The following is a 55,378-nucleotide window of genomic DNA, read 5'->3' as shown; positions in this document are numbered from 1 at the left end:
CGAAGCCGTTCAGTGCGGCGTTGCGCTCGACACCGTCGAGGGCGAAGGCCGAAGCGTCGACACAGAACACTTCACTGGCGCCGAACGCGGCAGCCTGCACGCCCCAGCCGCCGATGTAGCTGTAGAGGTCGAGCACGCGCTTGCCCTTGGCATAGGGTGCCAGGCGTGCGCGGTTCATGCGGTGGTCGTAGAACCAGCCGGTTTTCTGACCCTGGATGACCGGGGCTTCGAATTTCACGCCGTTCTCTTCCAGTGCAACCCACTCCGGCACCAGGCCGAAAACGGTTTCGACGTAACGGGTGAGGCCTTCGGCGTCACGGGCGGCGGAGTCATTCTTGAACAGAATGCCGCTTGGCTTGAGCACTTGGGTCAGCGCCGCGATCACGTCGTCTTTATGGGCTTCCATGGTCGCCGAAGCGATCTGCACCACCAGGATGTCGCCGAAACGGTCGACCACCAGGCCTGGCAGCAGGTCGGAGTCGCCGTAGACCAGGCGATAGAACGGCTTGTCGAACAGCCGATCGCGCAGGGACAGGGCCACGTTCAGGCGGTGTACCAGCAGCGACTTGTCCAGCGGCAACTTGATGTCACGCGACAGTACACGGGCGCAGATCAGGTTGTTCGGGCTCATGGCAACGATGCCCAGCGGCTTGCCGCCGGCGGCTTCGAGGATCGCCTGGTCGCCGGCCTTGAAACCGTGCAAAGGTGTAGCGGCTACATCGATTTCGTTGCTGTAGACCCACAAGTGACCGTTGCGCAGACGACGGTCGGCGTTGGCTTTGAGGCGCAGGCTAGGCAGGGACATGTCGTCGCTCCGGAAAAAAGAGCGGGAGTATAGCGTGTTGGGACCCCGGATTGGCCTGCAAGTGGACATGTGGCGAGTGTTGTCATGCGATTTGGTATGTCGGATCCAACTTCATAAAGGTTAGAATCACCGTCTGACCCAGAGTGTGCACAAATGTCCCAAGAGCTGACTTCCGAACAGATCCAACAAGCCCTGCAGGGCATCAGCGTACCGGCCCAGCCGCAAATCATGGTGGATTTGCAGATGGAGCAGTACATGCCCGACCCGGATCTGGAAGTCATTGCCAAACTGATTTCCCAGGATCCGGGACTTTCCGGTTCCCTGCTGAAGATCGTCAATTCGCCGTATTACGGGCTGAGCAACAAGATTGCTTCGATCCAGCGCGCGGTGAATCTGCTGGGCAGCCGCTCGATCATCAACCTGATCAATGCACAGTCGATCAAGGGTGAGATGAACGACGACACCATTGTCACCCTGAACCGTTTCTGGGACACCGCTCAGGACGTGGCGATGACCTGCCTGACCCTGGCCAAGCGCATCGGCGTTGAAAATGGCGATGAAGCGTATGCCCTGGGCCTGTTCCATGACTGCGGCGTGCCCTTGATGCTCCAGCGTTTCCCCGACTACATGGGCGTTCTGGAGCAGGCTTATGCCAACGCCAGCGCCGAATACCGGGTGGTGGATACGGAGAATCAGGTGTTCAATACCAATCACTCGGTGGTCGGGTATTACACGGCCAAGTCCTGGCGCCTGCCGGAACACGTGAGCGCGGCGATCGCCAATCATCACAATGCCCTGGCGATATTCAGCGATGAATCTTCGCGCAACAGTTCGTTGAAGAACCTGTTGGCGATCCTGAAAATGGCCGAGCACATTTGCGCGTCGTACCGGGTGCTGGGCAATCAGACCGACGATCACGAGTGGAACAGCATCGCACCGCTGGTGCTCGATTATGTCGGCCTCTCGGACTACGACTTCGAGACCCTCAAGCAGACGATCCGCGACCTCGGCACTCATCGCTGAGTGTCGGAAACTTCCAGGCCATGCACCTGAGCCGAGAGCACCATGCCTGAATTGCCAGAAGTCGAAACCACCCGTCGCGGCATCGCGCCGTACCTGGAAGGCCAGCGGGTCAGCCGGGTGATCGTGCGTGAGCGGCGCTTGCGCTGGCCTATTCCCGAAGACCTCGATGTGCGGTTGTCCGGGCAGCACATCGTATTGGTGGAGCGGCGCGCCAAGTACCTGCTGATCAATGCCGAAGTCGGCACCTTGATCAGCCATTTGGGCATGTCAGGCAATTTGCGGCTGGTGGAGGCCGGGCTGCCGGCGGCCAAGCATGAGCATGTGGACATCGAGCTGGAATCGGGCCTGGCCCTGCGCTACACCGACCCGCGGCGCTTTGGCGCAATGCTCTGGAGCCTTGACCCACTCAATCACGAATTACTGATCCGCCTGGGTCCTGAGCCGCTGACCGACCTGTTCGACGGCGAACGCCTGTTCCAGCAGTCCCGTAGCCGTTCGATGGCGGTCAAGCCGTTCATCATGGATAACGCGGTGGTGGTGGGTGTGGGCAATATCTATGCGACCGAAGCGTTGTTCGCCGCCGGGATCGATCCGCGTCGCGAAGCCAAGGGCATTTCCCGTGCGCGTTACTTGAAGTTGGCCATCGAGATCAAGCGCATCCTGGCGGCCGCCATCGAGCGCGGCGGTACCACGTTGCGGGACTTTGTCGGTGGAGACGGTCAGCCTGGTTATTTCCAGCAGGAACTGTTCGTGTACGGCCGTGGCGGTGAACACTGCAAGGTCTGTGGCACGGGGCTGCGGGAAGTGAAGCTGGGGCAGCGCGCCAGCGTTTTTTGCCCGCGTTGTCAGAGCTGATACGTCAAGCAAGATCAAAAGATCGCAGCCTTCGGCAGCTCCAGGGTTTTGTGTACACCCGGAGCTGCCGAAGGCTGCGATCTTTTAAGCTAATCAAACTTTGCCGGTAATCTTCCGGTACTTCTCCATCAACTGCTCTTCAGTCTCCGGATGAGCTTCGTCCAGTGGAATGCAATCCACCGGGCAGACCTGCTGGCACTGCGGTTCGTCGTAGTGGCCGACACACTGAGTGCATAGGTTCGGGTCGATCACGTAGATCTCTTCGCCTTGGGAAATGGCGGCGTTCGGGCACTCGGGTTCGCAGACGTCGCAGTTGATGCAATCGTCGGTGATGATCAGGGACATGCTAACTCCAGCCGGGGCGGCAAGCCCGGGCGCAATAAACCAATGCACACAATTGTGCCGCATTGGCGCCCGCAGTGCACGCGGGCGCGATCAAGTGCAGAGAGGTGCAGGCTACGAAAGCTGAAAAGATCGCAGCCTGCGGCAGCTCCTACTTCTTGAAGCGTTCGGTCAGTGCGTCCGCCACTACAGGGTGCACGAACTTGGTGATATCGCCGCCCAGGGCTGCGATTTCACGGACCAGCGTCGAGGAAATGAACGAATAACGCTCGGACGGTGTAAGGAACAGGCTTTCCACATCCGGCGCCAGCTGACGGTTCATGTTGGCCAGCTGGAACTCGTATTCGAAGTCCGACACCGCGCGCAATCCACGCAGGAACACGTTGGCGTTTTTCTCTTTGGCGAAGTGCGCCAACAGCGTCGAGAAGCCGACGACTTCAACGTTCGGCAGATGTTTAGTGACCTCGCGCGCCAGTTCTACCCGTTGTTCCAGAGGAAACAAGGGGTTTTTCTTCGGGCTCGCGGCGACGGCGATGATCACGTGATCGAACAGGCGCGAGGCGCGTTCGACCAGATCGCCATGGCCCTTGGTAATAGGGTCGAAGGTACCTGGGTACAACACTCGGTTCATCGCGTCGTCCTGGCGGGAATCCGTTGGGGAGTCGGATGGTATCGCAGCCTTCCCGGTCGGCCAAGTCGCCTTTTGGGTAAGAAAGCACTATAGACGATAGGAATAATCGTCATTTTCATGGGTTTTTTAAACGTTCGGCCAAGGATGTCGCCAGTTGCGCCGTCAGCCCGTAGACCGACAGCTGCGGATTGGCACCAATGCTGGTGGGGAACAGCGAGCCGTCGTGAATCGACAGATTGCCCAGTTGATGATGCCTGCCGAGGCTGTCGGTCACCGCGATTGTCGGGTCTTCACCCATGGCGCAACCGCCCATCACATGGGCACTGCCCAGGCGTGTGCGATACAACTCCAGGCTCAGGCCGTCGATCAGCGTGCGGGCTTCGGCGAGGGTCTTCACGTAGCGGGCGTCGGCGTGCATCGGCATCACGGCCTTGGCGCCACCGGCGAACTGGATCTCGGCCATGGTATGGAACGCCCGGCGCAACCCATCCCAGGCGTAGGGTGATAGCTGGTAATCCAGCACCGGCGTGTCATCGCTGCGCAGTTCGACGCTGCCACCGGGGCTGTCCGGGTGAAAACCGTCCCGCAGCAACGCCAGCATGGCGTGGGTATGGGCCAGATTGGCCATGTGCTGCGAGTTTTCCTGACCGAAACCTCCGAGCAATGTCGTGGCCAGTGCCGGGTGCAGGGGCGGGACTTCCAGTTTGTAGGACATCTTGCCCGTAGTGCCGTCCTGCCATTGGAAATGGTCGGAATAGATCGACTGCGGCGCGCCGTAGAAGGGGTTGACCACTTCGTCGAACAGCGCGGCAGACATGTTCACCGGGTGCAGGAACGTGCGTTTGCCCAGGCGCTTGTGCGGGTCGGGCGCCCCGGAGCGCATCAGCAAGGCCGGGCTGTTGATGCCGCCACCGGCCAGCACGAAATGCCGCGCCTTGACCGTTATGGTTCGCCCGGTCGGTGCGACGCAGCGTTCGTCCATCGCCGAACATTGCAGGCCCGTGACCTTGTCGCCGCTGATCGTGAGTTTTTCGGCGCGGGCCAGGTAAAGCAGTTCGCCGCCTTTTTCCAGTGTCGCTGGAATGGTGGTGACCATCATCGATTGCTTGGCGTTGGTCGGGCAACCCATGCCGCAGTAGCCGAGGTTCCAGCAGCCGCGAACGTTGCGCGGGATGACGTGCCATGAGTAATTCAGTGCTTCGCAGCCCTTGCGGATCACATCATTGTTGGCGTTGGGTGGCACCATCCACGGCGCCACACCCAGGCGTTGCTCCATTTTCTCGAACCACGGCGCCATTTCCGCCGGGCTGTGGCCCTTGACGTTGTGCTCTTTGGCCCAGTGTTCCAGGGTCGGCTCCGGGGTGCGGAAACTGGAGGTCCAGTTGATCAGCGTGGTGCCGCCCACCGCCCGGCCCTGGAGGATGGTGATTGCGCCGTCCTTGCTCATGCGGCCGATGCCTTCCTGATAAAGGCTGGCGTAGGCCTGGTCTTCCAGCAGCTTGAAGTCGCTGCTGGTCTTGAGTGGGCCTTCCTCGATCAGCAGTACCTTGTAGCCAACCGCGCTGAGGATTTCGGCGGTGGTGCCGCCGCCGGCACCGCTGCCGATGATCGCCACGTCCGCTTCGAGTGTCAGGTCCTGGGTCAGTTGCGAGCCGTTGTAGGTTTTCCAGCCTCGGGCCATGCCTTCGCGGAACGGATCGGGTACGGGCATCTTCGGGTTCTCTTTTTATTATTGAGGTACACGTTCAAGTGTGGGAGCGAGCCTGCTCGCGATAGGGGCGACTCGGTCTCAGACCGTAGGCGGCCCGGGATACCCGCAATGCGCCCACGATTCCTTGCGGCCGTACCAGGCCATCATCACCAGTTGCAGCAAGGAACTGTGACCCATGCGCAACAGGCTCAACGAGCTGTTTTCCCAGCGATCGAGAAAGGCTCGGATGTCGTTGGCGCTGGCGTTTTCCCAGCTGCCCCAGATCCCGGTCAGCGGTCCGCGGGTCACGGCCATGCCCAGCACATCGAACAGTTGCTGGGTCAGCTTGAGCATTTCCGGCGACAGGTGGGCGAGGTTGTAATCCAGGCTTTTCAGCGTGCCCTCGACAGCCTCGGGCATCCGTTCGGTGGTCACGGCACCCTCAAGCATGACCGGAATCAACGCCCGTAAAAACAACAGGTCGCCACTGCGTAGAGTGATGAAACCATTGGCCGGGACGCTCGACGAGCAGCCGCTGAGGCTGGCTCCGAGCCCGGCGGTGGCGAGGAAAGCTGTGGCGCCGAGGCTGAATTTAAGCAGCCCGCGCCGTGACAGCGCGGGTGTATCGGACAGGCTGGGGTTCATTATTGTTATTACCCGACGGTGATGATCGTTAGCGGATGAACAGCTTCTGGATCAGCTTCTGAATCGACTTGCCGTACGGCGGATAGATCAACTTCGCGGCATTGAACCGTTGTTTGATCAGCACGCCTTTGGCCTTGCTGAAGGTCAGGAACCCTTCATGGCCGTGGTAGTGGCCCATGCCCGAGGCACCAATGCCGCCAAACGGCATGTCGTCCTGGGCGACGTGCAGCAGTGTGTCGTTCAGGCACACGCCGCCGGAATGGGTTTCGTGCAGCACGCGCTGTTGTTCGCGCTTGTCGTAGCCGAAGTAATACAGGGCCAGTGGGCGAGGGCGCTGGTTGATGTAGGCAAATGCCTGGTCCAGATCCTTGTACGGCACGATCGGCAGCAACGGCCCGAAGATTTCGTCCTGCATCACCGTCATCTCGTCCGTGACGTTGAGCAGCAGGCTATGGCTCATGCGACGCCCCTGGCCTTGGTCGAACAGCGGCATCAGCAGCGCGCCCTTGCTGGTGGCGTCGCTAACGTAACCGTTGAGGCGCGCCAGTTGTCGCTCATTGATGATCGCGGTGTAGTCCGGGTTGTCGGCCAGCGTCGGATAAAACCCACGGACGGCTGTGCGATAGGCTTCGACGAAACCTCCGACGCGATCCTCCGGCACTAGCACATAGTCCGGTGCCACGCAGGTCTGGCCGGCATTCAGGGTCTTGCCGAAGGCGATGCGCTCGGCGGCGTCCTTGAGCGGCACATCCCGGGAAACGATGGCTGGGGACTTGCCGCCCAGTTCCAGGGTCACCGGTGTCAGGTTTTCCGCGGCGGCGCGCATCACGTGTTTGCCGATGCTGGTGGCGCCGGTGAACAGCAGGTGATCGAACGGCAGGCGTGAAAACGCCACGCCCATATCCGCCTCGCCCAGAACCACGCAAACCAGGTCTTCGGGGAAGATTCGCGCCAGCAGTTGCTTCATCAGCAGGCCGGTCGCAGGGGTCGACTCACTGAGCTTGAGCATCACCCGATTGCCCGCCGACAGTGCGCCGACCAACGGTCCGATGGCCAGGTACAACGGGTAGTTCCACGGCACGATGACCCCGACCACGCCCAGCGGTTGGTAAACCACTTTGGCCGAAGCCGGTTGGAAGGCTGCGCCCACCTTGCGTCGCGAGGCTCGCATCCAGCCCTTTAGATGTTTGCTGGCGTAATGGATGCCGTGCAGGCTGGGCATCAACTCCGCGAGCAGGGTTTCATCGGCGCTGCGATTGCTGAAGTCCTGGCTGATCGCATCGATCAGGGCCTGGCGCTCATTGTTCAACAAATCCTTTAGCGCCTTGAGCCATTGCTGGCGCTGCGCGGCCGGTGGCATCGGGTTGGCGGCGTAGGCGGCACGCTGGGCGTCGAACAGGGCCTGAAGCTCTTCCAGCGGCTGCTGTAGGTTCTGCAGGTAGGAAATTTCAGCAGTCATGGTCGGCTCCGGATTTATTGTAATGAAGCACTTTTTAGAGTCTATGCTCTAAAAAGTCAAATGACATCCTGGAACAGCTTTGTTTTATCCGCTCGCGGATAGATCTAAGATGCCCGTCAACGCACTCTGAATTAAAGCTCAAGCCATGGCCCCACGGATCAAAACCAGCGAGCGCATCGTGCAGAACAGCCTGGAGCTGTTCAACCAGCAGGGCGAGCGCAGCATCAGTACCAACCACATTGCTGCCCACATGGAAATTTCCCCGGGCAACCTGTACTACCACTTCCCGAACAAGCAGGCGATCATCGCCGTGTTGTTCAGCGAGTACGAAAGCCTGGTGGACAGCTTCCTGCGCCCGCCCCAGGGACGCGCCGCCACGGTGGAAGACAAACGTTTCTACCTCAAGGAACTGCTGTCGGCGATGTGGCGCTACCGGTTTCTGCATCGCGACCTCGAACATTTGCTCGACAGCGATCCGGACCTGGCCGACCGCTATCGACGCTTCTCCCAGCGCTGCCTGATCCAGGGTTCGGCGATCTACGAAGGTTTCGTCGCCGCCGGTATCCTGAAGATGGACAAGGTGCAGATCGAGTCCCTGACGCTCAATGCCTGGATCATCCTCACGTCCTGGGTACGTTTCCTGTGCACCACGCGAGAGAACTCCAGCCACTTGAGCGAGCAGGCCATTAAACGCGGGGTGTATCAGGTGCTGGTGCTGGAAGCCGGGTTTGTCACGGATGAGGCCCGCGATGCGGTCAGCGCCTTGTTCGACGAGTTTTACGTGCCCCTCGCCCAGGCACTGGAAGAAGTACAGTAGGATCAAGGCCGAGTTAATCACAGGAGCCCGCTATGCCCATTGCGCAACTGATCAGCCCGCAAGCACTGGACCTGAAAAAGGACCAGCCGGGGCTGGTGATTCTGGATTGTCGTTTTGCCCTCGAAGACCCGGATTACGGCCAGCGCAGCTATGCCGAAGGGCACATCGCCGGTTCGAGCTATGCCGACCTCGAGCGTGATCTGAGTGGCGCGGTGGTCAAGGGCGTGACCGGGCGTCATCCGTTACCCGAGCCGGCGCAACTGATCGAGCGCCTGCAAGCCTGGGGCATCAACGCCGATAGCGAAGTGGTTCTGTATGACGACGGTCCGGGGGCCTATGCGGCGCGGGCCTGGTGGTTGCTGGCATGGTTGGGCAAGCGCGACGGTGTATTCATCCTCGATGGCGGTCTCAAGGCCTGGCACGCGGCCGGTTTGCCGCTGAGCCTGGATGCGCCGGCGATTACCCGTGGCTCCTTCACCGGCAGTCCTGACTTGGCGTTGCTGATCGATGCCGAGCAGTTGCAAAAGCGCCTCGCGCGGCCGGAACTGACCCTGCTCGATGCCCGTGCATTGCCGCGTTTCAAGGGTGAAGTGGAACCGATCGATCCGATCGCCGGGCACATTCCCGGTGCCCAGTGTGCGGCGTTTACCGACAACCTGGGCAGTGACGGGCGTTTTCTGCCGGCCGATCAGCTCAAGCAGCGTTTCGCCGCGAAACTGGGCGATCGCTCGCCGAATGATCTGGTGGCGTACTGCGGTTCCGGCGTGACGGCGTGCCACAACCTGTTTGCGTTGTGTCTGGCCGGTTATCCGTTGGGTTCGTTGTATGCCGGGTCGTGGAGCGAATGGATCAACGAGCCTGCGCGGGGCATCGCCACCGGCGAATAAACACCACAAAACCCTGTGGGAGCGAGCTTGCTCGCTCCCACAGGGATGGATGGTGTTTTTGAGACCTGGTTAAACCTCAAGTCCCCGTTTTGCACTGCGATACGCCCCCGGTCCAACTCCATACACCTGCTTGAACTGCCGGCTCAGATGGCTCTGGTCGGCAAACCCCAGTTGCATCGCGACTTCCAGCGGCAAACAACCACGTTGCAGCAACGCCCGCGCCTGGGCGATGCGTTGTTGCATCAGCCAGGTGTGCGGCGGCATGCCGGTGGCCCGGCGGAACACCCGGGCGAAATGGAATGGCGAGAGATTGACCGCCGCCGCCAGCGCCTCCAGCGAGGGTGGTGCTGCCAATTGTGCGTGCAGCAATTCCTTGGCCAGGCTCACGGCCCGGTGTTCCTTGCCGGGTTTGCCGGCATCGGGCACCGCCGCATGACGCTGCAACAGCGACAGCACCAGTTCGCGCCAGACCGTTTGTTGCTGCAATGCGGTGGCGGGGCTTTCCAGCAAGCGGTGGAGTTGGCAGAAGCCGTTCACAAGATCCTGGTCGCGATACAGCGTGGCACCGAAGGCCGGCAAGTGATGGGTCGGCAGTTCGAGTTCAGCCAGCAGGGAGGTCATCTGCTCGCTGTCCGGATAGAACGCCCGGTACAGCCAGCCATCCTCGGTGCCTTTATGGCCGGTGTGCAATTCATCGGGATTGATCAGCACCAGCGTGCCGCTGCCCGCCAGGTGTTCGGCACCGCGATAGCGATAACGCTGGGCGCCGGCCATGATCATGCCGATCACATAGCCGTCATGCACATGAGGGGCGAAACGATGATCGATGTAGCGTGCGGACAATAGCTCGACCCCGGCCAGCGGCGGGGTTTGCCAGAAGTGAATTGACTCGCCTTGGTCAGCATCCATGATTCAAGTGCGCCCTGAGGCGGCCAGCCACTCGGGGATGCGCCGCTCCAGGTAGTAGCCAGGTTGCGTGAGCGTACCGTCGACGAAGCCGACATGCCCGCCCTTGGCTTGCAGTTCGAATTGCGTGCAAGGGGACAACTCATCGACGTGCGGCAGGCTGTGGGGAAACACGAAGGGGTCGTCGGCGGCCTGAATCATCAAGGTCGGCGTACGGATTTCGCCAAGGAAATAGCGGCTGGAGGCGCGGCGATAGTAATCCTCTGCATCGGCGAAACCGTGCAGTGGCGCGGTGACGCGACCGTCGAAATCCCAGAACGTGCGCATGTTTTCCAGTGATCCGAGGGCCGCCAGGGCTGCCAGGCCCTCCTCGCGTCCGTCGTGCTGGAACTGTCGTTGTTTGTTCTTGATATAGGCAACCATCTCGCGCATGAAATGCGCCTGGTAAACCTTGGAGAAGCCCTGGCCGATGCGGTCGGCGCACTGGTCCAGGCGGAACGGCACCGACACCGCCACGGCGCCCATCACACCGCTGTCGCTGCCGGTTTCGCCCAAATGCTTGAGCAGGACATTACCGCCCAGGGAGTAACCCACCGCATACAGTGGCGCGAGAGGTCGTTTGGCTCGCAAGTGCCTGATGGTTTCGGCCAGGTCTTCGCTGGCGCCGGAATGGTAGCTGCGCGGCAACAGGTTGGGTTCGCCCGAACAGCCGCGCCAGTTCAGCGCGACGCTGGCCCAGCCTCGGTCACCCAGGGCTTTTTGCATGCCGGCAACGTAAGGCGAATTCGACGAACCGGTGAGCCCGTGCAACACCAGTACCAAGGGGGCGCCGGCGCTGTGCGGGCCATGCCAGTCGAGGTCGAGAAAATCGCCGTCTTCAAGCCAAAGACGTTCGCGTTCGCGGCCGATGTGCACGGTTTTACGCCACAACGGCCCCCACAAGGTTTGCAAGTGCGGATTGCCGAGGCCGAAGGCGGGGGTAAAGGGCGGCGGTGAGGCCAGTGCGGGGTGCGATTGCACAGTCATTCTCGGTGGAAGTGTTCATGCGTCTGCCCGAAGACGCGGCGGGACAGCGCCGCGACCGCATCGTCATGGCTGTCTAACTTGCCACATTCTCGCCAGGCATGCGACACATGGCATTGGTTGCGCTTTCGCTCGGAGCTGGCAGCGGTTGTTGATCTGTCTTCGGCCCCAGGATGACAACGCGCCATTGATCGGCGTGGTGATGCCGATTGAGCGCGCTTTTGATTGAGGCGGGGCTCAGCTTCAAGGCTGCTTGCGTGGCAAAGTCGAGGTCCAGCGGCAGATTGTGCACGCTGATGGCGTACAACTGTCTCAGAATCTGCAAATTGGTGACGCTGTTCAGTGGCGCGCTACCGGTCAGTTGCTGTTGGCTGTCTTCGAGTTCCTGTCGGGTCGGCCCTTGGGCGAGAAAGTCGCTGAACATCGTCTTGATATGGGCCAGCACGGCATCGGCCTGCTCTGGTCGGGTTTGCAGTTCAATGGTCAGCAACCCTTGTGCCTGAAGGGCAGAAAGGTCGGCTTTGACGTGATAGGTCAGGCCTCGGCGTTCACGCAGTTCATTGGTCAGCCGGTTGGTGAAAATCCGCATGGCCATTTGCAGCGCGACGTAGTCCGGACCGCTTCGCAGGTCACTTGGCTGGGCGAGGCGCAGGTAAGCCTGGGTCGATGGTCGTTCAACGCGCAGCAAGCTCGGGGCTGTTGGACTTGTCACTGGCTTGATCGCGGCAGCGGCCGGTCCCAGGGGCAAGGCCGCGGAAATCTGCGTACCAATACGCTGGGCTTCTTCCTCGGTGAGGTCACCGACCAGTGTGATCTGGGCATTGCCTGCGGCATAAGCCTCGCGATGAAAGTCTTGCGCCAAGGAGCGGGTGATGGAGGCAAGCCCGGCCCGGGTTCCGTAGAGGGACTGAGCATTGCCGTGCTCGGGAAACAGCTGAGCGAGGTTCGCTTGTCGGGCTTGAGCGGCATGGGACTGGTCTTCAAGGTCCAGAAAGTACTGCAATTGGGATTTCACCCCAGGCAGGGACTCTTGCGGCAACAGCGGTTTGCCGAGTACCTGGGCAAACAGCTCCAGGGCTGGAGTGCGCCGTGATTCGTCACTCAGACTACGCAGGGAAAACCAGGTCCGGTCCTGGCTGATACCCATATTCATCCTTGCACCCAGATTATCGAACGTCGCCTGTATGGCGTTGACGTCCTTGCCGGTCACTCCTTCGTTCAAAAGGCTATAGGTGACAGCGGCCAGGCCGGGTTGAATCGGTGTGTGGGCGCTGCCGGCGGCAAAGCTTACAAGAGCATCGAACATCGGCAGGCCAGGGGTGCGGATGAACAGGATCTTCGTTCCGCCGAGAGTTTTGTAACCCTTGATCGGCAGCGTACGTTGGGTCGCCGGAGCCTGTGGTTCATTGAGCGATTGCAGCCCCGGTTTCCGGGCCTCCGTGGTTGCAGCGGCAGGGGCCTGTGCACTCAACAGCATGCCGGCCAGGATCAATCCATTGATGAGACCTTTGAGCTTATCCATTGTTTTTCTCCGGCAGGATTTTCGCGGTACTCAGGCGCTCACGCGTCAGGTAAGTCTTTGCGACTTGTTGAATATCCAGGGGAGTGACCTTGTTCAGCTCATCCGTGTCCTGATCGGTTAGCCGCCAGTCCAGACCGATGGTTTCCAGCAGGCCCAGGGTGTTGGCCTGCCCTTCCAGATCATCCTGCGCATAAACCGTGTTAGCGATCACAAGGTTTTTCGCGCGCTCCAGTTCTGCCGGTTCCGGTGCCTTGCTCTTCAGTGATTCGATCACTTGCCACAGGCGGGCGAGGCCTTCGTCAGCGTCATTGAGCTTGTCCGGGTTGAGCTGGGTGCTGATGGTCAGCAACGAATCACCGCGATTGAAGGCGTCGTACTCTGAGTTGGCCTCAGTGAATATCGCCTCGCTCCGTTGCAGTTGCTGTTTGATCCGCGCGCTACTGGATCCGGCCAGTAACATATCGAGCAAGCGCAGGGCATGGGCGGTCCGACGATCCGGTGCCGTGGCCAGGCTGGGCGCGTTGAAGCTCATGATCAGGCGCGGGGAGGCTACGGGTGCATGCAGGGTCAGTGACCGTTCACCGGCAGAAGCCAGCTCGACGGGGGCAGGCGCCACGGGTGTCGCACGTCGCTCAAGGTGGCCGAAGTGCTGCTGTGCCAGGGCCTTGATCTGCTCGGGTGCAACATCGCCAACGACCACCAGCGTCGCATTGCTTGGCGAATACCAGGCCTGATACCACTGCCGCAATTGCACGGCGTTCATTCGTTGCAAATCGTGCATCCAGCCAATCGTCGGGGTGCGGTAGCCGCTGGCCGGGTGGGCGATGCTGTTCAGTCGTTCGTGAGCAGACACGGTGATCTCATCATCAACGCGCATCCGGCGCTCCTCCTGAATGACCTTGAGCTCCGGCGTGAAGTCCTGTGCATCCAGCTCGGCCGTATTCATCAGGTCGGCCAGTATTTCGAAAGCGACGCCAGTGCGGCCGGAAGGCAGTGTCTGGTAAAAGACCGTGAAGTCAGTGCCGGTATATGCGTTTTGATTGGCGCCAAGCTTTTCCAGTATCACCGCGAACTCTCCGGCGCAGGCCTTGCTGCTGCCTTTGTAGACCATGTGTTCGAGGGCGTGGGACAGGCCGGACTGGCCGGGCGGTTCGTAGCTTGAACCGACCTTGATCCAGAGTTGGGCGGTGACGATGGGGGAGCGGTGGTCCTCGCGCACGACAACCTTGAGGCCGTTATCCAGTACGAAGTCTTGCGTCGCAGGAGGGGTCGCTGCGCTGGCCATGAGCGGCAGCCAGGCGATAAAGGGCAGCACAAATATGCTGCGGGAGATGTTCATCCGTGTTCATCCTCAGTGGTTTGCAGTTAATTGCGCAAACCACTGTGGATGATCCGGAAGGACGTCAGGCGGTAACTATGTAGTGCACTTCACAACCGGTTTGGGGCAGTCGCCCCGCCGAAATGTCAGGCGCTGCGTTGCCACAACGAGTAATACACGCGCCCGGATTTCTGCTCCCGGTGCAGGCGCCAGTTCTCCGGTAGGCCCAGGGTCGACGGCGCCGACTCGCTTTCGGTGTACACCCAGGCGTCTTCCGCCAGCCATTGGCGCTCTTCGAGCAACTTGCAAACGGCAGGCAGCAGGTTCTGGTTGAACGGCGGATCGAGGAACACCAGGTCGTAGGCCGTTGCGGTCTGGGTTTCCAGGTAGCGCAGGGCGTCGGCGGTCTGGACCTGGCCGTTGGTGCAACGCAGCGTGCCCAGGTGTTCCTTCAGGCTGGACACCGCGATACTGCTGGCGTCCAGCGCCTGGCCCATGGCTGCGCCACGGGACAGGGCTTCGAGGAACAGTGCGCCACTGCCGGTGAACGGGTCGAGCACCTTGGCGCCCGGCACGTAAGGCGCGAGCCAGTTGAACAGGGTTTCACGCACTCGGTCCGGCGTCGGGCGCAGGCCTGGGGCGTCGGGGAAACTCAGCTTCCGGCTGCGCCATTCGCCGCCGATGATGCGCAACTGGTTCACGCCGTTATGGACGTTCTTGGCGGGTTTTTTAGGATGGGCCATTAATGCTCCGGAACCCCGAGCGGTTGCTCGGAAGGTTTATCAGTAGGGGCCGGTAACGGCTTTTGCGGCACGGTCGGGCCAGCGCTGACGATGACCATCTTGTCCGTGCTCAGGTGTTTGTTCATGGCGGCTTTGACCTGCTCGACGGTCAAGTCCTGGGACTGTTGCATGAAGTCTTCCAGGTGACTCAACGGCAAGTTGTAGAAACCGATGGCGCCAAGCTGGCCGACGATATCGGCATTGCTCGCGGTGGACAGCGGGAAGCTGCCGGCCAGTTCGCGCTTGGCGTCGTCGAGTTCTTTTTCGGTCGGACCGGTTTTAAGGTAGTCGGCCAACACATCCTGCACCAGTTTCAGGGTGCCCTCGCTCATCTCGGCGCGGGTTTGCAGGTTGATCATGAACGGGCCACGCGCCTGCATCGGGGTGAAACCCGAATACACGCCGTAAGTCAGGCCACGCTTCTCGCGCACTTCGCTCATCAAGCGGGTGCCGAAGCCGCCGCCACCGAGAATCTGGTTACCCATGGACAACGCAGCGTAGTCCGGATCGTCGCGGTCGATGCCCAGTTGCGCGAGCATCAGGTTGGTCTGCTTGGACGGGAACTCGATATGGCCGACGCTGGCCTTGGGCTCGACCGGTTGGGCAATTTTCGGCAAGGCCGGGCCTTTGGGCAGGGCGCTGGAAACCTGGGCGGCAATCGCTTCCGCTTCCGCGCGCGACAGGTCGCCGACCAGTGCGATCACCACATTGCCGGCTGCGTAGGCTTTCTCGTGGAAAGCACGCAGTTGGGCCACGGTGATCGCCGGGACGGTTTTCGCCGTGCCGTCGCTGGAATGCGCGTATGGGTGATCACCGTACAAGCGGTTCATCAGTTCCAGGCTCGCCAGTTTGCCGGGATTCTGTTTCTGGTATTCGAAGCCGGCGAGCATCTGGTTCTTGATGCGGGCAAACGAGTCGGCGGGGAAGGTCGGTTTGCCGACGACTTCGGCGAACAGCTTCAGGGCTGGCTCGCGCTTGTCCTTGGCACTCAGGCTGCGCAGCGAAGCGATTGCCATGTCCTTATAAGCGCCGTTGCCGAAATCGACGCCCAGGCCTTCGAAGCCCTGGGCAATGGCACCGACGTCTTTGCCGGCCACGCCTTCGTTGAGCATGGCGTTGGTCAACACCGCCAGGCCCGGTGCGTCGCCGTCCTGGCTGCTGCCGGCAGCGAAGATCAGGCGCATGTCGAACATCGGTAGCTCATGGGCTTCGACAAACAGCACCTTGGTGCCTTCGGCGGTGTTCCAGGTCTGCACATCCAGCTTGCGGTGGTCCGGTGCCTTACCGTTGAGTTCGGTCAGCGATTGCAGTTTCTGGCTGGCCTTGGCCTTGTCCAGGGCTTCGCTGGCATTGGTTTGCTCAGGGCGCGACAAATAGAACGCTGCGGAACCGATAACGGCGACGGCGACCAGGCCGATCAGGGCCAGGCGAGAGGGTTTACGCTCACTCATGAGTCGTCTCCAGAGGCAGTACATGGGCGACGCTGAGACGTTCGCGGGTGAAATACAGCTTGGCGGCTTTCTGGATATCTTCCGGCGTGACGCTTTCCAGATCGGACAGTTCGGTGTCCATCAGTTTCCACGACAGGCCGACGGTTTCCAGTTGGCCGATGGCCGTGGCCTGACTGGTGATCGAGTCGCGCTCGAAGACCAGGCCGGCGATGACTTGTGCGCGTACGCGTTCCAGCTCTTCGGCGGTAGGCGCCGTGGTTTTCAGCTGGTCGAGCAGCTTCCACAAACCGGCTTGCGCCTGGGCGATGGTCTTGTGTTTCTGCGAGTTTGGCGATGCCGACAGGGTAAAGAGGCTGTCGCCACGGGTGTAGGCGTCGTAACTCGACGAGCCGCCGGACACCAGTTCTTCTCCGCGCTCCAGTTGCGTCGGGATGCGACCGCTGTAGCCGCCATCGAGCAGTGCCGAGATCAGGCGCAGGGCATTGACCAGGCGCTTGTCTTCGGCGGTGGCGATGCTCGGCACGTTGAAGGCCAGCATCAGGCTAGGCAGTTGGGTCTGCACGTGCAGAGTGATCTGGCGCTCGCCCGGTTCGGCCAGTTCCAGCGGCTTTTTCGCGGCGGGCACTTCACGCTTGGCGATCGGGCCGAAATAGCGTTGGGCCAGGGTTTTGACTTCGTCCGGGGTGACATCGCCAACCACCACCAGCGTGGCGTTGTTGGGCACGTACCAGGTTTCGTACCAGTGGCGCAGCTCTTCGACTTTCATCCGCTCAAGGTCGGCCATCCAGCCGATGGTCGGCGTGTGATAGCCGCTGGCCGGGTAGGCCATGGCCTTGAAGCGCTCGTAGGCCTTGGCCATCGGCTTGTCGTCGGTGCGCAGGCGGCGCTCTTCCTTGATGACTTCGATTTCCTTGGCGAACTCATCGGGTGGCAGGCGCAGGCTGGCCATGCGGTCGGCTTCCAGCTCGAAGGCCACGCCCAGGCGATCCCGGGCCAGCACCTGGTAGTACGCGGTGAAATCATCGCTGGTGAATGCGTTTTCTTCGGCACCGAGGTCGCGCAGGATCAGCGAGGCTTCGCCGGGGCCGACTTTCTCGCTGCCCTTGAACATCATGTGCTCCAGGGCGTGGGACAGGCCGGTATTGCCCGGTGTCTCGTAGCTGGAGCCGACCTTGTACCAGACCTGGGAAACCACCACGGGCGCACGGTGGTCTTCGCGCACGACCACCTTCAAGCCATTGTCGAGAGTGAATTCGTGGGTGGGTTGCGGGTCGGCAGCCAGGGCCGAAAGGGGCAGGCAAACTGTGCTGAGCAGCAGGCCAGCGGCGCGGCGGGCAAGAGCATTCATTCGTTTTCAAACCTTTGGGGCTGCCCGCTTGTTCTTAGCGTCAGCGGGCGAGAGGTAGGGCGTGTCATCAATCATTACCAGTACCGCGCCGGAGCCTGATAGTCCGCAGGGCAAGGCGCGAGGAGTGTAGTTTGGTCATTCCAAATAAACTCCGAGCAACGCAGCCCTGCGGACTATCAGGCCCGGCCCTCCGGGTGGTCGCCTGAAAGCGGGCCATACTGCGTTGCAGTCCTTGGCAAGGAAAGCACATTCCCTGCGGCCTGCGCCTTGTCTGGCCCGCTTTCAGGCGGCCACGCGGTACTGGTAATGATTGATGACACGCCCTAGGATACTGATCCGTTTTACTGGCGGCCACGCCTATCAGGCCTTTGATTGGCCTGCGGGTTGTATGGGTTACCGGCAGAAACTTTGAGTTTGTCAGCTAAACTCTGCGTTTTCGCCGACGATGCCGTTCCAGTCCTTCGTATTAGTCGACCTTTGAGGCGCCGTTGGCACCTCGACAAAATGTTGCGCGTGAACAAGCTGGGTCAATCGCAGTCTGTTCTGCATCGAATATTTAATTGCCGGGGCGCCATTGGCGCGTCGCTACCGTGAGATAGCCGTCCTCCATGTTTGGTTCCAACGACGACAAGAAGACCCCAGCTGCGGCTGGCGAGAAAAAAAGCCTGTTCGGATGGCTGCGCAAAAAGCCGCAGGAACCCGTCGTCGAACAGCCACAAGCCATTCCTGAACCAGCGCCGACGCCGGTCCCGGTAATAGAAGAAGTGCCCGCGCCGGTTGTTCTGCCGCTTGCCGAGCCGTTGCTGCAACCCAAGGTGGAGGCCGCTCCTGAACCAGTCAGCGAAATCGTCACCGAACAGCCACTGGCCCCGACAGCCGAACCGTGGTTGACCCTGCCGGTAGCCGAAGAGCCCGTGGCATTGGTCGAAAATGACCTGGCTCCTCACGTGACGCCACCGATTCCGGCTTCGACAGCGCTTACGCCTGCACCGGCTCACGCGCCTGTGGTCGAACCGATTGTTGCACCGGTCGTCGTGGCCGAGCCTGTGCCCGTTGTCAGCCAGCCAGAGGTTCCGGTATTCGTTGCTCCGGTTGCTCCGGTTGCTCCGGTTGCTCCGGTTGCTCCGGTTGCTCAAGCACCGGCACCCGCTCCGATTCCTGAGCCGATTGCGGCACCCGTCGAAACCCCGATCGAGCCGGTACGCACCGAAGAAACCAAAGCCGGTTTCTTTGCCCGCCTCAAGCAGGGCCTGTCCAAGACCAGCGCCAGTATCGGCGAAGGCATGGCCAGCCTGTTCCTGGGCAAAAAGGTCATTGATGACGAACTGCTCGAAGACCTCGAAACCCGTTTGCTGACCGCCGACGTCGGTGTCGAAGCCACCTCGGTGATCATTCAGCGTCTGACGCAGAAGGTTGCGCGCAAGGAGCTGGCCGACGCCGATGCCCTGTACAAATCCCTGCAAGCCGAGCTGGCAGCGATGCTCAGGCCTGTCGAGCAGCCGCTGAAAATCACCTCGCAGAACAAACCGTTCGTGATTCTGGTCGTCGGCGTCAACGGTGCCGGCAAGACCACCACCATCGGCAAGCTGGCGAAGAAACTGCAACTGGAAGGCAAGAAAGTCATGCTCGCCGCCGGGGATACCTTCCGTGCCGCGGCGGTGGAGCAATTGCAGGTCTGGGGCGAGCGCAACAAGATCCCGGTGATCGCACAGCACACTGGCGCCGACTCGGCTTCGGTGATCTTCGACGCCGTGCAGGCCGCCAAGGCTCGTGGCATCGATGTCCTGATCGCCGACACCGCCGGCCGCCTGCACACCAAAGACAACTTGATGGAAGAGCTGAAAAAGGTTCGCCGGGTGATCAGCAAGCTCGATGCCGACGCACCTCACGAAGTGCTGTTGGTGCTTGACGCCGGCACCGGCCAGAACGCCATCAACCAGGCCAAGCAATTCAACCAGACCGTTGAACTGACCGGCCTGGCGCTGACCAAGCTCGACGGCACCGCCAAGGGCGGGGTGATTTTCGCCCTGGCCAAGCAATTCGGCCTGCCGATCCGCTACATTGGCGTCGGCGAAGGCATCGACGATTTGCGTACCTTTGAAGCAGAACCCTTTGTCCAGGCATTGTTTGCCGAACGGGAGCGTTCATGATTCGTTTCGAACAGGTCGGTAAGCGCTACCCGAACGGTCACGTCGGCTTGCATGAGCTGAGCTTTCGAGTCCGCCGTGGCGAGTTCTTGTTTGTCACCGGCCATTCCGGTGCCGGTAAATCCACGCTGTTGCGCCTGTTGCTGGCGATGGAGCGCCCGACCAGCGGCAAGCTGCTGCTCGCCGGGCAAGACCTGAGCACCATCAGCAACGCGCAGATTCCTTTCTTGCGCCGACAGATCGGTGTGGTGTTCCAGAATCACCAGTTGCTGTTCGATCGCACGGTGTTCAATAACGTCGCGTTGCCTTTGCAGATCCTGGGGTTGTCCAAGGCCGAGATCGCCAAGCGCGTGGACTCGGCACTGGAGCGTGTGGCGCTGTCGGATAAAACCGACTTGTACCCGGGCGACCTGTCCACCGGTCAGCAGCAGCGCGTCGGCATCGCCCGTGCCATCGTCCATCGTCCGGCCTTGCTGCTGGCGGATGAACCGACCGGTAACCTCGACCCGCGTTTGGCCGCCGAGATCATGGGTGTGTTCGAAGACATCAACCGCCTCGGCACCAGCGTGCTGATCGCCAGTCACGACCTGGCCCTGATCGCCCGCATGCGCCATCGCATGCTGACGCTGCAACGCGGTCGATTGATCGGTGACGGGGAGGCCGCGGTATGAGTGCAACACGTAGCCCCAAGGTTTCCGAGCGCGTGGCCCCGAAGGCCGCCGATCCGCAGCCGCAAAAGAAAAAACGCGATGATGACGACGGTCCGGACTTTGCCACGTTGTTCCGTGCCTGGATCGAAAGTCATCGCGCCAGTCTGGTGGACAGCCTGCGCCGCCTGGGCAAGCAGCCCATCGGCAGTTTCTTCACCTGCATGGTGATGGCGGTGGCCCTGAGTTTGCCCATGGGGCTGTCACTTTTGCTAAGTAACGTCGAGCGTCTGGGTGGTTCCTGGCAGCGCGCGGCGCAGATTTCCCTGTATCTGGACCTTGAGGCCAAGCCGGCCGAAGGCGAATCGCTGCGCGATCAGATCAAGGGCATGCCTGGCGTCGCCGATGCCGAATATGTTGGCCGGGATCAAGCGCTGGAAGAGTTCCAGCAACAGTCCGGGCTGGGCGAGGCGCTCAAGGAATTGCCAGAGAACCCGCTGCCGGGCGTGGTCTTGGTGACGCCGGCCGAAGTCGACAAGCCGGCCCTTGAAGCATTAAGACAAAAACTATCCGAGCTGCCGAAGGTACAACAGGCGCAACTTGATTTAGTCTGGGTCGAGCGTCTGGCAGCCATCCTCAAGCTGGGTGACCGTTTTGTCTTCGGTCTGACCGTGCTTCTGGTTTCTGCATTACTTTTGGTGATAGGCAATACCATTCGTCTTCATATTGAAAACCGCCGCACAGAGATAGAAGTGATTAAACTGGTCGGCGGCACTGACAGCTATGTGCGTAGGCCCTTTCTGTATATGGGCGCGTTGTATGGCTTCGGTGCGGGGATTCTGTCCTGGGGTGTACTGGCGTTCGGCCTTGATTGGCTGAACGACGCGGTGGTAGGGCTGGCCGGATTGTACGGCAGTGATTTTGCGCTGGCTGGAGTGCCAGTTGCCGACGGTCTGTCTCTCTTGCTTGGCGCGGTGCTGTTGGGGTATATCGGTGCATGGATTGCAGTCGCACGCCACCTGAGGGAGCTTGCGCCTAAGTAGTATCATTTTGCTCGTATTGACCTTTCAGCGTTTTTGGGTTTTAGGGAACTTGTCTTTCGGTTTCCGGTCAATTTTCGCAGTGCTGAACTGCACGAGTTTGTAAGTCGGAGGTTTTTTCGTATGACCAATTCTTTGCAACCTGCATATGCTCTGGTCCCGGGTGCGAACCTGGAGGCCTATGTGCACACCGTCAACAGCATTCCATTGCTGTCGCCGGAGCAGGAGCGTGAACTGGCCGAGAGTCTCTATTATGAGCAGGATTTGGGGGCGGCTCGGCAGATGGTGCTCGCCCACCTGCGTTTTGTCGTACATATCGCCCGTAGCTATTCCGGCTACGGTCTGGCTCAGGCTGACCTGATCCAGGAAGGCAACGTCGGCCTGATGAAGGCCGTGAAGCGCTTCAACCCGGAAATGGGCGTGCGCCTGGTGTCCTTTGCCGTGCACTGGATCAAGGCGGAAATCCACGAGTTCATCCTGCGCAACTGGCGCATCGTGAAAGTCGCGACCACCAAGGCCCAGCGCAAGTTGTTCTTCAACCTGCGCAGCCAGAAGAAACGCCTGGCCTGGCTGAACAACGAGGAAGTCCACCGTGTGGCGGAAAGCCTCGGTGTAGAGCCTCGGGAAGTGCGCGAGATGGAAAGCCGCCTGACTGGCCATGACATGGCCTTCGACCCGGCTGCCGAAGCGGACGACGACAGTGCTTTCCAGTCGCCGGCCAACTATCTGGAAGACCACCGGTACGACCCGGCCCGTCAACTGGAAGATGCCGACTGGAGCGACAACTCCAACCACAACCTGCACGAAGCGCTGGAAGTGCTGGACGACCGCAGCCGTGACATCCTCTACCAGCGCTGGCTGGCGGAAGAAAAAGCCACGCTGCATGACCTGGCGCAGAAGTACAACGTGTCGGCCGAGCGTATTCGCCAACTCGAGAAGAGCGCGATGAACAAGCTCAAGTTGTCGATCGCTGCGTAACTGGCGAGCAGGATCGAGTAGGAGGCGGGGTTGCCCCCGCCGTCCTCTCACACCACCGTACGTACGGTTCCGTATACGGCGGTTCCTGCCTACTGACAAACAACGTCAGCGAGCTTGGTTCCGTTGATGTGTCGCCTGCGGTATCTAAGCGCCCAGACCGGCCCTCGGAGCTTCCGGCTCCTACCTCCTAATGGTCTTGACCTCCGCTACGCGGAGTTTCTGCTTTACGCTCCAACAGAGATCACACCCGACTATCCACTCATGGCAGGTTCAGCCCTTCATTACTCCGGTTTCGAGCAACTACTACGGCCTCTGCTGACTTCTGTCGCCCATCCCGTCATCTCGCGACGCCGGTAGCACATGGCAGGCTAAACAGATCTCCCAGGGTAATTCGCGCGACCTTCCTGCTTATGCCTGTCGGATCTACGTCGCAGCGTTCCGTGCAAGTATCGGGCTTTGAAGATATTGGCCTTCTTACCCCGCTGCGCCGCCTCTATCCGCTTCCTGTTCGTCAGGCCAGCATTTTGCCTCGGGCTTCCTTCGGATTCGCAGTCACCCGCGACACCCTTGCCTCTGGCTAACACTTCCCCTTGCCGGGTGTGTAGAGGACTTTCACCTCCAAGTCACCAGCGTGGCCACCACAGCCAAGCTGGTTGCGCTTACGCGCAACGCGCCATGCCTGGCGCACCAATAAAAAACGCCCCGATCATTGATCGGGGCGTTTTTGTTTGTGCCTGATTTGTTTGCATCACATTGAACCTGTGGGAGCAAGCTTGCTCCCACAGGGATCTTCAGTGTTTCAAAAAATGGTGATCGGTTACTCGGCCCAAGGCGCCCGGCGCGAATCGTTCAGCCCGACCAGATAGCTGTCGCCACCCAGTTGGCTCATCTGCTGCCGAATCCAGCCCGCCCGACGCGAAACGTAGGAAGTCGGATGGCTCGCACTCCACACACGAGGATTGGGCAGTACGGCGGCCAACAAACTCGATTGCTGACGGCTGAGGTTTCTGGCGCTCACGCCAAAGTGATGTCGGGCCGCCGCTTCGGCACCAAATACGCCGTCATCCCACTCGACACTGTTGAGGTACACCTCAAGAATCCGCTGCTTGGGCCAGAACACTTCGATCAGTCCGGTGAACCAGGCTTCCAGGCCTTTGCGCAGCCAGCTGCGGCCAGACCACAGGAACAGGTTTTTCGAGACTTGCTGGCTCAGGGTGCTGGCGCCACGGATCGAACCGCCGCGCTCGTTATGGGCAAACGCCGCCTGAATCGCGCCGATATCGAAGCCCCAATGTTCCGGGAATTTCTGGTCTTCGCCGGCAATCACCGCGACTTTCAGGTCATCAGAGATCTCGTCCCAGGGTTTCCAGGTCCGTTGCAGGTCGATGGGTTCACCGTCGAACCAGGACTCGATCTTGCGCTCGACCATTAGCATCGTCCCTGGCGGCGGTACCACGCGAAAGATCAGCACCAGCAATACGCTGCCACCCATGAACCAGAGCACGGCCTTGGAGAAATGACGGAAATAGATACGCAGCATAGAGATGGCTTGGCCGAACCCGTTGAGCGGGCCATTATACAGACCCTTTGGATCGAAACTGACTGGAGTTCTGCATGCTGCGTGGCTTTCTGATACTGGCCGCTTTTTTCGGCTTCACCGGTGTCGGCCTCGGGGCCTTTGCCGCCCATGGCTTGAAGGACCGCCTGAGCGCCGAGTACCTGGCGATCTTCCACACCGGCGTCACCTATCAATTGGTTCACGCCCTGGCGTTGCTCGGTATCGCAGCGCTGGCCACGCAAATTCCCGGTCGACTCGCCACATGGGCCGCTGCGTCGTTTGCCATCGGTATCCTGCTGTTCTCCGGCAGCCTGTATGTATTGACGCTGACGGGCATCAGCAAGCTCGGCATCATCACCCCGTTCGGTGGCCTGGCCTTCCTGGTGGGCTGGTTTTGCCTCGGACTTGCCGCCTGGCGCCTGAGCTGACTTAACGGTCCATTTCATGACGAATGGCTTGGGTCGACCTGACTGATCGGGCTAGAATGCCAGCCCCTAAAAATGATGGCGGCATCCGGCATGCGCATTCAGTTGAACGGCGAATCCCTTGAACTGCCCGACGGTGAAACCGTTGCGGCCCTGCTGACCCGTCTGGACCTGACCGGACGCCGGGTGGCGGTCGAACTCAATCTGGATATCGTCCCGCGCAGTCAGCACGCAGACACCGCGTTGAACGACGGCGACAACGTCGAAGTCGTGCACGCCATCGGCGGCGGCTAGCAGCCTCGGCCCAGTGGCCACAGAATTCTGCAAGTACCTCACCCCTACAGAGGATTTCCCATGAGCATCGTTCGCAGCGACAAGCCTTTCGTCCTGGCCGGTCGTACTTACCAGTCGCGTTTGCTGGTCGGTACCGGCAAGTACCGTGACATGGAAGAAACCCGCCTGGCCATCGAAGCCTCGGGTGCCGAGATCGTCACCTTCGCCGTACGCCGCACCAACCTTGGCCAGATCGAGGGCGAGCCGAACCTGCTCGATGTGCTGTCGCCGGATCGCTACACTTTCCTGCCGAACACCGCCGGTTGCTACGACGCCATCGAAGCCGTGCGCACCTGCCGCCTGGCCCGTGAGCTGCTCGATGGCCACAACCTGGTGAAGCTGGAAGTGCTGGCCGACCAGAAAACCCTGTTCCCCAACGTGATCGAAACCCTCAAGGCCGCCGAAACGCTGGTCAAGGAAGGCTTCGACGTGATGGTCTACACCAGTGATGATCCGATCATCGCCCGTCAATTGGCGGAAATCGGCTGTATCGCGGTGATGCCGCTGGCCGGTCTGATCGGCTCCGGTCTGGGGATCTGTAATCCATACAACCTGCAGATCATCCTCGAAGAAGCCAAAATCCCGGTGCTGGTGGATGCCGGTGTCGGTACCGCTTCCGACGCCACTATTGCCATGGAGCTGGGTTGTGATGCGGTGCTGATGAACTCGGCCATTGCCCACGCCCAGCAGCCGGTCATGATGGCTGAAGCCATGAAACATGCGATCGTCGCAGGTCGCCTGGCCTACCTCGCCGGCCGCATGCCGAAAAAACTCTATGCCAGCGCCTCTTCGCCGCTGGATGGTCTGATCAAGTAAGAGCCATTGATGACTGAATCGAACGACACGCCAATCCAGACGGAAGAAGGCGACGAGCGCCAACACCGCCGCATCAAGAGTTTCGTGATGCGCGCCGGGCGCATGACCGAAGGCCAGCAAAAGGGCCTGGAGCAGGGCACTCCGCTGTTCGTGCTGCCGCTGGCCGATGCGCCGGTGGATTTCGACCAGGTGTTCGGTCGCTCGGCACCGCGCTCGCTGGAAATCGGTTTCGGTATGGGCCATTCGCTGCTGGAAATGGCAGCGGCTTCACCGGATCAGGATTTCATCGGCGTCGAAGTGCACCGTCCGGGTGTCGGTGCGTTGCTCAATGGCGTGCTGACGCAAGGCCTGACCAACCTGCGGGTCTACGATTGCGATGCGATCGAAGTGCTCAACCGCTGCGTGGCCGATAACAGCCTCGATCGCCTGATGCTGTTCTTCCCGGATCCGTGGCACAAGAGCCGTCACCACAAGCGCCGTATCGTTCAGGCGTCTTTCGCTGAGTTGGTGCGCAGCAAGTTGAAAGTCGGCGGCATTCTGCATATGGCCACTGACTGGGAACCGTACGCCGAGTACATGCTGGAAGTGATGAGCGTCGCGCCGGGTTACCGCAACCTCGCTGAAGACGGCAAGTGCGTGCCACGCCCGGCCGAGCGCCCGATCACCAAGTTCGAACGCCGTGGCGAACGTCTTGGGCATGGTGTGTGGGATTTGAAGTTCGAGAAACAGTCCTAAGCCGTAATGCTGTAAAAACTGTAGGAGCGAGCCTGCTCGCGATGAGGCCATGACATTCAACATCTGAGTTGACTGTCAGACCGCTATCGCGAGCAGGCTCGCTCCTACAGTTGTTTTGTATTCGGCAAAAAAATCAGCGGCGGTCAGCGACCACGCCAATCAACACCAGCACCACCAGCAACACCGGCGCCAGGCTGTAGTTGTTGAACTGGCTCAAGCCGCGCACGACCCACGGCGTGGCGTAGATCAGTGCCGCGCCGCTGCCGATCATGCACAGCAGGGACATCAGCGGCACGCGCAACGCGCCGGCGATGCTGCCCAGGCGCTGCTCGACCCAGCCTTTGAAATCCGCACCGAACAGCACCAGCAGGCAGCCCACCAAGGCCAGGGCGATTTCCGAGAGGTTGCTGCGGCTCCAGCGAGACACGGTGGCAAGCAGGTCGAGTACCAAATCCATTCGATTTCCTTATGTCAGAAATTTCTGCAGCAAGTCGTTGAGGAAGAGTTGTCCGCGCATCGTGGCTACCAGACGTGACGGTTCGACCTGCAACAGGCCGCTTTGTTCGGCTTCACGGCGGCCTTCAGCAAGGCTTTCCAGCGTCATGCCGGTACGTTCCGGGTACAGCCGCGATTCGACGCCTTCAGTCAGGCGCAGCGCGTTCATCAGGAATTCGAACGGCATTTCATCGTTGCCCAGCGCTTTCTCGCCAGCCAGGAAATTCTTCGCCGGATTCAGGTAATCCTTCGGCAGGCGCGTCTTCCAGGTGCGAATGATGCGTCCGTCCGGATGACTGAGCTTGCCATGGGCGCCGGCGCCGATGCCAATGAAGTCGCCAAAACTCCAGTAATTGAGGTTGTGGCGCGCCGGGCGACCGGGCAGGGCGTAGGCCGAGACTTCGTATTGCGCGTAACCGTGTTCGGCGAGCAGCGCTTGCCCGGCTTCCTGAATGTCCCACAGCGTGTCGTCTTCCGGCAGTGTCGGCGGCTGGTTCCAGAACACCGTGTTCGGTTCCAGGGTCAGTTGATACCACGACAGGTGTGTCGGTTTCAGGGCGATGGCTGTGCGCAGGTCCGCCAAGGCATCGTCCAGGGACTGATTCGGCAAGCCATGCATCAAGTCCAGGTTGAAGTTGTCGAACCCGGCCTGCCGCGCCATGCCGGCGGCACGTACGGCTTCGTCGCCGTTGTGGATCCGCCCCAGGGCCTCAAGCTTTTCTTGCTGGAAGCTCTGGATGCCGATCGACAGGCGATTGATCCCCAGTTTCCGGTACGCGACGAACTTGTCTTGCTCGAACGTCCCCGGATTGGCTTCCAGCGTGATTTCGATGTCGCTGGCAAACGGAATGCGCTGTTCGACGCCTTTGAGCAAGCGCCCCAGCGAATCAGCGCTGAACAGGCTTGGCGTGCCGCCACCAAAGAAAATCGAGCTCAGCTCACGACCATAAACGGCGTGCAGGTCCTGATCGAGATCGGCCAGCAAGGCGTCGACGTACTCTTCTTCCGGCAGCACGGGGCTGGCGGTGTGGGAGTTGAAGTCGCAATAAGGGCATTTGCGCACGCACCACGGGATGTGGATGTACAGCGCCAGCGGCGGCAGCACAGGCAGGGCCGCCCGAGGCGATTGAGCGTCGCCGCCGAAGATCAGCGGCGACGCGGATGATTCACGGGTCATTTCAAGCCCAGACGCTGGCGCAGCAGATCCATTGCACGGGCTCGGTGGCTGATCTGGTTCTTGTCGCCAGGGCTCATTTCGGCACTGGAGCAATCGCGCTCCGGCACCCAGAACAGCGGGTCGTAGCCAAAACCGTGCTCGCCGCTGGCCTGGGTCAGGATTCGCCCATGCCACAGACCTTCGCAGAGGATCGGCAGCGGATCGTCGGCGTGGCGCACCAGTGCCAGCACGCATACGAACTGCGCGCCGCGTTCGGCTTCAGGCACGACTTTCAACACGTCGAGCAGCTTGGCGTTGTTCGCCGCATCGCCCTTGCCGTCGGCATAACGCGCCGAGTAGATACCTGGCGCGCCGCCAAGGAAATCTACCGCCAGCCCTGAGTCGTCGGCCAGCGCCGGCAGGCCGGAAATGCGCGCGGCATTGCGGGCCTTGAGGATGGCGTTCTCGACGAACGACAAACCAGTCTCTTCAGGTTCGACGCTGCTGAACTCGCCAATCGAGCGCAGATGCACCGACTCGCCGAGCATGGCCTGGAGTTCCTTGAGTTTGCCGGCGTTATGGCTGGCCAGTACGAGTTGCGTGAAGTTGATCATTGGCCAGGGAAGAGCTCTTGGTTGAAATTGATGGTGTTGATCTTGTCGCCGGTCTGCACCTTGATGTCGAAGGTGCGGACTTCCTGCTGGGGTACTGGGTATTGGGCGATGTAGTAGATCGCTCCTTGCTCGGTGACCTGCTTGAAGTTCAGTGTGTAGCTTTGGCTGGTCAGGTCTTTGACGGTGCCGCTGACCTCGGCCGTCATCGGCGTGCCGGCCTTGATCACCGTAATGTTGATCACGCCCTGATCCTTGCTGCGGGTCAGTTGGGCGGCCTTGGCAACGTCCGGTAGCAGGTAGGTGGAGTTGAAGGTGTTGTAGTGCACCGTCACGTCACCGAAGGTTTCCTTGCGTTCGCTCTTGATGGCGTCGGCGGCCATGGTGGTGACGCTCAGGCAGGCAGTGAGTAGAAACAACGCTAGACGACCCATGATCGTTCTCCTTGAAATAGGGTGGATCAGACTGCGACCCTGTGGTCGGAAAGTCCCGGGCTGCTGACCCGGTAGATGCCGATCTCACCTAACAGATTAGGCCATAGCTTGCTGGCCCACCCGTGCCGATGTTGTTGATCCACGGCCAGCCGATCAATGACCTTCGCTTCACGTTCGCGACACAAGGCTTCAAAGTCGGCGAAGGTGCAGAAGTGAATGTTCGGCGTGTTGTACCAGGTGTACGGCAGGAACTCGGAAACCGGCATGCGGCCCTTGCTCGCCAGGTACCAGCGGCAGCGCCAGTGACCGAAATTCGGGAAAGTGATGATGCACTGACGGCCGACGCGCAGCATTTCCTCGAGGATCCTGTCCGGGTAGTGCACCGCTTGCAGCGCCTGGGTCATGACCACGACATCGAAACTGTTGCTGGCAAAGTTGCCCAGGCCCTTGTCCAGGTCCTGTTCGATGACGTTGATGCCCTTGGCCACGCACTCGGCGATGTTGTCGGCATCGTTTTCCAGGCCATAGCCGGTGACTTGCTTGTTGTCGCGCAGCCAGGTCAGCAGTTCGCCATCGCCGCACCCGAGGTCGAGCACGCGGCTGCCGGCGGGGATCCATTCCTGGATGATTTCCAGATCAGCTCTCATGGCTTTCTCACAACGTAATGCGGTTCATGTAATTGCCGAATGCCTGCAGGTAGCGCGGGATCGGAATCAGGAAGGCGTCGTGGCCTTGCGGAGCGTCGATCTCGAGGTAGCAGACGTCCTTGCGCGCGGCCATCAGCGCATCCACCAGTTCCCGCGAGCGGGCAGGGGAGAAGCGCCAGTCGGTGGTGAACGACATCACGCAGAACTTGGCCTTGGCACCTTCAAAGGTTTTGGCCAGGTTATCGTCGAAGTTCGCCGCAGGATCGAAGTAATCGAGCGCCTTGGTCATCAACAGGTACGTGTTGGCGTCGAAGCGCCCGGAGAACTCTTCGCCCTGATAGCGCAGGTAGCTTTCCACCTGGAATTCGACGCTGTGGAAGTCGTAGTTGAGCTTCTCGCTCTTGAGCCCGCGGCCGAATTTCTCGCCCATGGAATCGTCGGAAAGGTAGGTGATGTGCCCGACCATCCGCGCCAGCATCAGGCCGCGCTTGGGGATCACGTTGTGTTCCTGGAACGAACCGCCGTGGAATTCAGGGTCGGTGAGGATCGCCTGGCGCGCCACTTCGTTGAACGCGATGTTCTGCGCCGACAGCTTGGGCGCCGAGGCGATGGCCAGGCAATGACGGATGCGGTCTGGGTAGGTGATGCTCCATTGCATCGCCTGCATGCCGCCGAGGCTGCCGCCGATCACGGCCGCGAACTGGGCGATGCCGAGGCGATCCGCCAGGCGCGCCTGGCTGTGCACCCAATCCTCGACGGTCAACACCGGGAAGTCGGCGCCGAACGGCTTGCCGGTCTCCGGGTTGATGCTGCTCGGGCCAGTGGAGCCGTTGCAGCCGCCGAGGTTGTTCAGGCTGACCACGAAGAACTTGCTGGTGTCGATCGGCTTGCCGGGGCCGATGCAGCTGTCCCACCAACCGGGCTTGCGGTCGTCGACGCTGTGATAACCGGCGGCGTGGTGGTGACCGGACAGGGCGTGGCAGATCAGCACGGCGTTGCTCGCCGTGGCGTTGAGCGTGCCGTAGGTTTCGTAAATCAGGTCATAGGCCGGGAGCGAACGTCCACAGGCCAACGCCAGGGGTTCGCTGAAGTGCGCCACTTGCGGCGTCACCAGACCAACAGAATCGGGGGGAAAGGCAGCTGGCATCGACCCTGCTCTCATTGAAATGAGGCGTAAGTCTAAAGACCGCTGGGGTTAGCGGCAAGCAAAGGTCCGAGCTGTTTTCCTCCAGCTGTAACGAGGTGTATTCATTGCGAGCAGGCTCGCTCCCACAGGGATTGCATTTCAGATGTGGAAGCGAGCCTGCTCGCGATGAACGATGACGCGGTCAGCCTGCCGGGCGCACCAGATCAGGCAAGTCCGGCAACTTCTTCGGCGAACAGATTCGCACCCGTTTCTGCCGGTTCAACTCGCCACTGATCAGGCTGACCTGGCTCTTGGACACGCCAAAGGCCTTGGCCAGGAACGCCATCAGATACGCGTTGGCCTTACCCTCGACCGGCGGCGCGGTCAGGCGGATCTTCAGGCGATCGCCGTGCAGCCCGCAGAAATCATCACTGCGGGCTGCCGGTTGCAGGTGACACTCCAGAATCAGGTCGTCACCGTCCCAGCGGAAGTAGCTCATCAGATCAGGCCGAGCAGACCCTGTGGCATGAAGGCATAGTACGCAAGGCGCGGGATCAGCCAGCTTTGCAGCAACTGGATCACGATGAACGCGAAGATCGGCGAAATATCGAGGCCGCCCAGGTTCGGGATGATGCGGCGGAACGGGGCGAGTACCGGTTCAGTAATCTGCGCGACCAGCTCAGCCCCTGGGTTGTGGCTGCCCGGGGCAACCCAGGAGAGAATCACGCTGATGATCATCGCGTAGAACAGCACATTCAAAAACAACGAGAACAGGGCGATCACCGACCATGGCGCAATCAGCAACCAGTTAACCTCGAAGCCTTTGAGCGTGAGGATGACCGCCATCAGCAGTATCTGCACGATCAGCGCCAGCACCAGCGACGACATATCCAGCCCGAACATGCTCGGGATGACCCGGCGCAGCGGCTTGAGCAGAGGTTGGGTGGCTTTGACGATGAACTGGCAGAGCGGGTTGTAAAAATTCGCCCGAACCAGTTGTAGGATGAAGCGCAGCAGTACAATCAGTAGATAAAGGCTGCCCAAGGTTTTAATGATGAAAACGGCAGCATCGTTGAGTCCTAGCATTATTGAGTCCTTTTTAAGAGCTGATTAGCGGCCAAGTTGCTCAGCCATCTCGGCCGAGCGATGCGCGGCAGCGCCGAGTGCCTTTTCGACCAGGGCTTCGAAGCCATTGGCCTGGAACGACTTGATTGCAGCTTCCGTGGTGCCCGCAGGCGAGGTGACACGGCGGCGCAACTCGGCAGCGTCTACGTCGCTGGAGACCGCCATGTGTGCGGCACCCAGGGCGGTTTGCAAGGTCAGTTGCGCGGCGATGTCCGCTGGCAGGCCGAGTTTCACGCCGGCGGCGGTCATGGCCTCGATCAATAGGAAGAAATACGCCGGGCCCGAGCCGGACACGGCGGTGACGGCATCCAGTTGCTGCTCTTCATTCAGCCATAGGGCGATGCCGACCGCGGACAGCAACTCCTGGGCCTGCTGACGCTGTTCGGCGGACACCTCGGCTGTCGCGAACAGGCCGCTTGCACCCTGACGCACCAACGCCGGGGTGTTGGGCATGCAGCGCACGATCGGCTGTGCGCCGAGCCAGTTGTTCATGCTGGCGCAGGTGATGCCCGCGGCAATCGAAACCACCAGTTGATCGGGCTTGAGGCTTGGGCGAATGGCTTCGCACACGGCTTTCATCGCCTGGGGTTTGACCGCCAGCACGACCACGTCGGCACCGTCGATGGCCTGGGCGTTGTCGGCAAAGGTTTTGATGCCGTGTTCAGCACTCACGCGGGCGCGGGTTTCTTCACCCGGATCGCTGGCGCGGATCTGCGCTGCTTCCAGACCCTTGGCCCGCAGGCCACCGATCAGGCTGGCGGCCATGTTACCGGCACCGATAAAGGCAATACGCGTCTTGCTCATGTCAGGTCCTTATAAAGAGAAGAGTCAGCCATTTTTCAAGGCTGACCGTAGTCGCGGGCGCCAAACAAGGCCGTACCGATACGGACCCAGGTGGCACCTTGGGCAATGGCTGACTCGAGGTCATGGCTCATGCCCATGGAAAGTGTGTCGAGCGGCAGGTTCAGGCTGGCTTGCAGGCTTTGCACGGCAGCGAAAGCGGCATCCTGGGCGGCGCGATCTTCCGTAGGCTCCGGGATTGCCATCAACCCGCGCAGTTTCAGGCGCGGCAGGTCGCTGATGGCGTTGGCCAGAGCCGGCAGGTCGGCCGGGGCGCAGCCGGATTTGCTGGCTTCACCGCTGACATTGACCTGAATGCAGATGTTCAGGGGCGGCAAATCGGCGGGACGCTGTTCGGACAGGCGTTGTGCGATTTTCAGACGATCCACGGAATGCACCCAGTCGAAGTGCTCGGCGATAGCACGAGTCTTGTTCGATTGAATGGGGCCGATGAAGTGCCAGATCAAGGGCAGGTCGGCCAGTTCCAGCTGTTTACCCAGCGCTTCCTGCAAGTAGTTCTCGCCAAAGTCGCGCAGGCCGGCGGCGTAGGCTTCACGCAGGTCCTGAGCGGGTTTGGTCTTGCTCACAGCCAGCAACCGGACGCTGTTTTCGGCGCGGTTCGCAGCAAGTGTTGCGGCATGTATGCGCGAACTAACCTGAAGAATGTTGTCTGCTATGGTGGACATCAAGAGGCGCCAGCGGTCTGAAGGTTCGCGGCATTCTACTGGAATTGAGAGGCGCTATGGATATCACTGAGCTGCTGGCATTCAGCGCCAAACAGGGGGCATCCGACCTGCACCTGTCTGCCGGCCTGCCGCCGATGATTCGCGTCGACGGTGATGTGCGGCGCATCAATCTGCCGGCCCTGGATCACCAACAGGTGCAGGCTCTGATCCATGCCATCATGAATGACGCCCAGCGGGTGGAATTCGAAAAGCATCTGGAAACCGACTTTTCCTTCGACGTGCCCGGCGTGGCGCGCTTTCGGGTCAATGTGTTCAATCAGAACCGTGGCGCGGGTGCCGTGTTTCGCACAATCCCGTCAAAAGTGCAGAGCATGGACGAACTGGGCATGGGCGGCGTGTTCCACAAGATGACCGACGCTCCCCGTGGCCTGGTGCTGGTGACCGGCCCGACCGGTTCCGGCAAGTCCACCACGCTGGCGGCGATGATCGATTACCTCAATACCCATCGTCATCACCACATCCTCACCATCGAGGACCCCATCGAGTTCGTTCATGAGTCGCGCAAATGCCTGATCAATCAGCGTGAAGTCCATCGCGATACCCGTAGTTTCGCCACCGCCTTGCGTTCGGCACTGCGGGAAGACCCGGATGTGATTCTGGTGGGGGAGATGCGCGATCTGGAGACCATTCGCCTGGCATTGACCGCGGCCGAAACCGGCCATCTGGTGTTCGGCACGCTGCACACCACGTCGGCGGCGAAAACCATCGACCGGGTGGTCGACGTGTTTCCGGGGGACGAGAAGTCGATGGTGCGCTCGATGCTCTCCGAGTCGCTGCTGGCGGTGGTGTCCCAGACCCTGGTGAAGAAAATCGGCGGCGGACGCATCGCGGCCCACGAGATCATGCTGGGGACATCGGCGATCCGCAACCTGATCCGCGAGGACAAGGTGGCGCAAATGTACTCGGCGATTCAGTCGGGAGGGTCGTTGGGGATGCAGACGCTGGATATGAGCTTGAAGGACCTGGTGACCAAGGGGTTGGTCAGTCGTGAACATGCGCGGGAGAAGGCGCGGTCACCGGATAACTTCTGAGAATTGCAATGTTACCTGTGGCGAGGGAGCTTGCTCCCGCTGGGTTGCGAAGCAACCCCAAAAAACCGGGAACGCTACGCACTCCAGCGGGAGTAAGCTCCCTCGCCACAAGTACTCGCCGTCAGGTGTGCGCTAGCCAATCAGCGCTGAACAACCCGCAGCTGATTCGGCTCTTTCGGCAGAACCCGCTTGGCAACCACGTAGTGGTTTTCCCAGTACGGTTTCTTCAAGGTATCGATGGACACCGACTTGCCACGACGTGGCGCGTGGATGAAACGGTCGTTGCCCAGGTAAATGGCAACGTGATTGACCCGACGGCTCTTGATGTTGAAGAAAATCAGGTCGCCCGGCTTCAGGTCGTCGCGATCGACTTTCTCCCCATGACCGCTGGCCATGGCGTTGGAGGTGCGTGGCAGGTCGAACGTGGCGTCGTTGAACGCGTATTTTACCAGGCCGCTGCAATCGAAGCCTTTGCTTGGGCTGCTGCCGCCCCAACGATAGGGAGTGCCAAGGACGTTCACAGCGCGGCTCAGCACGTTGCTGCTTTCCTTGGTGCCCATCGGTGGAACCAGGCCGCTTTTGTCGTTGGCCAGGCTTGGAGCATATTTAGCGGATTTCTTGTCTTTGCTCGAAGGAGCAGAGGCATGGGATTTTGGGGTGTAACCATTAACGTTAGGAAGACGTTGCTCACGATTGGTGGCGTGGGCGGCCAGTGGCATCAAAAGGCAAATGGTTAGCCATGTCTTGAAAAATGAACGCATTAGGCAAGGCTCTTAATAAGTTAGCGCGCAACTTTATAACAGCTTTTTTGCCGCCTCCGAGGCCGTTGGTCGATTCAATCTGGAGGGCAATGGTGGCAAAAAAGCGGCAAAATGGCGCAATTGTCGGACAGGAGTCCGGTGTTACAAGGCTTTGACGGGAGTGAAGGTAGCATTTGCCATACGTCGGATGTCTGTAAAAAAGTCACAAAGAATTAAAGAATATTTATCTATCGTATGAATCGAGGTCATTCATGAACCCCTATCAACAGGCTGTCCAGCAGCAAGACACCCACAGTAAAGTGATCGGTTACCTGCTGTGGATTTTCGGTTTCACCGGCGCTCACCGCTTCTATTACGGCAAGCCGGTGACCGGGACTATCTGGTTCTTCACCTTCGGCTTGCTGGGGATCGGTTGGCTGATCGACCTTTTCCTGATTCCGGCGATGGACCGCGAGGCTGACTTGCGGTTTACCGCGGGCCCCATCGAATACAACGTGGCGTGGATCCTGCTGACGTTTCTCGGGGTGTTCGGTGTGCACCGGATGTATCAGGGGAAATGGATCAGCGGGTTGCTGTACCTGGTGACGGGCGGGTTGTTCTTTATTGGCGTGCTGTATGACTTCTGGACGTTGAATGACCAGGTTTCTGTGCGTAACGCGCAGAGTCGATAAGCGAAGAGCAAAAGATCGCAGCCTGCGGCAGCTCCTGCAGGGAAATGCATATTCCCGTGTGAGCTGCCGCAGGTTGCGATCTTTTGTTTTTAAGCCTGGTGGCTGATCCGCCCATCCACCAGGGTGTAACGCACCACACCCGGCAGGCTATGGCCAATGAACGGGCAGTTTTCGCCCTTGGACAGCCAGGTTTCACCCGCCACGGTCGAGGCCGCAGGGTCGAACAGCACGATGTCCGCCGCGCCACCCACCGCCAGTTTGCCTGCCGGCAGGCGCAAGGCCTCGGCAGGGCCGGCGCTCAGGCGCTTGAGCAACGTCGGCAGGTCCAGCAAGCCGTCTTCGACCAGGGTCATTGCCAGTGGCAATAGCAGTTCAACGCTGCTGATGCCCGGCTCGGTCGCGCCGAACGGTGCCAGTTTGGCGTCACGCTCATGGGGTTGGTGATGGCTGGAGATGGCCGAGATCACGCCGGATTTCACCGCTGCGCGCAGGCCCTCGCGGTCGGCGCGGGTGCGTAGCGGCGGCTGGACGTGGTACAGGCTGCTGAAGCCGATCAGGGCTTCGTCGGTCAGGATCAGCTGGTACAGGGCGACATCCGCGGTCACCTTCAGGCCCCGGGCCTGGGCCTGGGCGATCAGCTCCACGCCGCGTGCGCTTGTGAGCTGGCTGAAGTGTGCGCGCACGCCGGTCTGTTCAACCAGCAGCAGATCCCGGGCCAGGGCGACGGTCTCGGCACTTTCCGGAATGCCCGGCAAGCCCAGGAAGCTGGCGGTCGGCCCTTCATGAGCCAGGCCACCTTCGGCCAGGTCGTAATCCTGGGAGTTGAAAATCACCGTCAGGTCGAAAGTCGCTGCGTAGTCCAGCGCCCGGCACAGGGTACGGGTGTTGCGGAAACTCTCCAGGCCGTTGCCGAAGGCCACGCAACCGGCATCGCGCAGTGCCACGAGCTCGGCCAGCTGTTCACCGTCCAGGCCTTTGCTCAGGGCGCCAATCGGGAAGACTTTGGTGTTGCCGGCCTCACGGGCGCGGTCGAGGATCAGTTCGGCCACCGCCGAGGTGTCCAGGACCGGTTTGGTCTTTGGCGGGCAGCACAGGCTGGTCACGCCGCCAGCCGCCGCCGCGCGGGTTTCGCTGACAATCGAGCCTTTGCGGCTGTAACCCGGTTCGCGCAGGGCAACGTTGAGGTCGACCAGGCCGGGAGCGGCCACCAGGCCTTTGGCGTCGATGGTGTCGACGGCGACAAAACCGGCTGGCGCAGCGCCAAGGGCGACGACTTTGCAGGCTTCAATGTGGATATCGGTCACTTGATCCAGGCCAGTGGCCGGATCGATCACGCGGGCACCGAGAATGCTGAGCTTCACTGGGCGTTCTCCTGCTCGAATTGGCGTTGCGCAGTCTGCCCGCTCATGGCCATGGACAGTACCGCCATACGAATGGCGATCCCGTAGGTCACCTGGTTGAGGATCACCGAATGCGGGCCGTCGGCCACCGCCGATTCGATTTCCACGCCACGGTTGATCGGCCCCGGGTGCATCACGATGGCATCGGGCTTGGCGCCGGCCAGGCGCGCGGTGGTCAGGCCGAACAGGCGGTAGAACTCGCCCTCGCTCGGCAACAGGCCGCCGGTCATGCGTTCACGCTGCAGGCGCAACATGATCACCACGTCGACGTCTTTCAGGCCTTCGGTCATGTCGGTGTAGACCTTCACGCCGTATTGCTCGATGCCGATCGGCAGCAGGGTTTTCGGCGCGATCACGCGGATGTCCGGGCAACCGAGGGTTTTCAGGGCCAGCATGTTCGAGCGCGCGACTCGCGAATGCAGGATATCGCCGACGATGGCCACCGAAAGGTTTTCGAAACCGCCCTTGTGTCGACGGATGGTCAGCATGTCGAGCATGCCCTGGGTCGGGTGTGCGTGCCGGCCGTCGCCGCCGTTGATGATCGCCACTTGCGGGCAGACATGTTCGGCGATGAAGTGCGCGGCACCCGAATCACCGTGGCGCACGACGAACATGTCGGCGGCCATGGCTTCCAGGTTGCGCAGGGTGTCGAGCAGGGTTTCGCCCTTGCTCGCCGACGACGTGGACACGTTGAGGGTGATCACGTCCGCCGAGAGCCGTTGGGCCGCCAGTTCGAAGGTGGTGCGGGTGCGGGTCGAGTTCTCGAAGAACACGTTGCACACGGTCTTGCCGCGCAGTAGCGGGACTTTCTTCACGGCCCGGGCGCCGACTTCAAGGAAGGAGTCGGCGGTGTCGAGGATTTCCGTCAACAGCTCGCGGCGCAAACCGTCGAGCGAGAGGAAGTGGCGCAGCTGGCCCTGATCATTGAGCTGCAGCGGGCGCTTGGTTTCTAGAGGCGTCATCGCGAGGGGGACTCTCAATAGGGCGAATTAAAGGGCGAGGTCTTGCAGTTCGAGCGCAAGCTCCGGGCCGGACAGCTTCACCCGTTCGTGGGCGGCCAGCGACAGGGTCGCGCCAACCACGTTCGGGCGGATCGGCAGTTCGCCGGCGTCCAGGTCCAGCAGGCACACCAGCGTCACGCTGGCCGGGCGGCCGTAGTCGAACAGTTCGTTCATGGCGGCGCGGATGGTCCGGCCGCTCATCAGTACGTCGTCGATCAGCACCAGGTGCTGGCCTTCGATCTCGAACGGCAGCGCCGAAGGGCGAACCTGCGGGTGCAGGCCGTTCTGGCTGAAGTCGTCGCGGTAGAAGGACACGTCCAGGGTGCCGAGGGGCTCATTGCTGCCCAGCTCCTTGAGCAGGGCCTGGGCCACCCAGACGCCGCCGGTACGGATGCCGATGAAGCGCGGGTCGCTGATGCCTCGTTTGACCAGATAGGCGTCAAGTCGGGTCGCCATCTGGCTGATCAGTTCGGCGGGATTGGGCAGGCTCATGGTTGCTCCTTCTTGGGCCCGAGCCAGCCTGTGCGGGAAGTGGCTCGGGTTGTAGCTAGAGAGACGCACAGCGGCTCTTCAGGATTCAAACAGTGCGGTGTTTTCGTCGAGCCAGCCTTGCAGCAGCAGGGCGGCGGCGATGGCATCGACCGGGTTGTCGCGGTAACTGCCTTTCTGGCCACCACGAGCCAGGCGTTCGCCCTTGGCCTCGAAGGTGGTCAGGCGTTCATCGTGGGTATAGAAGGGCAGGTTGAAGCGGCCGTTCAGGCGCCGGGCGAACTTTTCCGCGCGGGCGCACATGTCGCTGGGCGTACCGTCCATGTTCAACGGCAGGCCGACCACAACAGCATCGGGTTTCCACTCTTTGATGAGAGCTTCGACCTGGTTCCAGTCGGGGATGCCGTTCTGCGCCTTCAGGGTGCACAGCTCGCGAGCCTGGCCGGTAATCACCTGGCCGACCGCAACGCCGATCTGTTTGGTGCCGTAGTCAAAACCCAGAATCAGCTTCAGGGCCATCAGGCGTGCCCCGCCTGGCTGGTCAGCAGGCTGAGGTTGACGCCCAGATGTTTGGCCGCCGCTTCCAGGCGCAATTCACTGCTGGTATTGAACAGGATGTCGGCGTCGAACGGGCAGTTCAGCCAGGCGTTCTGCGCCAGTTCGGCCTCCAGTTGCCCGGCTTCCCAACCGGCGTAGCCGAGGGCAATCAGGCTTTTCGCCGGGCCGACACCGTCAGCGATGGCGAACAGCACGTCCTGGGAGGTCGACAGGGCCAGCTCGTCTTCCAGATCAACGGTCGCCTGGAAGCTCAGACCTTTGGGGTGAAGAACGAAACCGCGATCGGTCTGCACCGGGCCACCGATGAAGATCGGCACATGCTGGCAGAGCGCTGGCGGTTCGATTTCCGGGCGCAATTGCTCAAGGATATCGGCCAGGTTCAGATCTTGCGGACGGTTGACCACCAGCCCCATGGCGCCATTGGCCGTGTGCTCGACGATGTAGGTCAAGGTGTGCGCAAAGTTCGGGTCGGCCATGTGTGGCATGGCGATCAGGAATTGATGCTTGAGGTAGCTGGGGCTGACGTTTTTCATGACCGCTAGTGTGGCGTTCGAGGGGCGAACTGACAAGCTGGGGATGCACAGGAAATGCCCCGAATATCAGTCGCGACACAGATTAAGTGTGGGAGCGAGCCTGCTCGCGATGATGGCGGTACATCCAGCATTTAAGTGTCAGACAGATCGCAATCGCGAGCAGGCTCGCTCCTACAGGGGGTTTGCGGTGAATCAATTGCTTGAGAGCCTGTCACCACGGGCAAATTTCCAGGTGCGGATGATCTCCAGCCGGTCGATATCCGACAAATCCCCGGTAAACGGTGCAAAGGGTGCTGCCAGTCGCACAATCCGCTGGGCCGCCTGGTCCAGCAGCGGTTGGCCCGAAGATTCCAGCACCAGCACTTCATACAGCGAACCGTCGCGGTTGATCGACACCATCAGGCGCAAGTTGCCGTAGATCTGTTTGCGCCGCGCTTCGTCGGGGTAGTTGAGGTTGCCGATGCGCTCGACTTTCTTGCGCCATTCGTCCTTGTACCAGGCGCCCTTGTCGCGCATGGTCGAGGCCGCGCTCAAACGGTGAATGCGTGGGCGCTTGGCGTACAGCTGTTGTTCGGCGGCCAGTTCCGCTTCGAGGCTGGCGATGTCGCTGGACAGTTGCTCGCTGTCGAAGGTCGGCGCCTGGACCTGGGGCTTGACCTCGGTCTTGGGCTCCTCGGTCTTGGCGGGGGCTTTTTTCGGCTTCGGCGCCACGGTGGTCACGGCAGCCTTCGGCGGGGCCTCCTGCGCTTCAGGCTTGGCGGCCGGCGGTGGCGTGACCTTTTGCACCTTGTTGTCCTGGAACGGCGCGACCTCGGTGGTCTTGGGAATCGCCTTTTTATCCAGGGTGCCGCTGCCTTGCTGATTTTCCTGGGCCAGGAAATCGGCTTTCTCGGGCTTTTTTTCGCTTTTGAAGGTGGCGAGGGTGATTTCCAGGGTTTTGCTGATCTGCTTGGGCTCGACCACTGCAAACCCGACACCCAACAGCAAGGCCAGGTGGATCAACACCGCCAGAAACAGGGTAAAACCGAGGCGATCAGCCGGGCGCACGCCACGGTGGGCGAGCTCAGCAGGCAGATCGGACGGGAGGGTCATGGCAAAAAAACCAACATCGCGTTTTTACGGGCCCGGCATGATAACGCAATGTTGGTTTTTAGCTTCAAGCTCTAAGCTTCAAGCGACAAGCTGTACTCCGCACGCTTCAAGCTTGCCGCTTGTGGCTTGCAGCTTGCAGCTGCTTCTCTATGGCATCCATCAACATGCCGCCGATGTCAGTGCCAAACGCGTTATCGATCTCGCGAATGCATGTCGGGCTGGTGACGTTGATCTCGGTCAGGTGTTCGCCGATCACGTCCAGGCCAACGAACAGCAGGCCTTTTTCACGCAGGGTCGGGCCGACTTGCGCGGCGATCCAGCGGTCCTTGTCGGTCAGCGGACGGGCTTCGCCGCGACCACCGGCAGCGAGGTTGCCACGGGTTTCGCCTTGGGCTGGAATCCGCGCCAGGCAATAATCCACAGGCTCGCCATCGATCATCAGAATGCGCTTGTCGCCGTCCTTGATCGCCGGCAGGTAGGCCTGGCCCATGATCTGCTGGGCGCCGAGGGCGGTCAGGGTTTCGAGGATCACCGACAGGTTCGGATCGCCCGCGCGGTGACGGAAAATCGACGTGCCGCCCATGCCATCTAGCGGCTTGAGGATCACGTCGCCGTGTTTGGCGGCGAATTCGCGCAACACGTCGGCGCGGCGACTGACTACGGTCGGCGGCGTGCACTGCGGGAACAGCGTGGCGAACAGCTTCTCGTTGCAGTCACGCAGGCTTTGCGGCTTGTTGACCACCAGCACGCCAGCGCGCTCGGCTTGCTCCAGCAAATAGGTGGAGTAGACGAACTCCATATCGAACGGCGGATCCTTGCGCATCAGGATCACGTCCAGATCGCTCAGCAGCGCGTCGCTTTCGGCGCCCAGTTCGAACCATTTTTCCGGGTTGGCGAACACCTGCAGCGGACGCATCCGGGCCCGGGCCTGGCCTTCGCCCTGATACAGGTCGCGCTGTTCCATGTAGAACAGCTCCCAGCCACGCTTCTGCGCGGCCAGCAGCATGGCCAGCGAGCTATCCTTTTTATAGGAAATGCTGGCGATAGGGTCCATGACAATCCCGACGCGAACGCTCATTGGGTTTTCCTCGAAAATTGGCTACCGGATCGGTATGAAAAAAGTGGCGTCAGAGTGGCGCTGAGTGTGTTCCCGGTCAAGGAAAAACCACCTTGCGGGTCGGCCGATAGATTGGTTCTGGAGACTGTGCTAAAAAGGCTGCCATGTCGTGCCGGCCCTTGAACATCAAGGGTTTCGAGCCGCGTTAACCGGCAAACGGACAATTTGTTTCGCAAAGGCGACGGTAGAGCATTTTATGGAACAGCACCCCAGCGCCTTGAAGGTCATGGTGATCGACGATTCGAAGACGATCCGTCGCACCGCCGAAACGCTGCTCAAGAACGTGGGTTGTGAGGTCATCACGGCCATCGACGGTTTTGATGCCCTGGCCAAGATTGCCGACAACCATCCCGGCATCATCTTTGTCGACATCATGATGCCGCGGCTGGATGGCTATCAGACCTGCGCCCTGATCAAGAACAACAGCGCGTTCAAGTCCACGCCGGTGATTATGCTGTCGTCCAAGGACGGGCTGTTCGACAAGGCCAAGGGGCGCATCGTTGGCTCCGACCAGTTTTTGACCAAGCCGTTCAGCAAGGAAGAATTGCTTGATGCGATCCAGGCCCATGTTCCTGGCTTCGCCGCCGTTTTGCCGCAGTAGGACACGCACAGTGACGCTCGGCCATCGGGCCAGGCGTCGACAAGAATGGGGAAGACCATGGCACGTATTCTGATCGTCGATGATTCGCCGACCGAAATGTACAAACTGACCGGCATGCTGGAAAAGCACGGTCATGAAGTGTTGAAAGCCGAAAACGGCGCCGACGGCGTGGCCCTGGCCCGCCAGGAAAAGCCCGATGCAGTGCTGATGGACATCGTCATGCCCGGCCTCAACGGCTTCCAGGCCACCCGCCAACTGACCAAAGACCCGGAAACCGGGCATATCCCGGTGATCATCATCACCACCAAGGATCAGGAAACCGACAAGGTCTGGGGCACGCGCCAGGGCGCCAAGGACTATCTGACCAAACCGGTCGATGAAGACACCCTGATCAAGACCCTGAACAACGTGCTGGCCGGTTGATCGTCAGGCCATGAACGAGTCGCTGACGGCTTTCGAGCTGCTGCTGCAAATCGACCAGCGCTGTCGTCTGCTGGCGGCGGACCTGCCGTCCCAGCCGGCCCGGCGGGACAGCTGGAGCGGCATCGGTTTTCGCCTGGGCGAACACTGGTATGTCGCGCCTATGAGCGAAGTCAGCGAAGTCCTGCATGAGCCGCGCTCTACTCAGCTGCCGGGGGTCAAACCCTGGGTCAAGGGTGTCGCCAACCTGCGCGGGCGTTTGCTGCCGGTCATGGACCTGTGCGGCTTCTTCGGGCACGAGCTTTCGGCGGCGCGCCGGCAGCGGCGGGTGTTGGTGGTGGAACATGAAGAGGTGTTTGCCGGGTTGCTGGTCGATGAAGTCTTCGGCCTCCAGCACTTTGCCCAGGACAGCCTGGAGCCGGTGCCGGCAGACGAGTTGAAGGGGCCGGTGGCGGCGTTCGTCAAAGGCCGGTTTCAGCGCGAGCAGTGCTGGCAGGTGTTCAGCCCGTTTGCGTTGACGCAGTCCCAGGGGTTCATGAACGTCGCGGTGTAGTTGGAGCAACAGAGAACCTTGTGGGAGCGAGCTTGCTCGCGATGACGGACTTGCAGCCAGCATTAATGTCGACTGACACACCGCTATCGCGAGCAAGCTCGCTCCCACAGGTTCCTCGGCAAGTCTTGGAAGGTGTGGGTTAACAGGCGAGGACCGATGATAAAAGCAAAAGCAGGCAAGCCAATGGAAGGGTCGCGCAGCCGGTCGCAGATTATCGTGCTGTTTATCGCGCTGATCGTCTTCATCATGCTGCTGTTCGCCAACTTCGCGTACCTCAACACCCAGGCTGTCTATGACAAACAGTACATCGGCCACGCCGGCGAACTGCGCGTGCTGTCCCAGCGTATTGCCAAGAACGCCACCGAAGCCGCCGCCGGCAAGTCTGCCGCGTTCAAGTTGCTCAGTGATGCGCGCAACGATTTCGCCCAGCGCTGGGGTTATCTGAAGAAGGGCGACCCGGCCACCGGTCTGCCGCCAGCCCCTACCACCGTGCGTCCAGAGATGCGCGCGGTGCAACAGGACTGGGAACGCCTGCTGAAAAACACCGATGCGATTCTTTCCAGCGAGCAAACCGTCCTGTCGCTGCATCAGGTCGCCGCGACCCTGGCCGAAACCGTGCCGCAATTGCAGGTCGAGTACGAGAAAGTCGTCGAGATCCTGCTGCAGCGGGGCGCCCCGGCGGCCCAGGTGGCCATGGCCCAGCGCCAGTCGCTGCTGGCCGAGCGAATCCTCGGCGCGGTCAACACGGTGTTGGCCGGCGACGAAAATTCTCAGCAGGCCGCCGATGCATTCGGGCGTGACGCGACGCAGTTCGGCAAGGTGCTCAATGGCATGCTCCAGGGCGACCCGGCGCTCAAGGTCAGCCAGGTCGAAGACCACGACGCCCGTGCGCGACTCGCGGAAATTTCCGAGCTGTTCGAGTTCGTCTCGGGCTCGGTGGACGAGATTCTCGAAACCTCGCCGGAACTATTCAAGGTCCGCGAATCGGCCTCGAACATTTTCAGCCTGTCGCAAACCCTGCTCGACGAAGCCTCACACCTGGCCAGCGGTTTCGAAAACATGGTCGGCGGGCGCACCACAGACACCATTGGCGGTTATGTGCTGGGCTTGTTGGCGCTGGCTTCGATCATCCTGATCGGCATGGTGATGGTGCGCGAAACCAATCGTCAGTTGCGCGAAACCGCCGAGAAAAACGAGCGAAACCAGAACGCGATCATGCGCCTGCTCGACGAGATCGAAGACCTGGCCGATGGCGACCTCACGGTGACGGCCTCGGTGACCGAAGACTTTACCGGCACTATCGCCGACTCGATCAACTACTCCGTCGACCAGTTGCGCGATCTGGTCGCGACCATCAACCTCACCGCCGGCCAGGTGGCCGCCGCCGTGCAGGAAACCCAGGCCACCGCCATGCATCTGGCCCAAGCGTCGGAACATCAGGCCCAGCAGATTTCCGAAGCGTCGATGGCGATCAACGACATGGCCGAGTCCATCGACCAGGTGTCGGCCAACGCGGCGGAATCTTCGGCGGTTGCCGAGCGCTCGGTGGAAATCGCCAACAAGGGCAACGAGGTGGTGCACAACACCATCCACGGCATGGACAACATTCGCGAACAGATTCAGGACACCGCTAAACGCATCAAGCGCCTGGGCGAGTCATCCCAGGAAATCGGCGACATTGTCAGCCTGATCGATGACATTGCCGACCAGACCAACATCCTTGCCCTCAACGCGGCCATCCAGGCGTCCATGGCCGGTGACGCCGGTCGCGGTTTCGCCGTGGTCGCCGATGAAGTGCAGCGCCTGGCCGAGCGCTCGTCCGCCGCTACCCGGCAGATCGAAACCCTGGTGCGGGCGATCCAGACCGACACCAACGAAGCCGTCATTTCCATGGAGCAGACGACGACCGAAGTGGTGCGCGGCGCTCGTCTGGCGCAGGATGCCGGTGTGGCCCTGGAAGAAATCGAAGGCGTGTCCAAGACACTTGCGGCGTTGATCCAGAGCATTTCCAATGCGGCGCAACAACAGACGTCGTCGGCCGGTCAGATTTCCCTGACGATGAACGTGATCCAGCAGATCACCTCGCAGACGTCGTCGGGTTCCACCGCCACGGCCGACAGCATCGGCAACCTGGCGAAAATGGCCAGTCAGTTGCGTCGTTCGGTGTCCGGTTTCACCTTGCCCGATGCCAAGGCGCAGGTTGTGGACAAAGCTTGAACCGCCCATGGGTATCTGAATTGTGATTGGAGTGGTTATGGGTGATCGGCACGACTATGTGGCCCTCGAGTGGGTCAAGGGCGAGATTGCCGAAACGCTGAAACAGGCTCATCACGCGATTGAAAACCTGCTCGATGATCCGCAGGCGACCCAAGCGCTGGATGATTGCCTGGCATGCATCCATCAAGTCCACGGCAGTTTGCAGATGGTCGAGTTCTACGGCGCGGCGTTGCTCGCCGAAGAAATGGAACAGCTGGCCATGGCCTTGCAGAGCAACCGTGCCAGCCATCGCGACGAGGCGTTGCACTTGTTGATGCAGGCCCTCGGGCAACTGCCGATCTACCTCGAGCGGGTGCAAGGCGCGCGTCGCGACTTGCCACTGGTGGTGTTGCCCCTGATCAACGACCTGCGCAGCGCCCGTGGCGAAAGCCTGTTGTCGGAAACTAGCCTGTTCAGCCCGCAATTGCCCGAGTTGCCAGCGTTGGATGCAAAAACGCTGGCGCAGCTGGAGCCGGCCGAGTTGCCCGGTGTGCTGCGCAAGCTTCGGCAGATGCTGCAGCTTGCGCTGGTCGGATTCCTGCGTGAACAGGACAACGACACCAACCTCGATTACCTGGCCAAGGTCTTCACCCGCCTCGAAGCACTGTGCACCAATGCACCTCTGAGCCCGTTATGGCAGGTGGCATCGGCGCTGGTCGAAGGCATGCGGGGCGGTGCGATCGCCAACAGCCCGGCCTTGCGCAGTCTGTTCAAGGAGGCCGACAAGGAACTCAAGCGCATGCTCGAACAAGGCATGCCCGGCATCAATCAACCGGCCCCGCCGGAGCTGCTCAAGAGTTTGCTGTTCTACATTGCTAAGGCCGAACATCCCACCGGGCAGATGCTGACCATGAAAGAACGCTACTCACTGGACGACGCGCTGCCTGACAGCGCGATGGTCGATGAAGAACGCGCGCGGCTGGCCGGTCCCGACCGTGATGCCATGCGCTCGGTACTGGCTGCGCTGTGCGAAGAGCTGGTGCGGGTCAAGGAGCGCCTGGACCTGTTCGTGCGCAGTGACCGCCAGCACACCTCCGACCTCGACAGCCTGCTGGCGCCGCTGCGGCAAATCGCTGACACCTTGGCGGTGCTGGGTTTCGGCCAGCCGCGCAAGGTGATCATCGATCAATTGGCGGTGGTGCTCAGTCTCGCTCAGGGTCAGCGCGAACCCAACGATGCGATCCTCATGGACGTTGCCGGGGCCTTGTTGTACGTCGAAGCGACGCTGGCCGGCATGGTCGGAACCGTTGAGCCGGAGAGCCAGGACGACAACCGCCTGCCGACCACCGACCTGACGCAGATCCATCAGATCGTGATCAAGGAGGCCCGCATCTGTTTGCTGCAGGCCAAGGACATGATCGTCGACTACATCGACGCCGATTGGGACCGCCAGCATTTGCAGGCGCTGCCGGCCTTGCTGACCCAGGTGCGTGGCGCGCTGGCGATGATTCCCTTGAGCCGGGCGGCGAGCCTGGTCGAGACCTGCAATCACTTTATTCGCGAGCACCTGCTGCTCGAGTCGGGTCAACCGGGCTGGCAGGAACTGGACAGCCTGGCCGACGTGATCACCAGCATCGAGTACTACCTCGAGCGCCTCAGCGATGACCCGCAGGCGCAGGGTGAAAACCTGCTCGATGTCGCGGAAAAAAGCCTGGCAAGCCTCGGGTTTTTCCCCAGTGAGCAGCATGTGCCCGTGCTTGATGATGTACTCAACCCGAGCGATGCGCAGGTCATGCAGATGATGCAGGAGCTGGATGATCCACAGATCGTCCAGACCCTGGCCGATGTGCTCGCCAGCCCGGTTTCGAGCCTGAACCCGCCCGCGTTGAACACCCCGGGCAGCCTGCTGCCGCCGCCCGCGGGCGAAGAGCCGGTGGACGAAGAACTGCGCGAAGTGTTCCTCGAAGAAACCGACGAGGTCCTGGAAGTCCTGCGCGAGTACTTACCGCGCTGGTCGGTCAACCCTGACAACCGTTCGGCCCTGGGTGAGCTGCGCCGCGCCTTCCATACCCTCAAGGGCAGTGGCCGCATGGTGCGCGCTCTGGTGCTGGGCGAGCTGGCCTGGGCCGTGGAAAACCTGCTTAACCGCGTACTGGAAAACAGCGTGGAACCGGGCGCCACGGTGCAGCAACTGATCGGCGATGTGCTGCATCTGCTGCCGGAACTGGTGGCCGAATACGCCGCCAATGCCCAGCGTCAGCGCAACGATGTCGACCAGTTGGCCGCCCGCGCCCATGCCCTGGCCAAGGGCGATGAACCGGTGTCCGATGAGGATACGCAAGATGTCGCGGCCCTCGACCCGCTGTTGCTGGAGATCTTCCGCAAAGAAGCCGAAACCCATCTGGGCAGCCTCAATCGCTTCCTTGATCAGGCTGCCGAGCACGTGCCGTTGCAGGCCAGCGACGAATTGCAGCGCGCCTTGCACACCCTCAAGGGCAGCGCTTATATGGCCGGTGTGTTGCCTATTGCCGAGCTGGCCGCACCGCTGGATCAACTGGCCCGAGAATACAAGGCGCACCTGATCGCGCTGGATCTGGATGAAGTCGAATTGCTGCTGGAAGCAGAAGGGCTGTTTCGCCTCGGCTTGCGCCAGCTCAAGAAAGATCCGCTGGCGGAAATTCCCGGTGCCCGGGGTTTGGCCGAGCGCGCCAGGGTGCTGCTGGCCGAGCACCTGGAAAACCTCCTGAGCACACCGAACAGCGGGTTGCGGATCAAGCGCGATCCGCAACTGATCAACAACTTTCTCGCCCAGGGCATGGACATCCTGCTGGACGCCGAAAGCCTGTTGCAGCGTTGGCAGCAACACCCCGGCGAACGTCAGGAACTCAGCGCGCTGCTGGACGAACTGACAACCCTCGGCGAAGGCGCCCACCTGGCCGACCTGCACCCGGTGGATGAGCTGTGCGAAGCATTGCTCGATCTGTACGGTGCCGTGGAAGAAAGCAGCCTGGCGGTCAGCGAGCGGTTTTTCCATGAGGCACAGGCTGCCCACGAAGCGCTGATCAACATGCTCGACGAACTGGCCGCCGGCCAGGAAGTCAGCCCGCAGCCGCAACGGATCAGGGCCTTGCGCGAACTGCTCGACGAGAGCCTTGACCCTTCCGCCATGGGCCTGATCCGCAGCGATGGCAGCCGCAGCTTGAGCATCCGCGAATTGGGTACGGCCACCGCCGAGCTTGAGCAGAGTGCGACGGCGCCAGGACTGGACGATGAAATCGTTGCGATCTTCCTTGAAGAGGCGGTGGATATCCTCGAAAGCGCCGGTCAGGCCTTGCAGCGCTGGTTGCGCGACTCGGACAACGCCGCGCCGCTGTCGTCCCTGCAACGGGATTTACACACCCTCAAGGGTGGCGCGCGCATGGCCGAGGTCGGGCCGGTCGGGGATCTGGCCCATGAACTGGAAAGCCTTTACCAGGGCTTGGTGGACCGTCGTTATGCCTTCAGCGATTCACTGGCGGTACTGCTCAAACAGAGCCATGAGCGACTGGCGCTGTACCTCGAACAGTTGCAGCTCAACCAGCCGCTGGACGATGCCCCTGAGCTGATCGAAGCCATTCGTGCCTACCGTCAAGGTCATTCGGGTATCGCCGAGTCCGCCCGGCAGGCGACCGACAACGACTCGGCTGCGCACGATCCGGAATTGCTGGAGATCTTCCTCGAGGAAGGTTTCGATATCATCGAAAGCTCCGGGGCGGCGCTGGAGCGCTGGCAGGCCCAACCTTCGAGTCGTCAGGAAGTGGAAACCCTGCTGCGCGACCTGCACACGCTCAAGGGTGGCGCGCGCATGGTGGAAATCGCCGCGATCGGCGATCTGGCCCATGAACTGGAGTTCCTCTACGAAGGCCTGTCCACCGGCATGCTGCAACCGACGGAGCCGTTGTTTGCGCTGTTGCAGCGCAGCCATGACCGCCTGGCGCAGATGCTCGACGCGGCCCGCGCCGGCGAGCCGATGCCGCCGGCCGACCGCTTGATCGATGCGATCAAGAACTTCAGCCACCCGGCCGTGCCTGAAGCGCCCGCGCCGGTTGCGCCGTCGGCCACGCCCAAGGCCGAGCCGCTGGCGCCGCCGTCCGATGTCGGCGCCGACATGGTCAAGGTCTCGGCGGAGCTGCTCGACGATTTGGTCAACCTGGCCGGTGAAACCTCGATCTTCCGTGGCCGGATCGAGCAGCAGGTCAACGATGCGCACATCGCCCTGAATGAGATGGAGACTACCATCGAGCGGATGCGCGACCAGTTGCGCCGCCTCGACACCGAGACCCAGGGGCGGATCCTCAGCCGCCAGCAAGTCGACGCCGAACGCCTGGGCTACGAGGAATTCGACCCGCTGGAAATGGACCGCCACTCACAATTGCAGCAACTGTCCCGGGCGCTGTTCGAATCGGCCTCTGACTTGCTCGACCTCAAGGAAACCCTCGAGCGACGCAATCACGACACGGAAAACCTGCTGCAACAGCAGGGCCGCATCAACACCGAATTGCAGGAAGGCCTGATGCGCACGCGCATGGTGCCGTTCGAACGCATGCTCCCGCGTTTGCAGCGCATCGTCCGGCAGGTGTCCAGCGAACTGGGCAAGGACGTGGATTTCATCGTCGACAACGCCGAAGGCGAGATGGATCGCAACGTTCTCGAGCGCATGGCCGCGCCGCTGGAACACATGCTGCGCAACTCCGTCGACCATGGCCTGGAGTCCGTCGAAGCGCGGCTGGCGGCGGGGAAACCGGCCAAGGGCAAGATCACCCTCGATCTGCTGCGCGAAGGCGGCGACATCATTTTCGACATCCGCGACGACGGCGCCGGTGTGCCGCTGGACGCGGTGCGGCGCAAGGCGATCAAGCGCGGCCTGCTCGCCCCGGACAGTGTCATCAGTGATCACGACGTGTTGCAGTTCATCCTGCAACCGGGGTTTTCCACCGCCGAAAAAATCACCCAGATCTCCGGGCGCGGCGTTGGCATGGACGTGGTGCACGAAGAGGTGCGGCAACTGGGCGGCACCATGAGCATCGACTCGGTGCCCGGGCAGGGCGTGCATTTCCGCATTCGCCTGCCGTTTACCGTATCGGTCAACCGGGCGTTGATGGTGCAGTGCGGTGAGGACCAATACGCGATCCCGCTCAATACCATCGACGGCATCGTGCGCGTCCTGCCCAATGAACTCGAAGGGTATTTCCGCTTCGATTCGCCGACCTACGAATACGCCGGACAACGTTACGAGCTGTGCTACCTGGGTGAGCTGCTGAAAACCAGCCCGCGCCCGAAACTGTTGGGCCAGAGCCTGCCATTGCCGGTGTTGCTGGTGCAGTGCAACGAACGGCACATTGCGGTGCTGGTGGACGCCATGGCCGGCACTCGCGAAATCGTGGTCAAGAGCCTGGGGCCGCAGTTTGCGGCGGTGCAAGGGGTGTCCGGGGCGACGATTCTCGGGGATGGCCGGGTGGTGCTGATTCTGGATTTGCTGGCGCCGATCCGCGCCATGCAGGCCCGTGTACCCCAGCGTCCGGCGGGGCAAGAGATCGAGGCCGAACCGCATCGGCCGCTGCTGGTGATGGTGGTCGACGACTCGGTCACCGTGCGCAAGGTCACCAGCCGCTTGCTCGAACGCCACGGCATGAACGTGCTGACCGCCAAGGACGGGGTCGATGCCATGCTGCTGCTGGAAGAGCATATGCCCGACCTGATGCTGCTGGACATCGAGATGCCGCGCATGGATGGCTTCGAAGTCGCGACCCAGGTGCGCAACGACGAACGCCTGCAACACCTGCCGATCATCATGATCACCTCCCGCACCGGACAGAAACACCGCGACCGCGCCATGGCCATCGGCGTCAATGATTATCTTGGCAAGCCGTACCAGGAATCGGTGCTGCTCGAAAGCATCGCCTTGTGGAGCAAGACCCATGCTTGAGCACCGCACCAGCAACCTCACAGGCCTGCTGCTGCCGTTGGCCGACCGCAACCTGATCCTGCCCAACGTCGCCGTTGCCGAGCTGATCGATTACCAGCAGCCGGGGACGTTCGACCTCGACACACCGCCGTGGTATCTGGGCCTGGTGACCTGGCGCGACCGGCAGATTCCGCTGCTGAGTTTCGAGTCGGCATGCGCGCAGAAAGTCGTCATCGGCGAACGCGCGCGGATCGTCATTCTCAACGCCCTTGGCGGGCGGCCCGAACTGAAGTTCATCGCGCTGTTGGTGCAGGGGATTCCTCGCTCCTGCAAGCTCGATAGCCAGTTGAGTTATGTGGATGTGCCGTTGTGTTCGCTGGAGCAGGCGGCGGTGCAGGTGGGCGAGCAGGTGGCCAAGGTGCCGGATTTGTTGGCGCTGGAGGCGTTGTTGGTGGATGCCGGGTTAATCAACTGATCCCGATTCAGTTGTGGTCTTTCCGGCCCCTTCGCGGGCAAGCCCGCTCCCACAGTGTCCGTGTGTTGCCCAAATTCAACGGCAACCACTAACCCTGTGGGAGCGGGCTTGCCCGCGAAGAGGCCCGCATGAACGACGCAGATCTCGATCATTAACCTGAGCGTAACGATCCACCACTCTGCTTGATTGATACGCTACGCCCAACACTCCTAAGGTAGCTCCACGACAGCGAACCCGTGGAGTGGTCATGACAACAACAATATCCCCCGACTCGCGATGGACGCGGCGGCGCAGCGAAAAGCAGCGGCGCCTCGAGCTGGTGCGAGGTCTCGCCGACGGTGTGGTGTTGCCCACCGACAACATCGTCGCGGCGCTTGAAGCGCTGATCCTGCCCGGCGACCGTGTGGTGCTCGAAGGCAACAACCAGAAGCAGGCGGATTTCCTCTCGCGCTCCCTGGCCAAGGCCGACCCCGCGAAGCTGCACGACCTGCACATGATCATGCCCAGCGTCGGGCGCTCCGAGCACCTGGACCTGTTCGAACGCGGCATCGCCCGCAAGCTCGACTTCTCTTTTGCCGGCACCCAGAGCCTGCGCATCAGCCAGTTGCTTGAAGACGGCCTGCTGGAAATCGGCGCGATCCACACCTACATCGAACTCTACGCACGACTGGTGGTGGACCTGATTCCCAACGTCGTGCTTTCGGCCGGATTCATGGCCGACCGCGCCGGCAACATCTACACCGGGCCGAGCACCGAAGACACCCCGGCACTGATCGAGCCGGCGGCCTTCAGCGACGGCATCGTCATCGTCCAGGTCAACCAGTTGGTGGACGACGTCAGCGACCTGCCGCGCGTCGACATTCCAGCCTCCTGGGTCGACTTCGTGGTGGTGGCCGACAAGCCGTTCTATATCGAACCGCTGTTCACCCGCGACCCTCGGCACATCAAGCCCGTGCACGTGCTGATGGCGATGATGGCGATCCGCGGGATCTACGAAAAACACAACGTGCAGTCGCTCAACCACGGTATCGGTTTCAACACGGCCGCCATCGAACTGATCCTGCCGACCTACGGCGAGTCCCTCGGCCTCAAAGGCAAGATCTGCCGCAACTGGACCCTCAATCCGCACCCGACCTTGATTCCCGCGATCGAAAGTGGCTGGGTCGAAAGCGTGCATTGCTTCGGCACCGAGCTGGGGATGGAGAACTACATTGCGGCGCGGCCGGATGTGTTCTTTACCGGGCGCGACGGCTCCCTGCGTTCCAATCGGATGTTCAGCCAACTGGCCGGGCAATACGCTGTGGACCTGTTCATCGGCGCGACTTTGCAAGTCGATGGCGACGGGCATTCCTCCACCGTGACTCGCGGACGCCTGGCCGGTTTCGGCGGGGCACCGAACATGGGCCACGACCCGCGCGGTCGCCGTCACGGCACGCCGGCCTGGCTCGATATGCGTAATACCGATGTGGCCGAGCCGATGCTCGAGCGTGGCAAAAAGCTCGTGGTGCAGATGGTCGAAACCTTCCAGGAGGGCGGCAAACCGACTTTCGTTGAAACCCTCGATGCGGTCGATGTGGCGAAGAAAAGCGGCATGCCATTGGCGCCGATCATGGTCTACGGCGACGACGTGACCCACCTGTTGACCGAAGAAGGCATCGCCTACCTGTACAAGGCGCGCTCGCTGGAAGAACGCCAGGCGATGATCGCCGCCGTCGCCGGGGTGACCGCCATCGGCCTGCGCCACAACCCCAAAGACACCGCGCGCATGCGCCGCGAAGGCCTGATCGCCTTGCCCGAAGACCTCGGCATCCGCCGCACCGACGCCACTCGCGAGTTGCTCGCAGCGAAAAGCGTGGCTGATCTGGTGGAGTGGTCCGGTGGCCTCTACAACCCGCCCGCCAAGTTCAGGAGCTGGTAATGCACGCACTTAACCTGCAACCCAAAAGCCTGAGCCTGGCCGAACGGCTGGCGGATCTGGCGGTGGACGCGCTGATCGACGAGGCTGATCTGTCGCCAAAACCGGCACTGGTCGACCGTCGCGGCAATGGCGCCCACACTGATTTGCACCTGGGGCTGATGCACGCATCTGCTCTGTCCTTATGGTCGACCTTTAAAGAAATGGCTGAAGCCGCCATCGAGTTCGGCGAGATCGACTTGCCCCTGCGCGAAGCCGTGGGCCGCATCGGTCGCGAAGGTGAGCAAGCCATGCTCGACACCACCGGTGGGGTGAACACCCATCGCGGGGCGATCTGGGCCTTGGGCTTGTTGGTCACTGCCGCGGCGCTGGAGCCTCAATCCTGCAGCGCCAATAGCATGGCGTTACGTGCTGCGCGGTTGGCCCTGCTCGACGACCGTTTTGCACCACGTCCGCTCAGTCACGGTGCGCAAGTCGCCCAACGCTACGGCGCTCGCGGTGCCCGTGAAGAAGCGCAATTGGGTTTTCCGGCAGTGACCCAACGTGCTCTGCCACAACTGCTGCGCAGCCGCGCCGCCGGCCATGGCGAACAGAACGCCCGGCTCGATGCGCTGCTGGCGATCATGACCAATCTGGCTGACACCTGCGTGCTTTACCGCGCCGGTGAAGAAGGCCTGAACACCATGCAACTGGGCGCCCGGGCGGTGCTCGATGCTGGTGGCAGTGCCAGCCTCGGCGGACGTCGCCGCCTGCATGAGCTGGACCAACAACTCATCGCGTTGAATGCCTCGCCCGGCGGTGCTGCCGACCTGCTCGCAGCCTGCCTGTTCATCGACCGTATCGCGTCTGGCGACGGCCTCATCCAGGGAGTGTTTTGATGGAAACCTTATCTTTTGAATTCCCTGCCGGGCAGCCGCCACGCGGTCGCACCCTGGTGGGTTGTGTCGGCTCTGGCGATCTGGAAGTGCTGATCGAACCGGGCCAGTCCGGCAAGCTGACGATCAACGTGCAGACCTCGGTCAATGGCAGCGAACAGCGCTGGCAGCACCTGTTCGCACGGATGTTCGACGGTCAGACGCCACCGGCGATGGATATCGATATCCACGATTTCGGCGCGACACCCGGCGTGGTGCGCCTGCGTCTGGAGCAAGGCTTCGAGGAGATCGGCCATGACTGACAGCGCATCCCTGCTGAACAAGCACAGTTTCGTCGAGCTCGGTGCTCGGCAACGCGCCAAGGCGTTGCTCGACGCCGGCAC

General features: G+C 61.3%; 56 protein-coding genes (2 of these 56 cut by a window edge). 24 read left to right on the top strand and 32 right to left on the bottom strand.

The features are described 5' to 3' along the window. A protein-coding gene (locus KGA96_RS01265; protein WP_046039197.1) for a class I SAM-dependent rRNA methyltransferase crosses the window boundary here: on the bottom strand, positions 1–805 show its 5' portion. Its footprint begins 392 nt before the window's first position; 805 of the gene's 1,197 nt are visible here — the first part of the coding sequence; the start codon lies at positions 803–805; the stop codon falls past the left edge of the window. 153 nt (positions 806–958) lie between these two features. On the opposite strand from KGA96_RS01265, the gene KGA96_RS01260 reads away from it, so the two are divergent. Both KGA96_RS01260 and mutM read left to right on the top strand, forming a co-directional pair. After that, a complete protein-coding gene (locus tag KGA96_RS01260) occupies positions 959–1,828 on the top strand; it encodes an HDOD domain-containing protein (RefSeq protein ID WP_046039199.1) in 870 nt (289 codons plus the stop codon). A gap of 42 nt (positions 1,829–1,870) precedes the next feature. After that, positions 1,871–2,683, top strand: coding sequence for a bifunctional DNA-formamidopyrimidine glycosylase/DNA-(apurinic or apyrimidinic site) lyase (gene mutM, locus KGA96_RS01255; RefSeq protein ID WP_223465255.1), 813 nt, complete (start codon positions 1,871–1,873; stop codon positions 2,681–2,683). A 93-nt stretch (positions 2,684–2,776) separates the two neighbouring features. On the opposite strand, the gene KGA96_RS01250 is transcribed toward mutM, so the two are convergent. The 5 genes from KGA96_RS01250 to KGA96_RS01230 all read right to left on the bottom strand — a co-directional run bounded on the left by KGA96_RS01250 (position 2,777) and on the right by KGA96_RS01230 (position 7,450). Continuing rightward, positions 2,777–3,028, bottom strand: coding sequence for a YfhL family 4Fe-4S dicluster ferredoxin (locus tag KGA96_RS01250; protein ID WP_095057374.1), 252 nt, complete (start codon positions 3,026–3,028; stop codon positions 2,777–2,779). A 148-nt stretch (positions 3,029–3,176) separates the two neighbouring features. Continuing rightward, positions 3,177–3,656, bottom strand: a complete 480-nt coding sequence (gene coaD / locus KGA96_RS01245) for a pantetheine-phosphate adenylyltransferase (RefSeq protein WP_046039203.1) — start codon at positions 3,654–3,656, stop codon at positions 3,177–3,179. Between the two features lie 115 nt (positions 3,657–3,771). After that, entirely contained in the window at positions 3,772–5,367 is a 1,596-nt protein-coding gene (locus tag KGA96_RS01240; RefSeq protein WP_223465256.1) for a GMC family oxidoreductase, read from the bottom strand. A gap of 78 nt (positions 5,368–5,445) precedes the next feature. Beyond that, a complete protein-coding gene (locus KGA96_RS01235) occupies positions 5,446–5,991 on the bottom strand; it encodes a twin-arginine translocation pathway signal protein (RefSeq protein WP_223511356.1) in 546 nt (181 codons plus the stop codon). A gap of 28 nt (positions 5,992–6,019) precedes the next feature. Continuing rightward, positions 6,020–7,450: a coniferyl aldehyde dehydrogenase gene (locus KGA96_RS01230; protein WP_223511354.1), complete on the bottom strand. Its 1,431-nt coding sequence runs from the start codon at positions 7,448–7,450 to the stop codon at positions 6,020–6,022. A 145-nt stretch (positions 7,451–7,595) separates the two neighbouring features. Between KGA96_RS01230 and KGA96_RS01225 the strand changes: the two genes are divergently transcribed. Next, positions 7,596–8,267 carry a TetR/AcrR family transcriptional regulator gene (locus KGA96_RS01225; RefSeq protein ID WP_046039211.1) on the top strand — a complete coding sequence of 224 codons (672 nt, stop codon included), beginning with the start codon at positions 7,596–7,598 and terminating at the stop codon, positions 8,265–8,267. Positions 8,268–8,299: 32 nt separating this feature from the next. Beyond that, the gene (locus tag KGA96_RS01220; protein WP_046039212.1) at positions 8,300–9,154 is read left to right on the top strand and encodes a sulfurtransferase; all 855 of its coding nucleotides are present in this window, start codon (positions 8,300–8,302) and stop codon (positions 9,152–9,154) included. 69 nt (positions 9,155–9,223) lie between these two features. Here the strand turns inward: KGA96_RS01220 and KGA96_RS01215 are convergent, their stop codons facing one another. The 7 genes from KGA96_RS01215 to KGA96_RS01185 all read right to left on the bottom strand — a co-directional run bounded on the left by KGA96_RS01215 (position 9,224) and on the right by KGA96_RS01185 (position 17,504). Further along, on the bottom strand, positions 9,224–10,063 hold the full coding sequence (locus tag KGA96_RS01215; protein ID WP_046039213.1) for an AraC family transcriptional regulator: 840 nt from the start codon (positions 10,061–10,063) through the stop codon (positions 9,224–9,226). 3 nt (positions 10,064–10,066) lie between these two features. Continuing rightward, positions 10,067–11,086, bottom strand: coding sequence for a hydrolase (locus tag KGA96_RS01210; RefSeq protein ID WP_411741530.1), 1,020 nt, complete (start codon positions 11,084–11,086; stop codon positions 10,067–10,069). Between the two features lie 73 nt (positions 11,087–11,159). Next, entirely contained in the window at positions 11,160–12,605 is a 1,446-nt protein-coding gene (locus tag KGA96_RS01205) for a M16 family metallopeptidase (protein ID WP_223511344.1), read from the bottom strand. After that, positions 12,598–13,944 (bottom strand): M16 family metallopeptidase, encoded by a 1,347-nt coding sequence (locus KGA96_RS01200; RefSeq protein WP_223465261.1) that lies wholly within the window; start codon positions 13,942–13,944, stop codon positions 12,598–12,600. The genes KGA96_RS01205 and KGA96_RS01200 overlap by 8 nt, the downstream gene beginning before the upstream one ends. Positions 13,945–14,069: 125 nt before the next feature. Continuing rightward, on the bottom strand, positions 14,070–14,666 hold the full coding sequence (gene rsmD / locus KGA96_RS01195) for a 16S rRNA (guanine(966)-N(2))-methyltransferase RsmD (protein WP_046039216.1): 597 nt from the start codon (positions 14,664–14,666) through the stop codon (positions 14,070–14,072). Continuing rightward, entirely contained in the window at positions 14,666–16,156 is a 1,491-nt protein-coding gene (locus KGA96_RS01190; protein WP_046039217.1) for a M16 family metallopeptidase, read from the bottom strand. The genes rsmD and KGA96_RS01190 overlap by 1 nt, the downstream gene beginning before the upstream one ends. Continuing rightward, a complete protein-coding gene (locus KGA96_RS01185) occupies positions 16,149–17,504 on the bottom strand; it encodes a M16 family metallopeptidase (protein ID WP_046039219.1) in 1,356 nt (451 codons plus the stop codon). The genes KGA96_RS01190 and KGA96_RS01185 overlap by 8 nt, the downstream gene beginning before the upstream one ends. A gap of 608 nt (positions 17,505–18,112) precedes the next feature. On the opposite strand from KGA96_RS01185, the gene ftsY reads away from it, so the two are divergent. The 4 genes from ftsY to rpoH all read left to right on the top strand — a co-directional run bounded on the left by ftsY (position 18,113) and on the right by rpoH (position 22,316). Next, positions 18,113–19,654, top strand: coding sequence for a signal recognition particle-docking protein FtsY (ftsY, locus tag KGA96_RS01180; protein ID WP_223511342.1), 1,542 nt, complete (start codon positions 18,113–18,115; stop codon positions 19,652–19,654). Further along, positions 19,651–20,322, top strand: coding sequence for a cell division ATP-binding protein FtsE (ftsE, locus tag KGA96_RS01175; protein WP_007975383.1), 672 nt, complete (start codon positions 19,651–19,653; stop codon positions 20,320–20,322). The genes ftsY and ftsE overlap by 4 nt, the downstream gene beginning before the upstream one ends. After that, positions 20,319–21,341: a permease-like cell division protein FtsX gene (gene ftsX / locus KGA96_RS01170; protein ID WP_046039223.1), complete on the top strand. Its 1,023-nt coding sequence runs from the start codon at positions 20,319–20,321 to the stop codon at positions 21,339–21,341. Before ftsE ends, ftsX begins: the two co-directional genes overlap by 4 nt. A 120-nt stretch (positions 21,342–21,461) precedes the next feature. Further along, positions 21,462–22,316 (top strand): RNA polymerase sigma factor RpoH, encoded by an 855-nt coding sequence (rpoH, locus tag KGA96_RS01165; RefSeq protein WP_007975386.1) that lies wholly within the window; start codon positions 21,462–21,464, stop codon positions 22,314–22,316. 817 nt (positions 22,317–23,133) lie between these two features. On the opposite strand, the gene mtgA is transcribed toward rpoH, so the two are convergent. Then, entirely contained in the window at positions 23,134–23,856 is a 723-nt protein-coding gene (gene mtgA, locus KGA96_RS01160; RefSeq protein WP_046039224.1) for a monofunctional biosynthetic peptidoglycan transglycosylase, read from the bottom strand. Between the two features lie 74 nt (positions 23,857–23,930). Between mtgA and KGA96_RS01155 the strand changes: the two genes are divergently transcribed. The 4 genes from KGA96_RS01155 (at position 23,931) to trmB (ending at position 26,183) form a co-directional block, all read left to right on the top strand. Beyond that, positions 23,931–24,302 carry a DUF423 domain-containing protein gene (locus tag KGA96_RS01155; protein WP_046039225.1) on the top strand — a complete coding sequence of 124 codons (372 nt, stop codon included), beginning with the start codon at positions 23,931–23,933 and terminating at the stop codon, positions 24,300–24,302. A 90-nt stretch (positions 24,303–24,392) separates the two neighbouring features. Beyond that, a complete protein-coding gene (gene thiS / locus KGA96_RS01150; protein WP_162184594.1) occupies positions 24,393–24,593 on the top strand; it encodes a sulfur carrier protein ThiS in 201 nt (66 codons plus the stop codon). 60 nt (positions 24,594–24,653) lie between these two features. Further along, positions 24,654–25,448, top strand: a complete 795-nt coding sequence (locus KGA96_RS01145; protein ID WP_008051425.1) for a thiazole synthase — start codon at positions 24,654–24,656, stop codon at positions 25,446–25,448. Between the two features lie 9 nt (positions 25,449–25,457). Further along, positions 25,458–26,183, top strand: coding sequence for a tRNA (guanosine(46)-N7)-methyltransferase TrmB (gene trmB / locus KGA96_RS01140; RefSeq protein ID WP_046039226.1), 726 nt, complete (start codon positions 25,458–25,460; stop codon positions 26,181–26,183). A gap of 133 nt (positions 26,184–26,316) precedes the next feature. On the opposite strand, the gene KGA96_RS01135 is transcribed toward trmB, so the two are convergent. From KGA96_RS01135 to KGA96_RS01090, 10 genes are all read right to left on the bottom strand, one after another. Then, on the bottom strand, positions 26,317–26,640 hold the full coding sequence (locus KGA96_RS01135; protein WP_007987827.1) for a DUF3392 domain-containing protein: 324 nt from the start codon (positions 26,638–26,640) through the stop codon (positions 26,317–26,319). 9 nt (positions 26,641–26,649) lie between these two features. Beyond that, a complete protein-coding gene (gene hemW / locus KGA96_RS01130; protein ID WP_046039228.1) occupies positions 26,650–27,855 on the bottom strand; it encodes a radical SAM family heme chaperone HemW in 1,206 nt (401 codons plus the stop codon). Then, positions 27,852–28,448, bottom strand: coding sequence for an RdgB/HAM1 family non-canonical purine NTP pyrophosphatase (gene rdgB, locus KGA96_RS01125; protein ID WP_046039230.1), 597 nt, complete (start codon positions 28,446–28,448; stop codon positions 27,852–27,854). The genes hemW and rdgB overlap by 4 nt, the downstream gene beginning before the upstream one ends. Then, positions 28,445–28,879 carry a DUF4426 domain-containing protein gene (locus KGA96_RS01120; RefSeq protein ID WP_046039232.1) on the bottom strand — a complete coding sequence of 145 codons (435 nt, stop codon included), beginning with the start codon at positions 28,877–28,879 and terminating at the stop codon, positions 28,445–28,447. Before KGA96_RS01120 ends, rdgB begins: the two co-directional genes overlap by 4 nt. 26 nt (positions 28,880–28,905) lie before the next feature. After that, positions 28,906–29,526: a methionine biosynthesis protein MetW gene (gene metW, locus KGA96_RS01115; protein WP_046039234.1), complete on the bottom strand. Its 621-nt coding sequence runs from the start codon at positions 29,524–29,526 to the stop codon at positions 28,906–28,908. Positions 29,527–29,533: 7 nt separating this feature from the next. After that, positions 29,534–30,673 carry a homoserine O-succinyltransferase MetX gene (metX, locus tag KGA96_RS01110; protein ID WP_046039236.1) on the bottom strand — a complete coding sequence of 380 codons (1,140 nt, stop codon included), beginning with the start codon at positions 30,671–30,673 and terminating at the stop codon, positions 29,534–29,536. 181 nt (positions 30,674–30,854) lie between these two features. Continuing rightward, positions 30,855–31,151: a DUF167 domain-containing protein gene (locus KGA96_RS01105; RefSeq protein WP_046039238.1), complete on the bottom strand. Its 297-nt coding sequence runs from the start codon at positions 31,149–31,151 to the stop codon at positions 30,855–30,857. Beyond that, entirely contained in the window at positions 31,151–31,738 is a 588-nt protein-coding gene (locus tag KGA96_RS01100; protein WP_046039240.1) for a YggT family protein, read from the bottom strand. The genes KGA96_RS01105 and KGA96_RS01100 overlap by 1 nt, the downstream gene beginning before the upstream one ends. A 24-nt stretch (positions 31,739–31,762) precedes the next feature. After that, entirely contained in the window at positions 31,763–32,581 is an 819-nt protein-coding gene (proC, locus tag KGA96_RS01095; RefSeq protein WP_046039242.1) for a pyrroline-5-carboxylate reductase, read from the bottom strand. A gap of 35 nt (positions 32,582–32,616) precedes the next feature. Beyond that, complete coding sequence (locus tag KGA96_RS01090; protein WP_046039244.1) at positions 32,617–33,303, bottom strand: YggS family pyridoxal phosphate-dependent enzyme; 687 nt, start codon at positions 33,301–33,303, stop codon at positions 32,617–32,619. 56 nt (positions 33,304–33,359) lie between these two features. Here KGA96_RS01090 and KGA96_RS01085 point away from each other — a divergent pair, with 56 nt between their 5' ends. Next, on the top strand, positions 33,360–34,394 hold the full coding sequence (locus tag KGA96_RS01085; RefSeq protein WP_046039245.1) for a type IV pilus twitching motility protein PilT: 1,035 nt from the start codon (positions 33,360–33,362) through the stop codon (positions 34,392–34,394). Positions 34,395–34,534: 140 nt separating this feature from the next. On the opposite strand, the gene KGA96_RS01080 is transcribed toward KGA96_RS01085, so the two are convergent. After that, on the bottom strand, positions 34,535–35,155 hold the full coding sequence (locus tag KGA96_RS01080) for a C40 family peptidase (protein WP_046039247.1): 621 nt from the start codon (positions 35,153–35,155) through the stop codon (positions 34,535–34,537). Positions 35,156–35,406: 251 nt separating this feature from the next. On the opposite strand from KGA96_RS01080, the gene KGA96_RS01075 reads away from it, so the two are divergent. Beyond that, positions 35,407–35,826: an NINE protein gene (locus tag KGA96_RS01075; protein WP_046039250.1), complete on the top strand. Its 420-nt coding sequence runs from the start codon at positions 35,407–35,409 to the stop codon at positions 35,824–35,826. An 89-nt stretch (positions 35,827–35,915) separates the two neighbouring features. On the opposite strand, the gene KGA96_RS01070 is transcribed toward KGA96_RS01075, so the two are convergent. From KGA96_RS01070 to gshB, 7 genes are all read right to left on the bottom strand, one after another. Next, positions 35,916–37,187, bottom strand: a complete 1,272-nt coding sequence (locus KGA96_RS01070; protein WP_223465265.1) for a dihydroorotase — start codon at positions 37,185–37,187, stop codon at positions 35,916–35,918. Then, complete coding sequence (locus tag KGA96_RS01065; protein ID WP_007939362.1) at positions 37,184–38,188, bottom strand: aspartate carbamoyltransferase catalytic subunit; 1,005 nt, start codon at positions 38,186–38,188, stop codon at positions 37,184–37,186. Before KGA96_RS01065 ends, KGA96_RS01070 begins: the two co-directional genes overlap by 4 nt. A gap of 27 nt (positions 38,189–38,215) precedes the next feature. Next, positions 38,216–38,719, bottom strand: coding sequence for a bifunctional pyr operon transcriptional regulator/uracil phosphoribosyltransferase PyrR (gene pyrR / locus KGA96_RS01060; RefSeq protein ID WP_046039256.1), 504 nt, complete (start codon positions 38,717–38,719; stop codon positions 38,216–38,218). Between the two features lie 78 nt (positions 38,720–38,797). Beyond that, positions 38,798–39,235: a Holliday junction resolvase RuvX gene (gene ruvX, locus KGA96_RS01055; protein ID WP_056726497.1), complete on the bottom strand. Its 438-nt coding sequence runs from the start codon at positions 39,233–39,235 to the stop codon at positions 38,798–38,800. Then, on the bottom strand, positions 39,235–39,807 hold the full coding sequence (locus tag KGA96_RS01050) for a YqgE/AlgH family protein (RefSeq protein WP_046039260.1): 573 nt from the start codon (positions 39,805–39,807) through the stop codon (positions 39,235–39,237). The genes ruvX and KGA96_RS01050 overlap by 1 nt, the downstream gene beginning before the upstream one ends. 192 nt (positions 39,808–39,999) lie before the next feature. Next, entirely contained in the window at positions 40,000–40,899 is a 900-nt protein-coding gene (locus tag KGA96_RS01045; protein ID WP_046039262.1) for an energy transducer TonB, read from the bottom strand. 106 nt (positions 40,900–41,005) lie between these two features. Next, positions 41,006–41,977, bottom strand: coding sequence for a glutathione synthase (gene gshB / locus KGA96_RS01040; protein WP_046039264.1), 972 nt, complete (start codon positions 41,975–41,977; stop codon positions 41,006–41,008). A gap of 235 nt (positions 41,978–42,212) precedes the next feature. Here gshB and pilG point away from each other — a divergent pair, with 235 nt between their 5' ends. The 10 genes from pilG to KGA96_RS00990 form a co-directional block, all read left to right on the top strand. Next, positions 42,213–42,617 carry a twitching motility response regulator PilG gene (gene pilG / locus KGA96_RS01035; protein ID WP_007987791.1) on the top strand — a complete coding sequence of 135 codons (405 nt, stop codon included), beginning with the start codon at positions 42,213–42,215 and terminating at the stop codon, positions 42,615–42,617. A gap of 57 nt (positions 42,618–42,674) precedes the next feature. Next, entirely contained in the window at positions 42,675–43,040 is a 366-nt protein-coding gene (gene pilH, locus KGA96_RS01030) for a twitching motility response regulator PilH (RefSeq protein ID WP_007897961.1), read from the top strand. A 10-nt stretch (positions 43,041–43,050) separates the two neighbouring features. Continuing rightward, on the top strand, positions 43,051–43,590 hold the full coding sequence (locus KGA96_RS01025) for a chemotaxis protein CheW (protein WP_046039266.1): 540 nt from the start codon (positions 43,051–43,053) through the stop codon (positions 43,588–43,590). 156 nt (positions 43,591–43,746) lie between these two features. Beyond that, positions 43,747–45,807 (top strand): methyl-accepting chemotaxis protein, encoded by a 2,061-nt coding sequence (locus KGA96_RS01020; protein ID WP_046039268.1) that lies wholly within the window; start codon positions 43,747–43,749, stop codon positions 45,805–45,807. 37 nt (positions 45,808–45,844) lie between these two features. Next, a complete protein-coding gene (locus KGA96_RS01015) occupies positions 45,845–51,751 on the top strand; it encodes an Hpt domain-containing protein (RefSeq protein WP_223511339.1) in 5,907 nt (1,968 codons plus the stop codon). Further along, the gene (locus KGA96_RS01010) at positions 51,744–52,205 is read left to right on the top strand and encodes a chemotaxis protein CheW (RefSeq protein ID WP_223465270.1); all 462 of its coding nucleotides are present in this window, start codon (positions 51,744–51,746) and stop codon (positions 52,203–52,205) included. Before KGA96_RS01015 ends, KGA96_RS01010 begins: the two co-directional genes overlap by 8 nt. Positions 52,206–52,452: 247 nt before the next feature. Further along, entirely contained in the window at positions 52,453–54,123 is a 1,671-nt protein-coding gene (gene mdcA, locus KGA96_RS01005) for a malonate decarboxylase subunit alpha (RefSeq protein ID WP_116579621.1), read from the top strand. Beyond that, positions 54,123–54,998: a triphosphoribosyl-dephospho-CoA synthase gene (locus KGA96_RS01000; RefSeq protein WP_046039274.1), complete on the top strand. Its 876-nt coding sequence runs from the start codon at positions 54,123–54,125 to the stop codon at positions 54,996–54,998. The genes mdcA and KGA96_RS01000 overlap by 1 nt, the downstream gene beginning before the upstream one ends. Next, a complete protein-coding gene (locus tag KGA96_RS00995; RefSeq protein ID WP_046039276.1) occupies positions 54,998–55,297 on the top strand; it encodes a malonate decarboxylase subunit delta in 300 nt (99 codons plus the stop codon). The genes KGA96_RS01000 and KGA96_RS00995 overlap by 1 nt, the downstream gene beginning before the upstream one ends. Further along, positions 55,290–55,378, top strand: the beginning of a protein-coding gene (locus tag KGA96_RS00990; RefSeq protein ID WP_046039278.1) for a biotin-independent malonate decarboxylase subunit beta. 763 nt of this gene lie beyond the right edge of the window; the window shows 89 of its 852 coding nt (coding positions 1–89); the start codon lies at positions 55,290–55,292; its stop codon lies beyond the right edge, outside the window. Before KGA96_RS00995 ends, KGA96_RS00990 begins: the two co-directional genes overlap by 8 nt.

It is taken from the genome of Pseudomonas sp. GL-R-26 (assembly GCF_019947365.1).
Lineage (GTDB): Bacteria > Pseudomonadota > Gammaproteobacteria > Pseudomonadales > Pseudomonadaceae > Aquipseudomonas.
The sequence above is the reverse complement of the archived record's forward strand: the minus strand, read 5'-3'. Positions and strand labels throughout refer to the sequence as shown.

What these genes read in the sequence shown, in the direction of transcription:
- KGA96_RS01045 (WP_046039262.1), bottom strand. Translation starts at nt 40,899, where the DNA reads ATGACCCTCCCGTCCGATCTGCCTGCTGAGCTCGCCCACCGTGGCGTG.
- KGA96_RS01190 (WP_046039217.1), bottom strand. Translation starts at nt 16,156, where the DNA reads ATGAGTGAGCGTAAACCCTCTCGCCTGGCCCTGATCGGCCTGGTCGCC.
- KGA96_RS01235 (WP_223511356.1), bottom strand. Translation starts at nt 5,991, where the DNA reads ATGAACCCCAGCCTGTCCGATACACCCGCGCTGTCACGGCGCGGGCTG.
- rpoH (WP_007975386.1), top strand. Translation starts at nt 21,462, where the DNA reads ATGACCAATTCTTTGCAACCTGCATATGCTCTGGTCCCGGGTGCGAAC.
- rsmD (WP_046039216.1), bottom strand. Translation starts at nt 14,666, where the DNA reads ATGGCCCATCCTAAAAAACCCGCCAAGAACGTCCATAACGGCGTGAAC.
- pilH (WP_007897961.1), top strand. Translation starts at nt 42,675, where the DNA reads ATGGCACGTATTCTGATCGTCGATGATTCGCCGACCGAAATGTACAAA.
- KGA96_RS01075 (WP_046039250.1), top strand. Translation starts at nt 35,407, where the DNA reads ATGAACCCCTATCAACAGGCTGTCCAGCAGCAAGACACCCACAGTAAA.
- KGA96_RS01205 (WP_223511344.1), bottom strand. Translation starts at nt 12,605, where the DNA reads ATGGATAAGCTCAAAGGTCTCATCAATGGATTGATCCTGGCCGGCATG.
- KGA96_RS01015 (WP_223511339.1), top strand. Translation starts at nt 45,845, where the DNA reads ATGGGTGATCGGCACGACTATGTGGCCCTCGAGTGGGTCAAGGGCGAG.
- KGA96_RS01100 (WP_046039240.1), bottom strand. Translation starts at nt 31,738, where the DNA reads ATGCTAGGACTCAACGATGCTGCCGTTTTCATCATTAAAACCTTGGGC.
- ftsY (WP_223511342.1), top strand. Translation starts at nt 18,113, where the DNA reads ATGTTTGGTTCCAACGACGACAAGAAGACCCCAGCTGCGGCTGGCGAG.
- rdgB (WP_046039230.1), bottom strand. Translation starts at nt 28,448, where the DNA reads ATGATCAACTTCACGCAACTCGTACTGGCCAGCCATAACGCCGGCAAA.
- KGA96_RS01065 (WP_007939362.1), bottom strand. Translation starts at nt 38,188, where the DNA reads ATGACGCCTCTAGAAACCAAGCGCCCGCTGCAGCTCAATGATCAGGGC.
- KGA96_RS01105 (WP_046039238.1), bottom strand. Translation starts at nt 31,151, where the DNA reads ATGAGCTACTTCCGCTGGGACGGTGACGACCTGATTCTGGAGTGTCAC.
- KGA96_RS01000 (WP_046039274.1), top strand. Translation starts at nt 54,123, where the DNA reads ATGCACGCACTTAACCTGCAACCCAAAAGCCTGAGCCTGGCCGAACGG.
- mdcA (WP_116579621.1), top strand. Translation starts at nt 52,453, where the DNA reads ATGACAACAACAATATCCCCCGACTCGCGATGGACGCGGCGGCGCAGC.
- KGA96_RS01200 (WP_223465261.1), bottom strand. Translation starts at nt 13,944, where the DNA reads ATGAACATCTCCCGCAGCATATTTGTGCTGCCCTTTATCGCCTGGCTG.
- KGA96_RS01230 (WP_223511354.1), bottom strand. Translation starts at nt 7,450, where the DNA reads ATGACTGCTGAAATTTCCTACCTGCAGAACCTACAGCAGCCGCTGGAA.
- KGA96_RS01145 (WP_008051425.1), top strand. Translation starts at nt 24,654, where the DNA reads ATGAGCATCGTTCGCAGCGACAAGCCTTTCGTCCTGGCCGGTCGTACT.
- KGA96_RS01260 (WP_046039199.1), top strand. Translation starts at nt 959, where the DNA reads ATGTCCCAAGAGCTGACTTCCGAACAGATCCAACAAGCCCTGCAGGGC.
- KGA96_RS01050 (WP_046039260.1), bottom strand. Translation starts at nt 39,807, where the DNA reads ATGAAAAACGTCAGCCCCAGCTACCTCAAGCATCAATTCCTGATCGCC.
- KGA96_RS01120 (WP_046039232.1), bottom strand. Translation starts at nt 28,879, where the DNA reads ATGGGTCGTCTAGCGTTGTTTCTACTCACTGCCTGCCTGAGCGTCACC.
- ruvX (WP_056726497.1), bottom strand. Translation starts at nt 39,235, where the DNA reads ATGGCCCTGAAGCTGATTCTGGGTTTTGACTACGGCACCAAACAGATC.
- gshB (WP_046039264.1), bottom strand. Translation starts at nt 41,977, where the DNA reads ATGAGCGTTCGCGTCGGGATTGTCATGGACCCTATCGCCAGCATTTCC.
- KGA96_RS01010 (WP_223465270.1), top strand. Translation starts at nt 51,744, where the DNA reads ATGCTTGAGCACCGCACCAGCAACCTCACAGGCCTGCTGCTGCCGTTG.
- pyrR (WP_046039256.1), bottom strand. Translation starts at nt 38,719, where the DNA reads ATGAGCCTGCCCAATCCCGCCGAACTGATCAGCCAGATGGCGACCCGA.
- KGA96_RS01025 (WP_046039266.1), top strand. Translation starts at nt 43,051, where the DNA reads ATGAACGAGTCGCTGACGGCTTTCGAGCTGCTGCTGCAAATCGACCAG.
- proC (WP_046039242.1), bottom strand. Translation starts at nt 32,581, where the DNA reads ATGAGCAAGACGCGTATTGCCTTTATCGGTGCCGGTAACATGGCCGCC.
- KGA96_RS01250 (WP_095057374.1), bottom strand. Translation starts at nt 3,028, where the DNA reads ATGTCCCTGATCATCACCGACGATTGCATCAACTGCGACGTCTGCGAA.
- hemW (WP_046039228.1), bottom strand. Translation starts at nt 27,855, where the DNA reads ATGACCCGTGAATCATCCGCGTCGCCGCTGATCTTCGGCGGCGACGCT.
- mutM (WP_223465255.1), top strand. Translation starts at nt 1,871, where the DNA reads ATGCCTGAATTGCCAGAAGTCGAAACCACCCGTCGCGGCATCGCGCCG.
- ftsE (WP_007975383.1), top strand. Translation starts at nt 19,651, where the DNA reads ATGATTCGTTTCGAACAGGTCGGTAAGCGCTACCCGAACGGTCACGTC.
- metW (WP_046039234.1), bottom strand. Translation starts at nt 29,526, where the DNA reads ATGAGAGCTGATCTGGAAATCATCCAGGAATGGATCCCCGCCGGCAGC.
- metX (WP_046039236.1), bottom strand. Translation starts at nt 30,673, where the DNA reads ATGCCAGCTGCCTTTCCCCCCGATTCTGTTGGTCTGGTGACGCCGCAA.
- KGA96_RS01185 (WP_046039219.1), bottom strand. Translation starts at nt 17,504, where the DNA reads ATGAATGCTCTTGCCCGCCGCGCCGCTGGCCTGCTGCTCAGCACAGTT.
- KGA96_RS01155 (WP_046039225.1), top strand. Translation starts at nt 23,931, where the DNA reads ATGCTGCGTGGCTTTCTGATACTGGCCGCTTTTTTCGGCTTCACCGGT.
- KGA96_RS00995 (WP_046039276.1), top strand. Translation starts at nt 54,998, where the DNA reads ATGGAAACCTTATCTTTTGAATTCCCTGCCGGGCAGCCGCCACGCGGT.
- mtgA (WP_046039224.1), bottom strand. Translation starts at nt 23,856, where the DNA reads ATGCTGCGTATCTATTTCCGTCATTTCTCCAAGGCCGTGCTCTGGTTC.
- thiS (WP_162184594.1), top strand. Translation starts at nt 24,393, where the DNA reads ATGCGCATTCAGTTGAACGGCGAATCCCTTGAACTGCCCGACGGTGAA.
- ftsX (WP_046039223.1), top strand. Translation starts at nt 20,319, where the DNA reads ATGAGTGCAACACGTAGCCCCAAGGTTTCCGAGCGCGTGGCCCCGAAG.
- KGA96_RS01080 (WP_046039247.1), bottom strand. Translation starts at nt 35,155, where the DNA reads ATGCGTTCATTTTTCAAGACATGGCTAACCATTTGCCTTTTGATGCCA.
- coaD (WP_046039203.1), bottom strand. Translation starts at nt 3,656, where the DNA reads ATGAACCGAGTGTTGTACCCAGGTACCTTCGACCCTATTACCAAGGGC.
- KGA96_RS01020 (WP_046039268.1), top strand. Translation starts at nt 43,747, where the DNA reads ATGATAAAAGCAAAAGCAGGCAAGCCAATGGAAGGGTCGCGCAGCCGG.
- KGA96_RS01240 (WP_223465256.1), bottom strand. Translation starts at nt 5,367, where the DNA reads ATGCCCGTACCCGATCCGTTCCGCGAAGGCATGGCCCGAGGCTGGAAA.
- KGA96_RS01090 (WP_046039244.1), bottom strand. Translation starts at nt 33,303, where the DNA reads ATGTCCACCATAGCAGACAACATTCTTCAGGTTAGTTCGCGCATACAT.
- KGA96_RS01225 (WP_046039211.1), top strand. Translation starts at nt 7,596, where the DNA reads ATGGCCCCACGGATCAAAACCAGCGAGCGCATCGTGCAGAACAGCCTG.
- KGA96_RS01210 (WP_411741530.1), bottom strand. Translation starts at nt 11,086, where the DNA reads ATGACTGTGCAATCGCACCCCGCACTGGCCTCACCGCCGCCCTTTACC.
- trmB (WP_046039226.1), top strand. Translation starts at nt 25,458, where the DNA reads ATGACTGAATCGAACGACACGCCAATCCAGACGGAAGAAGGCGACGAG.
- KGA96_RS01215 (WP_046039213.1), bottom strand. Translation starts at nt 10,063, where the DNA reads ATGGATGCTGACCAAGGCGAGTCAATTCACTTCTGGCAAACCCCGCCG.
- KGA96_RS01135 (WP_007987827.1), bottom strand. Translation starts at nt 26,640, where the DNA reads ATGGATTTGGTACTCGACCTGCTTGCCACCGTGTCTCGCTGGAGCCGC.
- KGA96_RS01220 (WP_046039212.1), top strand. Translation starts at nt 8,300, where the DNA reads ATGCCCATTGCGCAACTGATCAGCCCGCAAGCACTGGACCTGAAAAAG.
- KGA96_RS01085 (WP_046039245.1), top strand. Translation starts at nt 33,360, where the DNA reads ATGGATATCACTGAGCTGCTGGCATTCAGCGCCAAACAGGGGGCATCC.
- pilG (WP_007987791.1), top strand. Translation starts at nt 42,213, where the DNA reads ATGGAACAGCACCCCAGCGCCTTGAAGGTCATGGTGATCGACGATTCG.